The 53050-nt window shown below is 38.0% G+C and carries 51 protein-coding genes and 3 pseudogenes; 25 read left to right on the top strand and 29 right to left on the bottom strand.

Annotated features, from left to right (window positions below):
- Positions 1 to 93 precede the first annotated feature (93 nt).
- Positions 94 to 1197: pseudogene (locus LY11_RS23690) on the bottom strand (IS256 family transposase); the annotation flags it as partial.
- Between the two features lie 113 nt (positions 1198 to 1310).
- On the bottom strand, positions 1311 to 2090 hold the full coding sequence (locus tag LY11_RS23685; protein ID WP_111636086.1) for an Fpg/Nei family DNA glycosylase: 780 nt from the start codon (positions 2088 to 2090) through the stop codon (positions 1311 to 1313).
- 184 nt (positions 2091 to 2274) lie between these two features.
- On the opposite strand from LY11_RS23685, the gene LY11_RS23680 reads away from it, so the two are divergent.
- The 8 genes from LY11_RS23680 (at position 2275) to LY11_RS23645 (ending at position 8551) form a co-directional block, all read left to right on the top strand.
- Positions 2275 to 2952, top strand: coding sequence for a response regulator transcription factor (locus LY11_RS23680; RefSeq protein ID WP_111636085.1), 678 nt, complete (start codon positions 2275 to 2277; stop codon positions 2950 to 2952).
- Positions 2949 to 4238: a sensor histidine kinase gene (locus LY11_RS23675; protein WP_211321643.1), complete on the top strand. Its 1290-nt coding sequence runs from the start codon at positions 2949 to 2951 to the stop codon at positions 4236 to 4238. Before LY11_RS23680 ends, LY11_RS23675 begins: the two co-directional genes overlap by 4 nt.
- Before the next feature lie 73 nt (positions 4239 to 4311).
- Entirely contained in the window at positions 4312 to 4746 is a 435-nt protein-coding gene (locus tag LY11_RS23670) for a thioredoxin family protein (RefSeq protein WP_111636084.1), read from the top strand.
- An 8-nt stretch (positions 4747 to 4754) separates the two neighbouring features.
- On the top strand, positions 4755 to 5687 hold the full coding sequence (locus LY11_RS23665) for an FAD:protein FMN transferase (protein ID WP_245952875.1): 933 nt from the start codon (positions 4755 to 4757) through the stop codon (positions 5685 to 5687).
- Position 5688: 1 nt separating this feature from the next.
- Positions 5689 to 5919: a DUF4266 domain-containing protein gene (locus tag LY11_RS23660; protein ID WP_111636083.1), complete on the top strand. Its 231-nt coding sequence runs from the start codon at positions 5689 to 5691 to the stop codon at positions 5917 to 5919.
- Positions 5920 to 5928: 9 nt separating this feature from the next.
- Entirely contained in the window at positions 5929 to 7146 is a 1218-nt protein-coding gene (locus tag LY11_RS23655) for a DUF3570 domain-containing protein (protein ID WP_111636082.1), read from the top strand.
- Positions 7147 to 7197: 51 nt separating this feature from the next.
- The gene (locus LY11_RS23650) at positions 7198 to 7860 is read left to right on the top strand and encodes a cytochrome b/b6 domain-containing protein (RefSeq protein WP_111636081.1); all 663 of its coding nucleotides are present in this window, start codon (positions 7198 to 7200) and stop codon (positions 7858 to 7860) included.
- A 1-nt stretch (position 7861) separates the two neighbouring features.
- Complete coding sequence (locus LY11_RS23645) at positions 7862 to 8551, top strand: VIT1/CCC1 transporter family protein (protein WP_111636080.1); 690 nt, start codon at positions 7862 to 7864, stop codon at positions 8549 to 8551.
- Between the two features lie 640 nt (positions 8552 to 9191).
- Here LY11_RS23645 and LY11_RS23635 read toward each other — a convergent pair.
- The 4 genes and pseudogenes from LY11_RS23635 to LY11_RS23625 all read right to left on the bottom strand — a co-directional run bounded on the left by LY11_RS23635 (position 9192) and on the right by LY11_RS23625 (position 12367).
- Positions 9192 to 10016 carry an aminotransferase class I/II-fold pyridoxal phosphate-dependent enzyme gene (locus LY11_RS23635; RefSeq protein WP_245952874.1) on the bottom strand — a complete coding sequence of 275 codons (825 nt, stop codon included), beginning with the start codon at positions 10014 to 10016 and terminating at the stop codon, positions 9192 to 9194.
- Positions 10017 to 10028: 12 nt separating this feature from the next.
- Entirely contained in the window at positions 10029 to 10154 is a 126-nt protein-coding gene (locus LY11_RS27210; protein ID WP_262510945.1) for a hypothetical protein, read from the bottom strand.
- A gap of 167 nt (positions 10155 to 10321) precedes the next feature.
- Positions 10322 to 11041, bottom strand: a pseudogene (locus LY11_RS27135) (phosphoenolpyruvate carboxykinase (ATP)).
- Between the two features lie 87 nt (positions 11042 to 11128).
- Positions 11129 to 12367 (bottom strand): aminotransferase class I/II-fold pyridoxal phosphate-dependent enzyme, encoded by a 1239-nt coding sequence (locus LY11_RS23625; RefSeq protein WP_111636079.1) that lies wholly within the window; start codon positions 12365 to 12367, stop codon positions 11129 to 11131.
- A gap of 647 nt (positions 12368 to 13014) precedes the next feature.
- Between LY11_RS23625 and LY11_RS23620 the strand changes: the two genes are divergently transcribed.
- From LY11_RS23620 to LY11_RS23595, 4 genes are all read left to right on the top strand, one after another.
- Positions 13015 to 13761 (top strand): YoaK family protein, encoded by a 747-nt coding sequence (locus tag LY11_RS23620; RefSeq protein ID WP_111636078.1) that lies wholly within the window; start codon positions 13015 to 13017, stop codon positions 13759 to 13761.
- Between the two features lie 372 nt (positions 13762 to 14133).
- Positions 14134 to 14730 (top strand): methyltransferase domain-containing protein, encoded by a 597-nt coding sequence (locus LY11_RS23615; protein WP_111636077.1) that lies wholly within the window; start codon positions 14134 to 14136, stop codon positions 14728 to 14730.
- A 910-nt stretch (positions 14731 to 15640) separates the two neighbouring features.
- On the top strand, positions 15641 to 16348 hold the full coding sequence (locus LY11_RS23600) for a Crp/Fnr family transcriptional regulator (RefSeq protein WP_111636074.1): 708 nt from the start codon (positions 15641 to 15643) through the stop codon (positions 16346 to 16348).
- Between the two features lie 182 nt (positions 16349 to 16530).
- Positions 16531 to 17304, top strand: coding sequence for an HAD-IIB family hydrolase (locus LY11_RS23595; protein WP_111636073.1), 774 nt, complete (start codon positions 16531 to 16533; stop codon positions 17302 to 17304).
- Between the two features lie 166 nt (positions 17305 to 17470).
- Here the strand turns inward: LY11_RS23595 and LY11_RS23590 are convergent, their stop codons facing one another.
- From LY11_RS23590 to LY11_RS23565, 6 genes are all read right to left on the bottom strand, one after another.
- Positions 17471 to 18121 (bottom strand): HAD-IC family P-type ATPase, encoded by a 651-nt coding sequence (locus LY11_RS23590; RefSeq protein ID WP_394340920.1) that lies wholly within the window; start codon positions 18119 to 18121, stop codon positions 17471 to 17473.
- A gap of 59 nt (positions 18122 to 18180) precedes the next feature.
- A complete protein-coding gene (locus LY11_RS27205; RefSeq protein WP_262510944.1) occupies positions 18181 to 18426 on the bottom strand; it encodes an HAD family hydrolase in 246 nt (81 codons plus the stop codon).
- A gap of 5 nt (positions 18427 to 18431) precedes the next feature.
- Positions 18432 to 19634, bottom strand: a complete 1203-nt coding sequence (locus tag LY11_RS23585) for an acetate/propionate family kinase (RefSeq protein WP_111636072.1) — start codon at positions 19632 to 19634, stop codon at positions 18432 to 18434.
- Positions 19627 to 20265 (bottom strand): HAD family hydrolase, encoded by a 639-nt coding sequence (locus LY11_RS23580; protein ID WP_245952873.1) that lies wholly within the window; start codon positions 20263 to 20265, stop codon positions 19627 to 19629. Before LY11_RS23580 ends, LY11_RS23585 begins: the two co-directional genes overlap by 8 nt.
- A gap of 287 nt (positions 20266 to 20552) precedes the next feature.
- Positions 20553 to 21209, bottom strand: coding sequence for a BON domain-containing protein (locus tag LY11_RS23570; RefSeq protein ID WP_111636070.1), 657 nt, complete (start codon positions 21207 to 21209; stop codon positions 20553 to 20555).
- A 64-nt stretch (positions 21210 to 21273) separates the two neighbouring features.
- Positions 21274 to 21696 (bottom strand): Hsp20/alpha crystallin family protein, encoded by a 423-nt coding sequence (locus LY11_RS23565; protein ID WP_111636069.1) that lies wholly within the window; start codon positions 21694 to 21696, stop codon positions 21274 to 21276.
- Positions 21697 to 21880: 184 nt separating this feature from the next.
- On the opposite strand from LY11_RS23565, the gene LY11_RS23560 reads away from it, so the two are divergent.
- Positions 21881 to 22174 (top strand): hypothetical protein, encoded by a 294-nt coding sequence (locus LY11_RS23560; RefSeq protein ID WP_111636068.1) that lies wholly within the window; start codon positions 21881 to 21883, stop codon positions 22172 to 22174.
- A gap of 48 nt (positions 22175 to 22222) precedes the next feature.
- Here LY11_RS23560 and mgtA read toward each other — a convergent pair whose 3' ends face one another.
- The 4 genes from mgtA to LY11_RS23540 all read right to left on the bottom strand — a co-directional run bounded on the left by mgtA (position 22223) and on the right by LY11_RS23540 (position 28930).
- Positions 22223 to 24793, bottom strand: a complete 2571-nt coding sequence (gene mgtA / locus LY11_RS23555; RefSeq protein WP_111636067.1) for a magnesium-translocating P-type ATPase — start codon at positions 24791 to 24793, stop codon at positions 22223 to 22225.
- Between the two features lie 11 nt (positions 24794 to 24804).
- The gene (locus tag LY11_RS23550; RefSeq protein WP_245952872.1) at positions 24805 to 26469 is read right to left on the bottom strand and encodes an ABC transporter ATP-binding protein; all 1665 of its coding nucleotides are present in this window, start codon (positions 26467 to 26469) and stop codon (positions 24805 to 24807) included.
- A 131-nt stretch (positions 26470 to 26600) separates the two neighbouring features.
- The gene (locus tag LY11_RS23545; RefSeq protein ID WP_111636065.1) at positions 26601 to 28340 is read right to left on the bottom strand and encodes an ABC transporter ATP-binding protein; all 1740 of its coding nucleotides are present in this window, start codon (positions 28338 to 28340) and stop codon (positions 26601 to 26603) included.
- 71 nt (positions 28341 to 28411) lie between these two features.
- Positions 28412 to 28930, bottom strand: coding sequence for a helix-turn-helix domain-containing protein (locus LY11_RS23540; protein WP_245952871.1), 519 nt, complete (start codon positions 28928 to 28930; stop codon positions 28412 to 28414).
- 294 nt (positions 28931 to 29224) lie between these two features.
- On the opposite strand from LY11_RS23540, the gene LY11_RS23535 reads away from it, so the two are divergent.
- Together LY11_RS23535 and LY11_RS23530 are read left to right on the top strand one after the other, a co-directional pair.
- The gene (locus tag LY11_RS23535; RefSeq protein WP_111636063.1) at positions 29225 to 29896 is read left to right on the top strand and encodes a BON domain-containing protein; all 672 of its coding nucleotides are present in this window, start codon (positions 29225 to 29227) and stop codon (positions 29894 to 29896) included.
- A gap of 39 nt (positions 29897 to 29935) precedes the next feature.
- Complete coding sequence (locus LY11_RS23530) at positions 29936 to 30682, top strand: SDR family NAD(P)-dependent oxidoreductase (RefSeq protein ID WP_111636062.1); 747 nt, start codon at positions 29936 to 29938, stop codon at positions 30680 to 30682.
- Here LY11_RS23530 and LY11_RS23525 read toward each other — a convergent pair whose 3' ends face one another.
- Together LY11_RS23525 and LY11_RS23520 are read right to left on the bottom strand one after the other, a co-directional pair.
- Positions 30683 to 31735 (bottom strand): response regulator, encoded by a 1053-nt coding sequence (locus LY11_RS23525; RefSeq protein WP_111636061.1) that lies wholly within the window; start codon positions 31733 to 31735, stop codon positions 30683 to 30685.
- Positions 31732 to 32982 carry a PAS domain-containing sensor histidine kinase gene (locus LY11_RS23520; RefSeq protein WP_111636060.1) on the bottom strand — a complete coding sequence of 417 codons (1251 nt, stop codon included), beginning with the start codon at positions 32980 to 32982 and terminating at the stop codon, positions 31732 to 31734. Before LY11_RS23520 ends, LY11_RS23525 begins: the two co-directional genes overlap by 4 nt.
- 506 nt (positions 32983 to 33488) lie before the next feature.
- Here LY11_RS23520 and LY11_RS23515 point away from each other — a divergent pair.
- The 3 genes from LY11_RS23515 to LY11_RS23505 all read left to right on the top strand — a co-directional run bounded on the left by LY11_RS23515 (position 33489) and on the right by LY11_RS23505 (position 35418).
- Complete coding sequence (locus LY11_RS23515) at positions 33489 to 33725, top strand: hypothetical protein (RefSeq protein ID WP_146610907.1); 237 nt, start codon at positions 33489 to 33491, stop codon at positions 33723 to 33725.
- Positions 33726 to 33805: 80 nt separating this feature from the next.
- Positions 33806 to 34000, top strand: coding sequence for an SHOCT domain-containing protein (locus LY11_RS23510; RefSeq protein WP_245952870.1), 195 nt, complete (start codon positions 33806 to 33808; stop codon positions 33998 to 34000).
- A 35-nt stretch (positions 34001 to 34035) separates the two neighbouring features.
- On the top strand, positions 34036 to 35418 hold the full coding sequence (locus LY11_RS23505) for an NAD-dependent succinate-semialdehyde dehydrogenase (RefSeq protein WP_111636057.1): 1383 nt from the start codon (positions 34036 to 34038) through the stop codon (positions 35416 to 35418).
- A 110-nt stretch (positions 35419 to 35528) separates the two neighbouring features.
- On the opposite strand, the gene LY11_RS23500 is transcribed toward LY11_RS23505, so the two are convergent.
- On the bottom strand, positions 35529 to 36050 hold the full coding sequence (locus LY11_RS23500) for a YciE/YciF ferroxidase family protein (RefSeq protein WP_111636056.1): 522 nt from the start codon (positions 36048 to 36050) through the stop codon (positions 35529 to 35531).
- A gap of 418 nt (positions 36051 to 36468) precedes the next feature.
- Between LY11_RS23500 and LY11_RS23490 the strand changes: the two genes are divergently transcribed.
- Positions 36469 to 40020, top strand: a complete 3552-nt coding sequence (locus tag LY11_RS23490) for a chemotaxis protein CheB (protein ID WP_111636054.1) — start codon at positions 36469 to 36471, stop codon at positions 40018 to 40020.
- A gap of 80 nt (positions 40021 to 40100) precedes the next feature.
- Positions 40101 to 41504: a class II fumarate hydratase gene (fumC, locus tag LY11_RS23485; RefSeq protein WP_111636053.1), complete on the top strand. Its 1404-nt coding sequence runs from the start codon at positions 40101 to 40103 to the stop codon at positions 41502 to 41504.
- A gap of 50 nt (positions 41505 to 41554) precedes the next feature.
- Here fumC and LY11_RS23480 read toward each other — a convergent pair whose 3' ends face one another.
- From LY11_RS23480 to LY11_RS23460, 5 genes are read right to left on the bottom strand one after another with little or no spacing between them, the layout of a single operon-like run.
- Positions 41555 to 42592: a glycoside hydrolase family 130 protein gene (locus LY11_RS23480; RefSeq protein WP_111636052.1), complete on the bottom strand. Its 1038-nt coding sequence runs from the start codon at positions 42590 to 42592 to the stop codon at positions 41555 to 41557.
- Positions 42593 to 42614: 22 nt separating this feature from the next.
- A complete protein-coding gene (locus LY11_RS23475; protein WP_111636051.1) occupies positions 42615 to 43046 on the bottom strand; it encodes a universal stress protein in 432 nt (143 codons plus the stop codon).
- Between the two features lie 46 nt (positions 43047 to 43092).
- Entirely contained in the window at positions 43093 to 44103 is a 1011-nt protein-coding gene (locus tag LY11_RS23470; protein WP_170132763.1) for an MlaD family protein, read from the bottom strand.
- A gap of 6 nt (positions 44104 to 44109) precedes the next feature.
- Positions 44110 to 44853, bottom strand: a complete 744-nt coding sequence (locus LY11_RS23465) for an ABC transporter ATP-binding protein (protein ID WP_111636050.1) — start codon at positions 44851 to 44853, stop codon at positions 44110 to 44112.
- Between the two features lie 6 nt (positions 44854 to 44859).
- Positions 44860 to 45630 carry an MlaE family ABC transporter permease gene (locus tag LY11_RS23460; protein ID WP_111636049.1) on the bottom strand — a complete coding sequence of 257 codons (771 nt, stop codon included), beginning with the start codon at positions 45628 to 45630 and terminating at the stop codon, positions 44860 to 44862.
- Positions 45631 to 45805: 175 nt separating this feature from the next.
- On the opposite strand from LY11_RS23460, the gene LY11_RS26550 reads away from it, so the two are divergent.
- From LY11_RS26550 to LY11_RS23445, 3 genes are read left to right on the top strand one after another with little or no spacing between them, the layout of a single operon-like run.
- Entirely contained in the window at positions 45806 to 46684 is an 879-nt protein-coding gene (locus LY11_RS26550; RefSeq protein ID WP_146610906.1) for a L,D-transpeptidase scaffold domain-containing protein, read from the top strand.
- Positions 46681 to 47541, top strand: a complete 861-nt coding sequence (locus LY11_RS23450; protein WP_111636048.1) for a universal stress protein — start codon at positions 46681 to 46683, stop codon at positions 47539 to 47541. Before LY11_RS26550 ends, LY11_RS23450 begins: the two co-directional genes overlap by 4 nt.
- Before the next feature lie 45 nt (positions 47542 to 47586).
- Positions 47587 to 47844, top strand: coding sequence for an LOG family protein (locus tag LY11_RS23445; RefSeq protein WP_111636047.1), 258 nt, complete (start codon positions 47587 to 47589; stop codon positions 47842 to 47844).
- 77 nt (positions 47845 to 47921) lie between these two features.
- Here the strand turns inward: LY11_RS23445 and LY11_RS23440 are convergent, their stop codons facing one another.
- Positions 47922 to 48410 (bottom strand): universal stress protein, encoded by a 489-nt coding sequence (locus LY11_RS23440; protein WP_111636046.1) that lies wholly within the window; start codon positions 48408 to 48410, stop codon positions 47922 to 47924.
- A 33-nt stretch (positions 48411 to 48443) separates the two neighbouring features.
- Positions 48444 to 48824: a hypothetical protein gene (locus LY11_RS23435; protein ID WP_111636045.1), complete on the bottom strand. Its 381-nt coding sequence runs from the start codon at positions 48822 to 48824 to the stop codon at positions 48444 to 48446.
- 262 nt (positions 48825 to 49086) lie between these two features.
- Between LY11_RS23435 and LY11_RS23430 the strand changes: the two genes are divergently transcribed.
- Positions 49087 to 50160 carry a zinc-dependent alcohol dehydrogenase family protein gene (locus tag LY11_RS23430; protein WP_245952869.1) on the top strand — a complete coding sequence of 358 codons (1074 nt, stop codon included), beginning with the start codon at positions 49087 to 49089 and terminating at the stop codon, positions 50158 to 50160.
- 41 nt (positions 50161 to 50201) lie between these two features.
- Here LY11_RS23430 and LY11_RS23425 read toward each other — a convergent pair whose 3' ends face one another.
- From LY11_RS23425 to LY11_RS26965, 3 genes are all read right to left on the bottom strand, one after another.
- Complete coding sequence (locus LY11_RS23425) at positions 50202 to 51233, bottom strand: lysylphosphatidylglycerol synthase transmembrane domain-containing protein (protein ID WP_111636043.1); 1032 nt, start codon at positions 51231 to 51233, stop codon at positions 50202 to 50204.
- 139 nt (positions 51234 to 51372) lie between these two features.
- Positions 51373 to 52203: an IS3 family transposase gene (locus LY11_RS23420; RefSeq protein WP_211321642.1), complete on the bottom strand. Its 831-nt coding sequence runs from the start codon at positions 52201 to 52203 to the stop codon at positions 51373 to 51375.
- Between the two features lie 20 nt (positions 52204 to 52223).
- Positions 52224 to 52490 (bottom strand): transposase, encoded by a 267-nt coding sequence (locus LY11_RS26965; RefSeq protein WP_211321641.1) that lies wholly within the window; start codon positions 52488 to 52490, stop codon positions 52224 to 52226.
- A 97-nt stretch (positions 52491 to 52587) separates the two neighbouring features.
- Between LY11_RS26965 and LY11_RS26545 the strand changes: the two are divergent.
- A pseudogene (locus LY11_RS26545) lies at positions 52588 to 53050 on the top strand (transposase); the annotation flags it as partial.

Genomic DNA, 53050 nt, shown 5'->3' with positions numbered 1-53050 from the left:
GTATTTATTCTTGCCGATTTCTCTGCACCGTTCTTGCCGAAAACCATGCACTGCTAATTGCCAAAAGTTGTGTAGTCTTATTTACCGTTCACAACCTTTGGTTTTTGTAACTTTCCGGATCTGTCTGTGCATAGCTTCGATAGCATTTGTAGTGTAAATCGCTCTCCTAATATCTGCCGAGTACTCAAAATAGGTCGAAAGATTTCCCCAGTTGTCCAGCCATCCTTTCACCGATAGCGGATACCGCTTACCCCATTTATCCTCAAATTCTAAAAGCTTTTCGTATCCCTGGTCTTGACTATTAGCTTGATAAACAGGTTTCAAATCTGCCGCTACAGCTTTTTTGTCTTTTTCAGGTACATATTTCAAGCTTGAACGGATTTGATGTACAATACAGAGCTGAACCTGAGTCTGTGGATAGACAGCCTCAATTGCCTCGGGAAAGCCTTTTAATCCATCAATGCAGGCAACTAATATATCCTCAACACCACGTTGTTTTAATTCAGTTAGAACAGATAACCAAAACTTAGAACCTTCACTTTCCGAATGGTACATACCCAAGAGTTCTTTCTTACCCTCTAGGTTGATTCCCAGTATATTGTAAACGGCGCGAGTAGTTACTGAACCATTTTCTTTAACCTTATAGAACATACAATCCAGGAAAACAAATGGATAGATCGGGTCTAAAGGACGGTTGCGCCACTCCGTCATAGCCGGAATAACCTTATCGGTAATATGGGATATTTCTGTAGCCGAAATATCCATAGCATACATTTCTTTCACATAATTGGAAATATCGCGCGTACTCATACCTTTCGAATACATTGCTATAACGTTGTCTTCAAGCTCATCGGTGATAATAAGCTGTCTCTTGGATATAATCTTAGGTTCAAAAGTGCCGTTACGATCGCGGTTGCTTTCGAGTTCGAAATGACCTGATTGCAGACTACGGACAGTCTTTTTGGTCTTGCCATTTCGGCGGTTAGATTCGCCAGAAGCCTTGCTTTCTTCAAGATGATGTTCCAGTTCTCCATCAAGCATAGATTCAAGTAGGTGCTTTAACATCGGAGCAAATAACCCGTCGGTACCGCCCATTTTCTTGCCCGCATACAGGCCCTCCATGGCCTCTTTTTTGAAGTTCTCAAAGTCGAATTGTGTAGTATCTTTCACTGTGCTAATAAAATTAAATTGTTTCATTTATTCACTATATATTTTTTATAGTGACACAGTTTAATTTACACCCTCGCTACTATCCGTTTTAAATATGTTTTGAATACTCAATATATATTCAAACTTATTTCAGATTCTGGTTATATATAGAGGTATTGCTCATCAGTATAATAGACTTTTTTATCAGAAATAACTTTCATTTTAATCATTCCTCCAGTTGGACTATTCTTTTTGTTTATATTATGAATCAACAATAAATCATTATCTGTTTTATTATATCCTATAGGATTTATTTTTCTTAATTGTTTAATAGCATCAATAAAAACATATTTGATTGTTTTGTATAACAGCTTTACCTTAACAAGTGGAATCTTACTTACTATTGAAAAAGGAGAGATTCCAGCATACCAAAGAATTTCATCCGCATAGGCTTCTCCAATTCCTCTAATCAGATTTTGATCCAACAATACACACTTAATTTCTTCACTTTTATTAGAAAATAAACCTATTAAATAATTAAAAGTGAATTCTTTACTTAAGGCATCAGGAATATCTGTATTGATAGGATTCAATCGAAACGTACTTGATTTTCGGGTATCTTTAACAGAAATAATTGATCCTCCGCTAAAATGGAGATTCAGTAAAAAAGGATCAGCCTCCAAATTTTGTTCTATTACCTGAATGAAAGCAGAAGTTGAGAAACTTAGCTCCAAGACAGAATAACTCTTGAATTGTAACCTCAGTGACAAACCATCTCGCCATACTCTTTTTAATTCATGTTCGACAATGCTTTCACTTAGTATTTCTCTAGAAACATTTATAGATTTTTCACATTGAAGGTCAACTTTTTGCAGAACTCTATTCTTAAATCTTTTTTCTAATATTTCGGCACAATTCTCTAAATAGGGTATTTCAAACATAGTTTTCTTAGGAATTAGATGCTGTTAATAGTAATGATACGATGCTTTGGTTGTAATATTATGTCTCTTATCAATTCAGTATTGATCTAAATCAATTCTAACATGGATTTTAATAATAAAATTATTGCATTCTTAAATTAATTAAGCTTCAAAAAGTCTTCAGATTTTAACATTATATTTATTTATGAAATTTCTAATTGTTGAGGATGAAGAAAGCCTGAGAAACAGTATTAATCAATATCTGACAGTTGAGGGAAACATTTGTGATCATGCATCTACCTATGAACAAGGTTACCAGAAGCTATCCATTTATGATTATGATTGTATTTTACTGGACTTGACCCTGCCTGACGGAGAAGGTCTTCAACTATTAAAATATTTAAAAAAAATAAATAAAGCAGACGGTGTACTGATTATTTCTGCACGCAATTCTTTAGATCAGAAAATTGAAGGATTAAGTCTGGGTGCTGATGATTACCTGATCAAACCCTTCCATTTGTCCGAGCTTTACGCCAGGGTACAATCCATAGTAAGACGCCGGCATTTCAATGGAAATAGTATATTTCATTTCAATGAAATAGAAATTGATACTACTGCTAAGGAAACGAAAGTAAACGGGAAACCTGTATACCTGACCAGGAAAGAATTTGAACTCCTGTTGTACTTTGTAGTCAACAAAAATAAAGTAATCTCCAAAGCCGCAGCAGTAGTCCACATTTGGGGCGATGATGCTGATATGGCCGACAGTTTCGATTTCATTTATACCCACATCAAAAATGTGAGAAAAAAACTAACAGATTCAGGCTGCAAAGACTATTTCCATTCGGTTTATGGAGTGGGCTATAAATTTACCGATTCATGAAATTATTCAGCAGTTATAACAGGATCTTGGCTATCATCACACTCACAGGTCTTATTGTTATAGGATTTCTTTTTTATCAAACGCTCGGACAATATATCAATAAACAGATTGATGATCATCTTTACGAGGAGCTTCTCGAGGTACGTGATTTTACGCACGTTAAAAATATCCTCCCATCCCCGGATGGATTTGATGATGTTATTGTTGACTATAAAAAAATAAACAAGCTATCTGATAAACGTAAATATTTCGCCGATACAACTTTCTACAATCCTAAAAAGAAACACGACGAATCAGCAAGATATCTGAAAACAGCATTAATCTTAAACAGACAACCATACGAAGTGATGATCATGGCTTCTAAATTTGAGCGGCAGGAACAGATCAAAAGTATTATTCTGATTATTTTATTACCAGTAATTATTTTGTTATTGATTTTATGGCTGGTCAACAGAATTCTGATTAAAAGAATGTGGTTGCCGTTCCGCCAATTGTTAATCAATATCAAAGCATTTAACATTAACCAGGAGAAAGTATTTGAGCCGGTTCAAACCAATATTGAAGAATTCAGAGAGCTGAATAATGCCGTTCTTGAAGTATCGCTGAAAGTAAAATCAGATTACAAAGAAATTAAGCTATTTACTGAAAATGCATCTCATGAAATGATGACTCCCCTTGCAGTGATTAACTCCAAACTTGACACTATGCTGCAATCCAATGCACTCGGTAAAGAAGAGAGTGAAATTCTGGCGGATCTGTATAAGGCTACCTCAAAATTGACGAAGTTAAATCAATCACTCCTGCTGTTAGTCAAAATTGACAATGATCAGCTTCAGGACAAAGAAGAAATCGACCTTAAAGCATTAATTGAAGAGAAGATCAGCTATTTCCAGGAGCTCATTCAAAAAAGAGAGCTACAGGTAGAAACAAAGATCAGCGCATTCTCTGTCTTTGCAAACCGTTCTTTAATAGAGATATTAATCAATAATCTTTTCAGCAATGCTATAAGACACAATAACGATGGCGGCTCAATGATGGTTACCATAAAAAATGATAGCCTTATATTTTCAAACACCGGATCACGTAACGGGCTTCATCCTCAAAAGATTTTTGAAAGATTCTATAAAGACAATGCTTCAGATGGTACAGGTCTGGGCCTGGCCATTCTGAAACAGGTCTGTTTAAAACAAAACTATGAATTGAGTTACAACTATAATCAGGAATATCACCAATTCATTATCAATTTTAAAAGCTCCGAGAATAAAAGTCAGCTAACAATGCTTTAACATTTTTTAACAGACAACTTCATAATGTCTTCAGAATTCACCTTGATATTAGCTTAACATTAAGGACAGACAGATGAAACTATTACTAATCACATTTTTATCAATTCTTGCTGGTTCGTTAAGCTGGATGAGCAATTTTACCCGGGCACAACAGCAGGCTAAAAGCACTCATCAACAAATCCTGGTCAATTTCTCAGGGTCAGATTGGTGTGGCCCCTGCATCCGTTTAAGAAAAGAAATCTTAGAATCAGAGGTTTTTGAGACTTATGCTAAAGCTCATTTAGTATTAGTACGTGCAGATTTCCCACGCCAAAAGAAAAACCAGTTGTCTGCCGAACAGATTAAACTAAATGAAGCCCTTGCAGAAAAATATAACCCTGATGGTAAATTTCCTTACACCCTGCTGCTGGATGAAAATGGGAAAGTTTTGAAATCGTGGGACGGCTATTCTAATGAAACTCCTGAAAAATTTGTTCAGGAAATCACAAGCATTGAATCTGGTAAATAAATAATAAGATGGCGGACGCAACTTACAATAGGGTATTAAAACTCATGGGTAACCGTTTTGAGTTTACGGTAATTGCGGATCACGAAACTGCTGGTGAAAAAGCTATTGATGCAGCTATAGCAGAGGTTAGCAGGATTGAAGAATTACTAAGTACATTCAAAAAGACCAGTCAAACCAGCCTCATCAATCAATATGCAGGTATAAAGCCAGTTAAAGTTGATACTGAAGTGATTGAGCTCATTCAGCGTGCAGTAAAAATATCAGACATTACCCAGGGTGCCTTCGACATTAGCTATGGTTCTATAGATAAAAGCCTTTGGAACTTTGATGTCAATATGACCTCACTGCCAGATTTTGAAACAGCACGTCAATCAGTCGGTCTGATCAACTACCAACATGTAATTATAGATCCTGAAAATTCTACGGTCATGCTTAAACAACAAGGTATGCGGATCGGATTTGGTGGCATAGGAAAAGGATATGCAGCCGACAGGGCCAAACAGGTATTGCAGCGTATAGGAATCGAACATGGAATAGTAAACGCAGCAGGTGACCTGATTACCTGGGGCAGCCAATCAACTGGTAAGCCCTGGACGATAGGCATTGCCGATCCTGATCAAAGAAGCCGCCCTTTTTCTGCGCTAAACATTAGCAATATGGCTATTGCAACATCTGGAGATTATGAAAAGTATGCTACTATAAACGGTTGTAGATACTCCCATACGATTGACCCCAAAACGGGTTTACCGGTTAGTGGAATTAAAAGTGTAAGCATCATTTGTCCAAGCGCCGAACTAGCCGACGCACTTGCTACACCTGTGATTGTAATGGGTGTGCAAATAGGCCTTGATTTGATCAATCAGTTAAAACATGTGGCCTGTATCATTATAGATGATCAGGATCAACTGTATACTTCAAAGAACATTAATGTAAAACAATGATATGAAAAAGTCCATTCCAATAGCAGTATTACTCGGCTCGGGCATTTTTGCAATGAGCCTGTTGAGCGCATGTGCAACAGTAAAACCGTATCAGAAAAATAAGCTCAATGATTCTGAAATGGCTTTGTCCTCCCGAACTGCGCAAAAGTTTGAACAGAGTTTCCAGTTATACCGTGAAGGCGGTTCTGGTGCCAATGGTGGCAAAAGCGGTGGTGGTTGTGGTTGTAATTAAATAAAAATCATGAGAAAGATCTATCTGCATGTACTGCTGCTGTTCCTCGGTGTTTTAGGTGCCCATGGACAAATTAAAAGCAAACCTGCCCCTGCCGACAGCAGTAATTATCAAAGCAGGAAACTTAAACTAGACGAAATCAACCTGGTATCTGCCTACTATCATCAAAACGGCAACAATTCAGCCGTTACAGGTGGTATTGGAACTGAAAAACTAACAGATTTTGCTAATACAATCGATCTGCAAATGTCCAATTTCAATAAAGCAGGCAAGAAAAACACCTTTTTGTTTGAACTGGGTGTAGATCATTATACTTCTGCTTCTTCTGATAAGATTGATCCAAGTACGATTTCTTCAGCATCGATGGCTGATACTCGTATTTATCCATCTTTAAACTGGACGCAAAGCAATGAAAAAACCGGAAATGCTTTTGGTTTTACAGGTTCTTTCTCCAAAGAATATGATTATCAGTCACTAGGTGCCGGATTTAACCTGACCCGCTTATCGAAAGATAAAAACACTCAGTTTGATTTTAAACTACAGGCATTTTTAGATACATGGAAAGTCATTTTGCCTATTGAACTGAGGCCCGCAACAAGCGGCAACGGTCGCGAATCTAAAAGTGAAGGCTCTAGCCCAAGAAATTCATTCAGCACTTCTTTTTCTATTTCACAGGTTATCAATCCAAAACTTCAGGCACTGCTCATTATTGAACCTGCTTATCAAAAGGGTTTACTAGCCACCAAATACCAACGTGATTATTTTACAGATGGTTCTTTAAGAGCAGAAACGCTACCTGATAAAAGATATAAATTACCTATTGCCGCAAGGTTAAACTACTTTGCCACTGACCAGGTGATTATACGGACTTATTACCGTTACTTTATGGATAACTGGGGCATCAGAGCACATACTGCAGAAATAGAAGTTCCGGTGAAACTCACCTCATTTATCTCCTTAAGTCCATTTTACCGCTATAACAAGCAAACAGGAACCCGATATTTTGCACCCTATGGGCAACATGATCCTTCTGCTACCTATTTTACCAGTGATTATGACCTGTCAACCCTGAACAGTGATTTTTATGGGGCGGGAATCCGGCTTGCACCTCCGCACGGTGTATTTGGCTGGCAACATCTGAATATGCTAGAACTGAGATACGGACACTATAGCAGATCTACAGGACTGGTTTCCAATATCATTACTTTAAATTTAAAAGTAAAATAAAAACACAAGCATCTGGAACATAAAATCCAGATGCATTAAAACGCAATCAACATGGCTATCATTGAACCATTGAGGAACGACATTGGTCATCCTGCTAAATTGAAAAAGCACAGCAGATTTATCAGGCTGTGGCATTGGCTAAATCTGCTGGTCATTACCGGATCACTACTCACAGTGCTGTTAAACTCAACTTTATTAGATGTAAAAAGTAATACCAAATTTATACTACAGCAATCTGGTACCTCAATAACCGCTCAACAAGCCAAAGATATAGCACATGGTATGGAAGATCAGATTTGGAGTATTCATATTTACTTTGGTTATACACTTGCAGCATTATTCTTGTTCCGGCTACTCTCTGCATTTTCTCCGTCTACAAGGCAAGGCTTTTTCGGTAACTTAAAAAGTGCTTACCAGGCTTATCGTAAACATAGTAAGGAATCTCATGCAGCCTTACACGAGTTTACTGTTAAATGCTTGTACCTCATTTTCTATTCATTACTTGCCATCATGGTTATAACAGGCTTAGCTATGACATTCGATCAGGAATTAGGCATCAGTAAAACTGTAAGTCACAGCATTAAAGGATTTCATGGTTTTTGTATGTATTTAATCCTGATCTTTATCTTGGTACATATCGTTGGTGTACTGCTGGCAGAACGGAAAGAAAGCAAAGGGATAGTATCAGATATGATTAACGGAGGAAAAACATAATATGGAACTTGAAGAACATTACACCAATAGAAGTGGTTGGTTAAGAGCAGCCGTTTTAGGCGCAAATGACGGTATTCTTTCTACAACCAGTCTGGCCATTGGCATTGCCGCAGCGAGTACTACACGAGGACCAATTGTATTGGCTGCCTTGGCAGGGCTGGTTGCCGGAGCGTTGTCTATGGCTGCCGGAGAATACGTTTCTGTGAGTTCACAATCGGATATCGAAACTGCCGATTTGAAGAGGGAGAAAATGGAATTGGAAAAGATGCCAGAAATTGAACTGATGGAACTAGCCAAACTTTACCAGCAGAGAGGTCTGGAAGAAAATCTGGCCTTGCAGGTTGCTACACAGCTCACTGCGCATGATGCTTTAGGCGCACATGCGAGGGATGAACTCGGCATCAATGAGATTACCCAGGCAAAGCCAATGCAAGCTGCTTTAGCTTCAGCAGGTTCATTTATCACGGGTGGAATGCTCCCGATGCTGGTGTCCATTTTCGCACCACTTCACCTGATGGTCATTTATCAATATAGTTTTTCGATCGTATTTTTAGCTTTTTCTGCAATTGTTGCAGCGAAAGCAGGCGGATCTTCAGTGAGTAAAGCTGTTATCCGGATTTGTTTCTGGGGAACAGCAGCGATGTTAATGACTGCTGCTGTTGGCTATCTTTTCGGTGTTAAAACAGCCTAGTTTTTTTATGGATTATTTATCTATTTCTTTATTTAAAATGTGTAGTTTTTGTGCTTTTTTAATTTATCCTAATCGTAGAATTGGGCTGACTTTTTTCTTTTAACCTCAAAATTATAATTTAATGTCACTCGAGTATATTGTGTTGTTTGTTTCCAGTGAACCTGTGAGGTGTTTTTGAGGTATTTAATATCTGTCCGCGTAACTGAAGTATTAAAGATGTCATTCAATTGAAACAACTCTGGTTAGATTTTAGATTCGGGAACAACTAACTAGTAGTCTCCAGATTTTATTAAATTTTTTAAAAGCTCCTTTTTTCATAAGCAAAAGAGGGGCTTTTTATTAATTTAATAGGTTGATTTGTAATCAAGAGGTAGATTTAGACCATTCTTAACTGAGTCTGCTAAATTAAATAAATCCTTACGCTGTTCAATTCCGTGAAATGACGTTTGGGGCTTGTGAAAACCAGATGTTATACAAAATTTACCCGTCCCACTTCCAATATCAAGAAACTTTGTATTTGGTTCTGACAGGAATTCACACGATTTTTTTGCTATGTCTAGTGGTGTCCAATGTATTTCGGAAAGTTTTTGTATGCGTTTAGGATATAGGTAATCGAAGCTGGTATCGTTATCAAAATAGACTATATTAATGTAATCAAACCTTCTTCTTGCATTAACTTAACGGCATAAGTAGTATTATCCCATAATTTAACAATTCTTTCAGGTTCAGATTCTATAATATCAAGTGCGGCAAGTACACTTGCAACAGCTGATGGCGGCATACTGGCACTAAATATAAGGGATCTGGCATTATGTCTTAAATAATCTATTGTATTGTGATCACCAGCTACGAAGCCTCCTAAAGAAGCCAATGATTTACTGAAAGTACCACTGATCAAATCTACTTCACTAGTTAAGCCAAAATGTGACGCTGTGCCTGCGCCATTTTTGCCAATGACTCCTAAACTATGCGAGTCATCAACAATAATATTTGCACCATATTCATGGGCTAAGGAAACAATTTCCGGTAATTTGACCAGATCGCCTTCCATGCTGAATATCCCATCCACTGCAATCACTTTAATTGCCTCTTCAGGTAAAGTACTTAGCTTATGCCGGAGATCGTATATATCGTTATGGGCATACTTGATTACGCGTGATAGAGATAAACGACAACCATCAATCATTGAAGCATGATCATAAGCGTCAAGTAGCAGGTAATCATTTCGTCCGGTGATGCAAGATAATACACCTAAATTCCCCTGAAAACCAGTACTGAAAAGTATAGCATCTTCTTTACCTGCATAATGAGTCAGACGTTTCTCTAGTTCCAGATGTATATCCAGAGTTCCATTTAAAAACCTTGATCCGGCACAACCTGTTCCATATTTATCAATTACTTTTTTTGATGCCTCCTTAATTTTAGGATGATTGGTTAATCCCAAATAGGAGTTTGATCCAAACATTAGAACTTTCTCTCATTTAATGATTACTTCGGTATCCTGAGCAGACTCGATAGCCCTGAAGTAGGGGTAAAGACCTGTCTCTTTAAGCGCTGTTACATCTTTGAACCGAGAAGTTTTTTGCTGTAGTTTTTTATACATGTTTTAGGTTCGCTTTTATCTTTTTTATAAACCTTAATTTTTAATAAGGAGCCCCGGTTGGGGCTCCCCGGTATTGGTGGTGTGTTTAAAAGATATTCAGATTCTTTTCAGAATTCATTATATCGATTAACCTGCTATATAGCTTTCTATAGAAGGACAAGTACAGATTAAATTTCTGTCTCCTCCCCAATTAATCTTCTGGCAGGGTCCGCTGATAGTGTTGTCTTTCCTGTTCCGGATAATCCAAAGAAAATAGCTGTATCACCACGCTCCCCTATGTTTGCACTGCGATGAATGGGTAATACATTTTTCTCTTGTGGCAAGATGTAATTCAATATTGTGAATACAGCCTTTTTGATCTCACCTGTATACGCTGTTCCACCAATTAAGATAATTTTTTTTGAAAAGTTGATAATTGTGAAATTCTCAGACCTGATACCATCTTCTTTAGGATCGGCTACAAACCCCGATGCAGAAAGTATGAGCCATTCCTACTTAAAGTTTGTCAATTCCTGAACCTGTGGTCTTAGAAAAAGATTATGCGCAAAAAGTCCTTGCCATGCATATTCAGTAACCAGTCTGATGTTGAGCTTGTAATTAATAGCTGCACATGCAAATACATCTTTTACATAAAGATTTTGATTGGACAAATAAGCCGTTACTTTCAAGTAAAGACGTTCAAATGATGGGATTGAAAGCTTATGGTTGACTTCTCCCCACCATATTGTTTTTTCAGTCTGGCCATCAACTACGATATATTTGTCCTTCGGAGATCTCCCTGTAAATTGACCGGTACTACAGAAAAGCGCTCCGGATGTGGCCAGGCCACCTTGCTTTGCTAGAATCGAATCTTTAATTAATTCAGGGACTGGAAGATTCCAACGTATATCTTACTGCTTTTAATACCTAAATATTCTAATGAGTTATCTTTTGAGTGTATCATAAGCTAATCCTTTAATTTTTGATGGGATTGATTAAGACAGCTGGTATTTGTTGTCGTATTCTCCGGTGACTAAGTTGTGTTTGACTTTTTTAAATATTTCGACTGTCCGTTCAACCTCCTGAATGGTGTGACTGGCTGTTGGTATAAGTCTAAGGATGATCATTCCTTTCGGAACTACCGGATAAACGACCAATGAACAAAAAATGTCATAAGTTTCTCTTAAGTCTCTGACCAATGCGGTAGCCTGGTCGATTGATCCTTCTAAATAAACCGGTGTAACAGCAGACTCTGTATGACCAATTTCTAATCCAGCTTCTTTTAAGCCTTTTTGCAATAGGTTCGTAATTTCCCACAGTTTACTTCTAAGTTCTGGCTTACTCTTAATTAGGCTAAGGCGCTGGTGTAACCCATAAACCAGGGGCATGGGCAATGCTTTGGCATAAATTTGCGAACGCATGTTGTATTTCAGGTATTGTATAATTTCTTTTTTTCCTGAGACAAAAGCGCCTATTGCAGCAAAAGACTTTGCAAATGTGGCAAAGTAAAGATCAATATCATCCTGAACGCCTTGTGCCTCACCTGTTCCCGCTCCGGTAGCACCCATAACTCCGATGCCATGTGCGTCATCAACCAGGAAAGTAAAATCAAATTTCTTTTTAAAAGCACTTATTTCTTTTAACTTTCCGGTGTCCCCGCGCATACCAAATACGCCTTCAGTAATGACAAGAATTCCACCATTGCTAACATCTGTAAGTTTCTTAGCCCTTATTAATTGCTTTTCAAAATCTTGGATATCATTATGTTTGTAAACAAAACGTTTACCTATATGTAATCTTAAACCATCTATTATACAGGCATGGGATTCTGAATCATATACAACTACATCATGACGATCAAGGAGACTGTCAATAATTGAAAGCATACCCTGATAACCATAATTAAGTAAAAAAGTATCTTCCTTATTTACAAAAGACGAAAGTTTCTCTTCCAGCAGCTCATGTAGAATTGTATTACCTGTCATCATTCTTGCACCCATCGGATAAGCTAAACCATATTGTCTTGCTCCTTCTTCATCAGCTCTGCGCACTTCGTTACAATTTGCCAGACCCAGATAATTATTCAAACTCCAAACAAGTTTCTGTTTTCCATTAAAGAACATCTGATTCCCTAATTCGCCTTCTAATTTTGGATAAGAGAAATATCCGTGAGCATAATGTGCGTGCATGCCTAACGGCCCTAATTTTAGTAAGTTCTTTTCTAATAAATTCATTATATAAATTTTTTATTAATTGCCATTATAATATTTAATGACATGGCATAAGTATTTCTTTTTGACTAGTTTGTTAACAATCTGATTAGATTTGAGATCATTTATAGATCTTTTGCTTTTATTGTTATCCAATGTAAACTTCGATTATTGTCTAAATTTCATATTGGATTCCTTTTTAAGGATGATCGTCCATAAAGGGACAGCGTGGAAGTAGATAGAATTTAATCACATGTAAATCTATTGGGTAAATCAAGTTGTTTTACCGTAAGAAATCATTACTAAGTGTGATAATTATCAGTTTTTGCCTGGAAAATTAATAATTATTTCAAACTTGGAACAGTTAGGAACTGCTCATTAGGTAACTACCAAATAGAAGTGAAAATAAATCTCAAAGTTTGGATCTGATGATAATTCTGGATAAGTATTTAGATTTTGAGGAAACTTGGTGTTCGCAAAATATATATCACTCTTTGACATGATAGTTATCAGTTTTCTGATAATAGCAGTTAGTATATACCTTAAGATCCGCTGATTATACTTAAGTTGCCATGCAGGACAGTAGAAATCTTTGTCGTTATAGCTAACCTGATCATTTTCTGGTCGATATATATGATGCTTGCTGTCATCTGGAACAATAAATAATAGCCATGCTAAGACACTTAGGGGCAAAACGTACTCCTCAACATAATCTCAGATTAGCAACTTTGCTTGGATTAACTGCTGGGTTTGTAAATGCCGCAGGCTTTTTGGGATTCTCAATATTAACTACTAATGTTACTGGGCATGCTGCTTTATTTGCGGAAAGAATTGCCTTACAGGATTGGAAAACTGCCCAGGTAATTGCACTATGGATGTTCCTATTTTTAGCAGGTGCATTTATTTCAAGTCTAATATTAACGTTTACAGGACACAATCAAAGGTATTCTTATTCAATTCCTATTTTCATTGAAATAATTATTTTGTTTTTTTCGGGATTATATGGGCAAAGTTATGATGGAAGTCTGGTCTCGAAAGAGATCTTCGCGGGAAGTTTGCTTTTTGCAATGGGATTACAAAATTCTTTAGTATCTATGATTTCGGGTTCTGTAGTTCGAACGACTCATCTTACAGGAACCTTTACTGATTTAGGTATCGAGCTGGCACAGCTCTTTAATAGAGAAAAACGGGCGCAATTGGTTCTTCGGGCTAAAATTAAACTTAGACTTGTTATTATATTTTTTTTTATGACAGGTGCTATTGTTGGCGCTTATTTCTTTCATCATTTTGGATTTAAAGCCTTTTATGGTCCAATTGGTATTTTGGTTTATGCGTTACTCTACGATATTTTTAGAATAAAGGCTAAGCGATTCTATCAAAAAACTGCAATTGCGGTAAAAAGGGTCATTAGATCTTAGTTTCAAAGAGATAAGGTCTGTTGGTTGTAATCAGATTTTTATTGAGGCTATTAATTTCTTTTTCTTATTTAAAAAGTGACTTTTATCAACTTTTGTGCTGATATGTTTCAATAAAACGGAGACTAATTAGAGGTAATTTTGCTTGATAATTTATTAAAGCCCTTTGGTTAATTACAGTTTTATGAGTGAAAAAAAAGAATCTTCAGAAGAATTTTCATTTTGGAGCAGATATAAAGACTTTGCAACCACAGAAATCCTTCTATATGTTATAATGATCGTCGGAATTTTTCTTGGATTAATGATTTTTATGTAAGATTTCTGTTTACTATCCAGTCTGTTTTGATTTATCCTTAATGGAGTAAAATTAATTTAATGAAATCCATCTTGTTACCTTCAAATTATTACCTCAATGATACCGTTTTTGATAGCTTTTTCCCTGATAAGCTAAGAAAGATTTCAAAAATCCATTGGACTCCTTTAGCAATTTCAAAAAAAGCCGCTTTATTTTTAGCGCCAACGCCAGGTTCAAAAATTTTGGATATAGGTAGTGGGGTAGGGAAATTTTGTATTACAGCAGCACATTTTTTTCCCGATTCCGAATTTCATGGGGTGGAACAAAGAGAAGATCTGCACAATGTTGCTTTACAAGCACAGCAAAGAAGCGGGGTGAATAATGTGCAGTTTATCAATTGTAATTTCACTCAATTGAATCTTGATATATACGATAGTATATATTTCTACAACTCTTTTGCGGAGAACTTAATTAATGTAGCCCGTATTGATGAATCTGTTGATTACTCTCCAGGCCTTTATACTTATTACTCTAATTATTTATTCAGGGCCTTAGATAATAAGCCAGTCGGAACTCGCCTGGTTACTTATCATGGATATGATCATGAAATTCCTACAGGGTATAAAATTGTTGACCAGGATGAAAGAAAGCCTCTTAAAATGTGGATTAGAAAATAAGATATGTCTAATAAAATAGTAATGTTAAAATGATTTTGGAAAATTACATATCATCAATATTTGATCAGATAAGCGAAGCGCAGGATTATTCGCAGGTGGAGACAATCATAATTAGTTCAGTTAATTGCCTTAAGGATAAAAAATATGTTGTTCGCGACTACGTTGATGAATTAAAGAAGAAAATAGAGAATCTATCACCACTAAATCTAAACAGTACACAATTTAGTTGCTTTAGATATGCACTCATATACTTGCGCAATTACGTGGATTTTTCTGGAGAAATAATCAAAATGTAAATAAAGAAGTGGTTTAAGTAGTCTCAATGTTTTGGAGGTGGGAGTATTCCCCGGGTTTTTGGTTAGCATGTCGAAAACATGATAGTTTTCGGTATATGTGCGGTATAAGAAGGAGAGATGACGTAGAGTGAAAGAAGTCCTGGACCCACTTCCAATTTTTGAATAGCAAATGTCATGCTTTATTAAGCAATAAATTATTATGTGTAAATTAAAATTATACGCATTAAGACATGCGAAATGTCCAAGATGCAGAGTGGGAAATATGTTTTCAAATAATACGTACGGATTGCATATTCAACATATGAATGATTATTGTTCACATTGTAATTACAGGTTTGAACGTGAACCCGGTTATTTCTATGCGGCAATGTTCATTAGTTATGGGATGAATGTAATGGAGATGCTTTTAATATGCCTATTGACTTTTTTAGTGACAGGTGATAGTTCATCCTTCTGGTTATACATTGGAGTTCTTATGGGTTCGATAATTATTCTTGGTCCCTTCAATTTCAGATACTCCAGGGTTGTACTATTATATTGGTTAACTCCTGGGGTAAAATTTGATCCTAAAGCATAATCTCCTATTCAGCTTTAATTAATCGTATCTTTACTAAATGAGCTTATCAGGAATTTTTCCGATTGATAAATGGAATTTTACTACTCAATCTATTTTGAGTATCCTTTCGGATGAAGAGTATAATATTTTGATTGGAAGACAGGGGGAACAGAAATATCAAAAGGGGGAAATAATTTTTCGGGAGGGAGTTGTCCCGTCTGGTATATTCTATATACACCATGGGATGGTCAAAAAATATAAAGTTGATCAAACTGGTAAAGAGCAAATTATTTATGTCGCAAATAAGGGGGAGTTGATTGGCTATCATGCCATTTTATCCGAAGAACGTTACCCAGACTTTGCTGCTGCACTTGAATCAAGTGTGATTAGCTTTATTCCTAAGGATGATTTTTTAATGGTATTAGGTAATTCCCCTTTATTAGCTAATCGGTTATTGAAAACCTTGAGTCATGAATATTCCGTACTTGCAAATAATATATCAGTTTTTGCTCAGAGAAGTGCTGTGGAAAGGTTAGCAATTGCCTTGATTGTTATACGTGAAAAATTTAAAATTGAGACTGTAGAAGGACAAGAAATTATAATTGATATTTCTAGAAGTGATTTAGCAAACATCGCAGGAATCGCAAAGGAAAATGTGATTAGATTATTAAAAGAACTTAAATCTGAAGATATAATTGAGACAGAAGGTCGTAAAATATGGGTGAAGAATATAGAGAAACTAGTTATGCGCTCTAATTATAAATAATTCAGTCTCATATCTGGTTAATATTCGATCCACCATACACCTTTATTGGTATAGTGTTCTTCAACTTCCATATTATAGTTTATTTCCGTTGATCATGACTGATACAGTACCTTTGCCATCTCTTCATTATGCCTGTTAACCAATAGCAATACCTGCTAAAGATGTGCACTAAATAAATCTCAATGAAAAAAATAATTGTATTTGATTTGGACGGAACACTAGCTGAAAGTAAAGCAGCTATCGATAATGAAATGGCAAAGTTAGTTCATGACTTGTTGAAAACAACCCTGGTTGCGATCATATCTGGTGGTGCCTGGACGCAATTTGAAAAACAGGTGATTGCTCACCTGCCAGCAGGAAGCGATCTTTGTAAATTGTCAATTTTACCGACCTGTGGTACTAAGTTTTACAGTTATGAAAAAAGTAAGTGGAAGATGCTTTATGCCGAAAATTTTACTGATGCACAAAAGCAGAAAATAGAAACTTCATTGAAAAATGTAGTTGAACGTTCTGGTTTTAAATCAGGAAAAACATGGGGCGATCAAATTGAAGACCGGGACAGCCAGATCACTTTTTCTGCCTTAGGACAACAGGCACCTCTTATTGCTAAAAAGGCATGGGATCCTGATTTTGAAAAAAGAAGAAAAATAAAGGCCCTGCTTGAAAAATTAATACCGGAGTTTGCGATCAACCTGGGGGGTGCAACCTCTATAGATGTTACCCAGTCGGGCATAGATAAAGCTTATGGAATACATAAATTAGAAGTAGTGCTTAAGATCGATATTGCGGATATGCTTTTTATCGGCGATGCTCTATTTGAAGGAGGAAACGATCATCCGGTCAAAACTACTGGTGCGGACTGTATTCAGGTAGGTGGCCCTGAGGAAACTAAAATTATTATTCGAAGGATCATCAGCTGTCAAATTAACAATTCTGATTGCCGAAGAAACATTTGATGCAATTATAAAACACGTTATCGCAATAACCTCAATTCTAACGAGTGTAAAACATAATTTTAAATTTTATATATGAATTAGCTAAACTTTAAAAACAATGACAGAAAGGATTTAAGTTCGTGATTCGACTTTAAGTAAACTGGCATTGATAGCCACTACCACAATACTAATAGTCATTAAAATGGCACCAATGGGTGGGCTCAGTACTACCCCCTTGGTTATAAAGTACTCCCGCGGCAAGCGGTAGGGCGATGACGTTATATCCGGTTGCCCAAACTAAGTTTTGTATCATCTTACGATAAATTGCTTTGCCGAACAGAATTAGGTTTGCAATATCATTCGGGTTACTGTTTACCAATATAATGCCAGCTGTTTCGGCAGCAATATCACTACCAGAACCGACCGCAATACCCACGTCCGCTTGCGCCAATGCTGGTGCGTCGTTGATACCATCGCCGGTCATGGCGACAAATTCGCCTGCAGCTTGTAGTTCCTTTATCTTGTCCAGTTTTTGGTGAGGCAGAACACTAGCAATAAAACTATCCATTCCTAAAGTTTTGCTTACGCTCTCAGCTACTTTACTATTGTCACCGGTAAGTAGTATGGATTTAATGTTGTTGTCTTTAAGTTTTTTTATCGCACTAACTGATTCTGGGCGTATTTTATCTGATAGAGCGATGTATCCGGCAAGTTCATGATCAATTATGACAAAAACTACAGTTTCCGTGTTGTTAGATTTAAATCCTTCAGGCACATTCATGCTTTTTTCCTTTAAATAAGCTGGGCCAACCACTAATACGCTCTTATTCTCAACTATAGCTTCTGCACCCTGGCCGGTAATGGCTTTAAAATCTTTGACTGAAGGCGCACTTATCTTTAGATCGCTTGCTTTTTTAGAATACTGGTCGCAATAGGATGTTCTGATTTTTCTTCTAATGCCAAGGATAGCCGGATAATATCGGCTTCTTTCAGCTCCTTATTTAAGGAAATTACCTTTGATACTTCAAATTTTCCGATAGTAAGCGTTCCGGTTTTATCAAAAACGACCGTGGTGATTTTCCTGGAATTTTCAAATGAAGTTCTGTTCTTAATCAGCAAGCCGTTCTTTGCCGATGTTTCCATAAATATTAATTTTTAATGTTATAACTCAAAAGTTTATATACTGATCTCGCAATCATTAATTCTTCGTTAGTCTTGATCACCCAAACAGATGCCTTATCGGTACCCATTGAAATGAATGTTTCATTATTGATATTTTTAGTTTCATCTAGTTCAATCCCTAAAAATTGAAGCCCTTTGCAGATCCTTTCGCGAATCTCAGGGGAATGCTCTCCTATACCACCAGAGAATATTAGTGTATCCAAACCACCAAGTACAGCGGCAAAAGCGCCAATCCATTTGATCGTTTGGTAGCAAAAAAGCTCAACAGCTTCTGCGGCCCGATGATCGTGCTGTTGCATGTTTAGCAGTTCCTGCATATCGGCTGTAGTTTCTGAAATACCTAATAGACCCGACTCATGATTAACCAGTTGGTTAAATTTTTCAGGAGTAAGCTTTTCCGATTTCATTAAATACCAGGCAACGCCAGGATCAAGATCGCCTGTGCGGGTACTCATCGTTAAGCCGGATGCTGGCGTAAACCCCATACTGGTATCCATGCTTTTCCCATCTTTTACTGCAGCAAGGCTTGCTCCGCTGCCCAAATGTGCCATGATAATTTTACCCTTTGATGCTTCAGTACCTGCAATCTGTTCAAATTCTTCCATGAGATAAGAATAGGAAAGGCCATGAAAACCATATCGCTTGATTCCTTTAGCCTGATATTTACGTGCGATGGGCAATAGTTTTGCAATACTGGGCATTGCTGAATGGAAAGATGTGTCGAAACAAGCCACCTGATCTAGCTGCGGGAAGTGCTTTTTAAATGCTTCCACTAATTTGATCTCTGCTGGAAGGTGCTCTGGATCATAGGCGCTGATCTCTTTTAATTCCTTTATTAATTTCGCGGTAATGAATTCAGGTGATGCATGATTCATCCCCTGGACTATCCGATGTCCTATTACTATTATCTGGACAAATTCAGTCTCCTTTGCAAGCCAGTTAACAAGCCAGTCCGCAGCTTCACCGTGGTTCGCTACTTTGATGTCGATTAGGCACTGTTGTTCTCCACCACAATTGATAAAGTTAAGGTTTGCACTACTGCTTCCGATATTTTCCATTTCACCGACCAGCAATTGATTAAGCGAACCTTCCATTTCATACAAAGCATATTTAATACTGGATGAACCTCCGTTTATCGTCAGTATGCATTTTTTTGATGTATTATTCATGAGACGCAGGGATTAAATTTAATCCAAACTCATTTAATTGATCTCTGGTTGATTGGAGGCTGGTATGGGAAATGCCCTTTATACCAAATCGTTCAGCTATACTGACAAATAAGGGCTGGTTATCAATATAAATGCTTTCTCCCGGTGTTACCTGAGCAATGTCTAATGCCAGCCTGAAAATGGTGGCATCCGGTTTTCTTAAATTCACAAAGGAAGAAGAGATGAAAAAGTCAATAAATTCATTAAGCTTAAATTTCTTTATCCTGTATTCATTAAGTTCGCGGCCTTCATTGCTGATGACGGCAATTTTTAAACCATAATCCTTTTTTAAAGAAGTAATGAGTGCTATCATCTGCGGCAGAGGTTGCGATTGTCTGAACATAAATGTTTTAAATTCATCCGGGTTAAAATTTCGTTTCTTATAGAACACAACCCTGTCTAAGTATTCATCCAGGCTCATTTTTCCCAATTCATATGTTTCAAAATTAAGATGGTGCCGTTCTTCCATGTCATTATGATCTAGGTGGAATTTTTTAGCGCCTGCTCTGCGTGAATTACGGTCCCATCCATCGCTGAGTAAAACACCCCCAATATCAAGAAATAGTATATTTATGTGAGTTTCTTTCTTCACAGGATAATTTTGATTAATCATAACCACTTTTGATGATAGATTGAATCATTTGGAAACGGCCGTTAGGTTTGATGAAACTAGAAAGATGAGCCGGAATGATAATGCCTTGCCCAGATTTAATGGATAGCAAAAAATGGAGGCTTGTAAGTCTTTTGCAAAAAAAATTGACGTAAAACGTTACTTTCATGCAAGTATTTCGTTCTTCAAGGTCCATGTTATCCTTTACTTCAGATGATCTGTTAAAGGACTGCTATATAACGGAACAATCCTTTAAATAGATCAATTCATTATTCGAATTCAACAAGTATATCATTCTTTACCTTAGAAACACCAGGAGCATTCCAGGCGATTCGCCCTGCTTCATCTCGTTTATAGATGGAATTTACAGATCCGGTCAAGGTTACGTTATTACCCTTCACGTTTACACCAATGTCTTCTGCATCAATAGACCAGCTCCTGTTAAGTGCACGTTCAATGGCACCTTTTTCTACTTGGTCGGTTGTTTGAGAATGGATAGCGATATTATTAATCACGCCTAAAACACCCAAAAGTGTTGATACAGATTTTTGTGCTGCTTCTTTTTGGTAATTCCAGCGGACTTCACCTTCAAGCGTAACTAATCCATCCTCCACTTTTACTTTTATTTTGTCATCGGGAACCTCCCAATTCCACTTCCATGCATTCAATATTTCTCGCGCAATTTCCGTATCATTTTGTTTGCTTGTACCTCCAAAATGAATTTTGATGGTTTCTGCAACAATTTTTACACCCGCTACATTTTTAGCGGCATTTTCCGCTTCCTTTTTCTTGGCGTAACTGTTTACAGTTCCACTCAAAGTTATGACACCATCTATTGCGGTTACGCCAATTTCTGCTGCGTTCAATAATGGTTCCCATTTGATAGCATTTTGAACATCTCTTTGCAAATCTTCGTTTGTTTTCATGTTTATTTAATTGTTAGATAGCTTGTTGTTTTGTTTAAAGTCGGTTATTTAAATTACCACTTTTTTATTTGCGTACTTTCACTTCTCTCTTCTCAGGTTCAATTGAACCATTCTTTTTAAGATCTATACAAAGCAATCCCTTGCGATAAGTGGCAGAAATATGATCTTGTGCTACATTTTGAGGAAGGTGGAACGAACCAGTGAAGGAAGAACGTGAGAATTCTTTTCGGGAATAATTATCTTCATTTTTATCTACTTCCTTACTAGACTCTGCAGTAATTGTCAATATTCCATTATCGGTCGTAATTTTAAAATCTCCCTTTTTGAATCCGGGGGCGGCAACTTCCAGTTTGAACTTACCTTCTGTATCCCTGATGTTTACTGCATGCTCAGGTTCATCTGGGTTATCAAAAACATCTGTGTTCCAGAAGTTCTCGATCATTGAGGACACTTTGTCGGTTTTTTTTGCTTTTACTAACTCTTCCATATCGTTTACATTTTAATTCTGATATAAAGATCAGTAAGAAATAATAAGTCAACTTGATGTGAATCAGTAGAATGGATGATGTTGGTCATCCCCAGCTAATTTTCATATCCTACATTTGACAGATTCCAAGGTCACGGGCAATCGTTCAATTATGTTGAATCAACATTTCATTTAATAAAATATTATGACAATCATTAAAAATATACATCCTTTAAGCGCTGAAGTACTTTTCGACCTTCTGAAAAAAGAATTTCCAGATTATATTAATGCTAAACTGGACTCTATGTTGAACATAGATTTTACTCATGTGTATCATGAGATCAATGTGCTGTTTCCTGAAGTTATTACAGGTACCGCGCTCACAATTACAGTATCGGATCAGGAGATCACTATATCTGACAATGCAGCGAGTTATGAATTTAATGCCACTTTGCTAGAAGAGCAATTAATAGCTTTTATCAAGATAAAAGCCGGGTAATAGTAAATCCGAGTTCACTCAGTACCTTCTTCTATGTAAAAGTTAAAGTTATTTAGAACTGGTGAGTCGTTTTTTTATTTTCTTGTAGAACCATCTTTTGGCCGCTTCGGCAGTTAGCAGGTAAGCGGTAATGATAACAATCATCCAGCCATAAAAGAATAGGGGTAGTCTGATAAAACCAAACCATGTGGCTACAGGTGTAATCGGTATAACCAGAACGATAAGTAAAACAACCATAGTTGCGATAGACAGGTAATTACCAGGCAGACTTTTCAGGAAGGAAAGCCGGGTGCGTACGACTAATACGATCAGGATTGCTGAGATCACAGATTCTGTGAACCAGCCAGTTTGAAATACCTTTTCGTTTGCGTGCATGACCAGTATTAAAAGACCAAAAGTTAAGTAATCAAATACTGAACTTAACAGCCCGAAGGTAATCATGAAATATTGAACGAACCTGAGGTCCCAATGCTGGGGTTCCTGAATATTTACATCATCCACCCTGTCTGTTGCTATGGCCATCTCCGGGAAATCTGTGAGGAGATTGGTCAGTAGAATTTGTTTGGGTAGTAAAGGCAAAAAAGGAAGAAATAAAGATGCACCGGCCATGCTGAACATATTTCCAAAATTGGCACTGGTTGCCATAAATATATATTTCATTGTATTGGTGAAAGTTTTTCGTCCTTCAACAATTCCCTCACTCAGCACATTAAGGTCCTGGCTGAGCAGTACAATATCTGCAGCTTCTTTAGCTACATCAACGGCTGAATCTACAGATATGCCTACATCGGCAGTATGTAATGCTGGAGCATCATTGATCCCATCACCCATAAAGCCTACAACGTGCCCAGCCTTTTTTAGTATGGTAATGATGCGTTCTTTTTGATTGGGTTCCACTTCTGCAAAAATATCAGTATGAGGAGCCTGATGTTTTAAGGCCGCATTGCTCATCTCTCTTAAAGTAGAACCAGTTAATATTTTGGGTGCGGCGATCCCGATTTGCTGTGCAAGGCTTTTTGCTACCAGGGCATTGTCACCAGTGATGATTTTTAACTGTACACCAAGATTTTTCAGTTTAGTAAGCGTAGCAGACATCCCAGCCCGTGGTGGATCAAATAAAGTAATGAAACCCAAAAAGATCATTTGCTGTTCCTGATCCCTGGTAAAGTTTTTTTCAGCACTACCTGCTTTATAAGCCACGCCAAGCGTTCGAAAACCTGCATCACTCAACTGCTGATATTGATCCAGGATTTTTGCACGATTTTGATCTAAAGGAACCAGGCTGCCGTCTGCGGTTTCTGTTTGATTACAAATGTTTAAAATGACCATTAGTGCACCTTTAGTGATCACCAGGTTGTCCTTTTTATTTTTAACCTGTACGGTTAACCGCTTACGGATAAAGTCATAAGGGATTTCAGCTTGAACATGATACGGATCAGTTGATGACTCCGGCTTTGGATAAGCTAAACAAATAGCCTTATCAATAGGATTGTTAAAACCTTGCTGCATTGATGCGTTGAGCCAGGCATATTGCAAGACCTTTTCGCTGTGTTTACCATCAATACTTAGGGAATCTTTTAAGGTTACTTTACCTTCGGTAATGGTGCCGGTTTTATCAGAGCATAGGATATCCATACTGCCAAAATTCTCGATAGAGGAGAGACGTTTCACAATAACCTGGTGTTTGGCCATGCGTCTGGCTCCCGTTGATAGATTCACACTTATAATGGCCGGTAATAATTGAGGTGTTAATCCTACGGCAAGTGCAAGAGAAAACAAGAATGAATCCAGCACCGGTTTATGCAAGAAAACGTTAACTGCAAAAATAATGATGACCAATATAAGGGTGATTTCCATTAGCATATAACCAAATTTCCTGATACCTCTTTCAAAATTCGTTTCGGGTGCCTTTTGCTGTAGACTAGTTGATATCTTACCAAATTCCGTTTGGGAGCCTGTTTTCATGATTAAGCCAATCGCTTTTCCGCTAATCACATTAGAACCCATAAAAAGAGAGTTGGATCGTTTGGCCAATGGTATGTCTGGCTGTAATACACCCGGAAACTTTTCTACCGGATAAGTTTCACCTGTAAACGCAGCTTCATCAATAAACAATTCCTGCGCTTCTAAAAGCAAACTGTCACCGGGAATGATATCGCCGGCCGATAGATAAATGATATCGCCTGGAACGATCTCTTCTATTGAAATTTCCTTTTTCTCACCTTCTCTTAGTACTGTGCAATGTAGCTGAACCAATTTTAGAAGTTCAGAAACCGCATTAGCTGCTCCTCTTTCCTGCCAAAAACCAAGTGAACTGCTAATCATGACGATCAGCAGTATAATTACCGTATCGGCTATATCCCCGAGACTGGCAGATAGGAGTGCAGCGATGATAAGCATGATGGTAATTGGGCTTTTAAATTGTGAAAGCAGCAGTAACAACATTGGAGCCTTATTCCCTGATTTTAAGGTATTGTGCCCATATTGTTTGATCCGGCTTACTGCCTGTTTAGAAGTCAAACCTTTTTGGTCAGCAGCTAAACTTGCAAATGCTTCAGTACTGCTCAAACTCCAGAAACATTCTGTTTGATGACTATCTTGAGGATTTTGTTTGTCCATGTTAGCTATTTTTAATCGAATTGACTGGTATAGAGTTCAAAATACCTTCCTTTTTGTTTTAATAATTCGGCATGACTACCCTGTTCAATGATTTCGCCCTGCTCAAGAACAATGATTTTGTCGGCATTTATAATGGTGGATAAACGATGGGCAACTACAAAACTTGTTCTCCCCTCCATTAAGCGGTCGATTCCAATTTGAATATGGATCTCGGTTCTGGTATCTATAGAACTGGTTGCTTCATCCAGGATGAGGATTCGCGGATCTGCAACGGCGGCTCTGGCAATGTTTAAGAGTTGCCGCTGACCCTGACTTAGGTTATTACCATCATCTTCAAGGATGGTTAAATAACCTTTAGGTAATCTTTTAATGAAGGAATCTGCGCTAACGAGTTTTGCTGCTGCAATGACTTGTTGGTCTGTTGCTTTTAGTGACCCATAGCGGATATTTTCCATCACCGTTCCATGGAATAAATGTGTGTCTTGAAGAACCATAGCAAGTGATTGTCTCAGATTTTTCCTTTTGATCATCCTAATATCGGTACCATCAATGGAAATATCGCCAGACTGGATATCATAGAAGCGGGGAAGTAGATTGATGATTGTGCTTTTTCCTGCACCTGTTGAACCTACGAAGGCAATTTTTTGCCCAGGTAATGCTTTTAAAGATATATTCTTAAGAATTGTTTTTCCTGGATTATAACTAAATGTCACCTGATTAAAATGGATTTCTCCTTTAATGTTAGCGAGTTCCACGGCTTGCTTCTCATCTGCTTTTTCTGGCAGCTGGTCCATGACCTCAAAAATTCGTTCTGCACTTGCCATTGCAGTTTGAAAACTGCTGAACTCGCCGGATATTTGATTTAAAGGGCGGGAAAATTGTTTGGAATATTGCAGAAAAGCAGCAAGTCCGCCAATATCCAGTCCAGTCACAATAGACATGATTCCTCCGGCAGCAGCTGTTAATGCAAAATTTATAGTGTTTAAATTTTGCATGATAGGCATCATAATCCCTGAATAAAACTGTGCTTTGGTGGCTTTTTTAAGCAGACCTTTGTTTAGTTTTTCAAAATCATCTGTAGCTTCCTCTTCATGACAGTATACTTTAACGGTTTTTTCGCCTGTAATTATTTCTTCTATATAGCCATTTAAAATACCAAGAGCTGCCTGCTGCCCGGTAAAATAAGTATTGCTTTTCTGAATAATCAGTTTTGCGAGCCAAAACATTGCGAATACGACAACTGTAGTGACCAGAGACAACATCGGGCTAATGTATAGCATAAGGACAAATGTGCCAGCTACAGTAATGAGACTTGAAATAATCTGTGTTACACTATCGTTCAAGGCGTCACTCACATTGTCCAGATCATTTGTAAAACGGCTCATAAGCTCTCCATGGTTATGGGTATCATAAAACCGGATTGGAAGGGTCTGCATTTTACAAAACATATCAGCGCGGATTATATTTACTGTCTTTTGCGCAACATATATCATCAAACGGCTTTGGAAGAAAGCTGCTATTACACCAAGGAGATAAATAGCCATTAGCAAGACAACCATTTGTAATAACCCTTGAACGCGGCCTGGAATAATATAGTTGTTAATGATGGGTCTCAAAAGGTAAGATCCATATAAGGATGCAGCTGTGTTCAGGAGTAGAAAAAGAATTACCAGCAAAAACAGGATCTTTTGTTTGCCAAAGTACTGCCATATTCTGGTGATGACCATACCTGGTTTTTTGGCTTTCTCCAATGATACGGATCTGTGGTGTCCAGGCAGTCCGGAAGGTAGAAGATTGACACTTTTACTCATTTTACAGTTCCTTCCTTTTGCTGTTGAGAATGGTATATTTCCTGATAGGTTTCGTTTGTTTTCATGAGTTCATTATGAGCGCCCATTCCAACAATTTTTCCGCTATCCAAAACAATGATTTTATCGGCCAACTGAACCGAACTGATTCTTTGGGCAATAATAAATATAGTAACCTCCTTAAGATGCAGTTTAAACTCATCCTGGATTTTAGCTTCTGTGGTAGAATCTACAGCGCTTGTACTGTCGTCAAGGATTAGTATTAGGGGATGTTTAACCAGGGCCATTGCGATGCAGATTCGTTGTTTTTGTCCACCGGAAAGATTGACACCTCCTTGTCCTAGTTCAGTTTCGTATTGTTTTGGGAAGGACATGATGAAATCGTGTGCCTGGGCTTCCTGACAGGCCAGAATGATTTCTTCCTGAGTTGCCCCTGGATTTCCCCATCTCAAATTATCTTTGATTGTCCCTGAGAATAGTTGGTTTTTCTGTAAAACCATGCCGATGCTATTTCGTAAATTTTTTAGAGAATAGTCCTTCAGCTCGAGATCATCAATCAATATTTTTCCTTTACCCACCTCATACAACCGGGGTATAAGTTGCACAAGGGTACTTTTAGCTGATCCGGTCGCGCCAATAATAGCAACTTGTTCACCGGGATGAGCAATAAAATTAATGCTATTCAATACATATCTTTTTGCTTCTTTATGGTATTTGAAAGCTACATTCCTAAATTCTACCTTTCCTGCTTTTATCTTAATGTTTCTTTCCAGAGCCGAAGGTGTATCCACTATATCAACATCTGCATTCAATACTTCCAGAACACGCTTAGAAGATGCTCCAGCTCTTGAAAAGGCCATGATGGTCATAGAAAGCATGGTCAATGACATCAGGATCTGGGTAATATAAGTAATGAAAGACATCAGCTGTCCGATATGCATTGTCCCGGATATGATTTTTTTTCCTCCAAACCACACTACTGCAACAATGGATATATTCATCACCAGCATCATCACTGGGGTTACCATTACTACTATTGATGAAGCCTTAATGGCGGCATCTCTTAAACTATTGTTAGATATCGAGAATTTTTTTTCTTCGAAAGATTCACGTACAAAAGATTTGACCACACGAATATTCGTCAAGTCCTCTTGTATAGCCCCATTTACATGATCCAGTTTTTGCTGCATCCTAAGAAAATAAGGAAAGCTTTTCCGCAGGATAAAGAAGATACTTATGCCCAATACAGGAATGGCGACTGCAATAATAAAGGCAAGACTGGAATTGATTCTTGCTGCCATAAAAACTCCAAATACAAGCATGAGCGGAGCACGGATGAGTAATCTTAGCGACATCATGACTACGTTCTGGATAATATTTATATCATTAGTCATTCTGGTAACCAGAGATGCAGAACTGAATTTGTCAATATTTAAAAAAGAAAAGGTTTGGATTTTTCGAAATAACCCTTGTCTTAATTCAGCGGCAAACCCAACAGATGCTTTTGAGGAATAATAAATATTACCCACATTTCCAATGATTGCAACAATAGAAAGGACTAACATTGTTATTCCTGTAATTATGATATAGTGCAGATTTTTCTCCTGTACACCCTGATCAACGATGCGAGACATGAGCACAGGTTGAACGATTTCTCCCATAACATCTATAAATACCAGTAGTGGAGCCATTAGGAAAGCCGTCAGGTACTTTTTAAGGAATGGGAAATAAGCATTCATCTAAAGGAGATTTTTAAGTCTTACCGTGTAAAATCTGTCTAAACCTTGTTTTGAAATAAAATTCATTTTATTTAGATATTCTCAAGTGCAGTGCGATGGCCGGTTTGGGCATTTTTAAAATAGGAGACTGTAAGCCCTGTTACTTTTTTAAACTGTCTGCAGAGGTGGGCAACACTACTGTAATTCAATAGGTGGGAGATTTCGGTAAGATTAAGCTCCTTATAAAGGATAAGTTCTTTTACCCTCTCAATTTTATGCTTGATGATGTAATGCTCAATAGTTAGTCCTGTTTGCCGTGAAAATACGTTGGCCAGGTAAGTATAATCGTAATGAATTTGCTCGCTGATGTAATTAGAGTTTTTGATTTTTGGCATTTCATCATTATAATGAACCATGTCAATAATTGTGTTTTTAATTTTTTCTATTAACATTTCTTTCTTATCGGATATCAATTCGAAACCTGATTCGAGCAAGGCACACCTTAACAATTCGAACTGCCGCTGAGTCGGATTCTCTTTGGTCTGGACTTCACCCAGGTCTATGGATCTATAGCTTAAACCAACCTTATCCAATTCTATTTTTACGGCCATTCTGCATCGGTTACTGACCATGTGTTTAATATGTAAAACCATTGTGATTATGTTATGGGAGTTAGTTTGAGTCTCAATAGGCAACCAAAGCTGTTTTAACAAAACTCGGGATTTAACCGCGTGTTCAAAATGATAACCGTCACGATTATCATGATGGTCATCATGATTACTGATGATGCATAAAGTTCCCTTTTATGTGAATTGTGCAACTGTTATCCATAAATGTATAAGGATGTTGGAATGAAATAAGGCAACCTTTGAGGTGTGAAATATTTCACATGAAAATCATGGATCATGAAAAATAACGAAACATTGCAAAAAAATGTTCAGGACGCAATCAAATGGGAACCATTATTACATGCAGCTGAAATTGGTGTAACAGCTAATGATGGTGTGGTCACCTTAACAGGAATAGTGGATAGTTATGCTAAGAAATCCGAAGCAGAGGATGCAGCAAAAAAAGTAGCTGGAGTAAAAGCCGTTGTCGAGAGAATAGAGGTGAAATATCTTGGTTCTATCCACAAAGAAGATGAGGAAATTGCCAAAGAGGTTTTGAATGCTTTCAAATGGAACTGGAAGATCCCCGGAGAAAAAATTACAGTTAAAGTTGAAGATGGTTGGGTAACTCTTACAGGAACTATTAATTGGAATTATCAAAAGGATGCTGCTAAAAATGCGATCAAGAACCTGTTAGGGGTGAAGGGGGTGACCAATAGCATTACAATCGAGTCAGATATTCATGATGCAGTGGAGAAAAAGGAAATTGAAGATGCAATTGACAGGAACTGGTCGGTCAATAACCAGGATATACAAGTTAAAGTTTCTGGTAGTCGTGTGACATTGACAGGAACTGTGAATTCAATTTATCAAAAAGATGAGGCCCAACGAATGGCTTGGAATGCGCCAGGTGTCTGGTATGTGGATAATGAGATTGAAATTGAATACGATTATTTATTAGTTGATTAAATATAGAACGGGAGCTAATGCTCCCGTTTATTGGAAATTATGAGAAAATTAGAAAAAAAGGTGGTATTCATTACCGGTGGAAATTCAGGTATAGGAAAAGCTGCTGCACTTGAAGCTGCTAGGGAAGGTGCGATTGTTGTCGTGGCCGACCTTGAAAGTAAGGACCACATGGAAACGCTTACTGAAATAAAGGCACTTGGAGCCAGAAGTATGTTTGTCCCAATTGATGTGTCAGATGTGGAGAGCGTTAAATTGGCAATTCTTACGGCTGTAGCAGAATTCGGTAGATTAGATGTAGCTTTTAACAATGCAGGTATAGGCGGTACTTATTCGGGGATACATGATATGCCAGAGGCCACTTGGGAGAGGGTGATCGCTGTAAATTTAACTGGCCAGTTTTATTGTGTCAAGTATGAACTGCAACAGTTTTTGAAACAGGGCGGGGGGGTAATTGTAAATATGTCTTCTCTTGGTGGATTGAAAGCAGAACATGGTCTGGTACCTTATACAGCAGCCAAACATGGTGTATTAGGCATTACCAAAAATATAGCGGTTCAATATGCTGCACAGCACATCAGGGCAAATGCACTATGTCCCTATTATGTGGAAACTCCTTTATTGGCTGAAGTTCCTGATGCCACCCATCAGGCATGGATTGATGGAACCCCATCTAAACGTCTTTGTACACCTGAAGAAGTGGCTAAAGCTTTTATTTACCTGGCTTGTGATGACTCCAGTTATTGTAACGGCACACAAATTATTCTGGATGGGGGAGTGATGGCTTAATTAGTTCTTCATTTTCGTAAGCCTTTCCACATCCAGTACCATAATGGTTATTCCTTCACGTTCAATTAATTTTTCGTTTCGGAAATCTGACAAGGTCCTGCTTACCGTTTCAGTAGCCATACAGGCCATTGCAGCTAAGTCTTCCCGGGTAATGCTTAAGAAATCACTTTTTATAATCTGCTGATGGTACAGGCGAAGAATGGCTCCGGCCATTTTTTTTCTTACTGAATCGTAAGCTAGTTGGAGGAGCTGTTCTTCTTTTTCCCGGTTATCATTGGATAAAAGATGAATGAATTTTCTCGCTACTTCAGGATAAAGATTGATGACTTTTTCAAGTTCTTCAACAGGGATCAGACAGAGTGTACTATCCTCTATTGCGGTAGCAGTATCAGTATAATTGCTTTTTCCTAAAATGGTATTGATGCCAAGGTATCCCCCAGTTGTATACATGCCTGTCATCAATTCACGGCCATCCAGCGAAAGTTTAATGGTTTTGATCTTACCCTGGATGATCAGATACAGACCTTTGCCATGATCTCCTTCATAATAAACAACCTGGTTTTTTCTGAATTCGCGGCCTTTATGGCCTGCTATGATCTTTGAAAATTCTGCCAGACCATCAGTTTTGGCAACCAGTACTTTGAATTCATCAGCTGTATTTTTATTTTGGAGTTGCAGATGGGCTTTTTTTCTTAGCCTGACCTCAATGGCATTAAGCAGTTCAATATCATCAAAAGGCTTAGTTAGATAATCGTCAGCACCCATCTCCATTCCCTTACGAAGATCATGGTGATCAGCTTTGGCAGTCAGGAAAATGAAAGGAATTGCCGAAGTCTCTGAGTATTTATTGAGCATATACAAAACCCCATATCCATCAAGTTCAGGCATCATGATATCGCAAAGGATTATATCGGGAATATGTTTTAAAGCCATTTCTAAACCCATCTTGCCATTGTCAGCTTCAAAAACATTGTATTTGGCCATTTCAAGGATCTCAACTATGTTCCCCCTTATGGCGTCGTGATCTTCAATGATCAATATTTTTTCGTTCATGATTGTGGAAATGTGAGGGTGAAAAGTGTACCCCGGTTAATTCTGCTTTTGAAATCTACTTTACCATTCATCAGATCGGTATACCTGGAAAGTATACTTAATCCAAGTCCATTACCGGAGATCTTTCCTGTGTTATGGGCCCGAAAAAATGGTTCACAAAGATGTTTCTGGTCATCAATAGGTATCCCTATGCCATTGTCGCAGATTCTGATGGTGCAGTTGTTTTCATTGATTTTGGTGTAGAATTGAATGGAGCTTTCTTCACCGGAATATTTTATAGCGTTGTCAATAAGTATAACGATACAGTTTTTTAACAAGGTCTGATCTAGTGTGATCATTGATTCCGTGCCTCTGTGCACAAAGACTATTTTTTGTCTTCCCTTTAAAGCGATCTGCATTTCTTCAGTAATTTCTGCGGCGAATTCGGCTAGATTAAAATGGTTGAATTTAGTCTGTACCTTTCCGGAATCTAATTTTTCAAGGGAAAGAAAATCGTTTAAGATGGCAGTAACATTCAGTACAGCATCTTTTATTTTATCTACATGTTTACTAATATTGGGGTTGTCAAAAGGAAGCGCATGACGTTCAATAAGTGAGGCAGAAAGCTGTACCATACTCAATGGTGTACGGAATTCATGTGATGCAATAGAAACGAACCGACTTTTAAGCTTACCTAATTCTTGTTCTTTTGCCAGGGATAAGTTCAGTTCCCGTTGTGTCTGTTCTAAAGTAAAAACGGTATTGTGTAAATTTTCAAGCGACTGGTTCAATTCTGCCTTGGTTTGTTCTTGGGCATCAACAGTTTCCCGAAGAGAAAGCGTTCGCTCCTGTACCTGATCTTCCAGTAAAGCTGCATAATCATGGAGTTTTGATTCGGCTTCTTTTTCCCGGCTCAGGTCATGAATAAAACCTGCATAAATGATCCTTCCTGAGTATTTAACCTCACTGACACCCAAACGAAATGGAAACTGAATCCCGTTTTTTCTTAAGCCTGTCAATTCTCTCCCGACACCAATAATACTGGCCTGACCAGTTTTTTTATAGCGGAAGAGGTAACCATCATGGTTCATCCGATCTGGTTGTGGCATCAATATAGAGATGTTTTTTCCAAGAATTTCCTGTTCAGTATAGCTAAAAAGTCTGCAGGCTGAGGGATTAATGGACTCAATGATCCCCTGGTCATCAATAGTAATCAGACCGTCTATCGCATTATCGATAATCGCTTTAAGCAGAACGGAATTTTCCATAAAATTGGGGTTACAGATTAAATTAATCTGTTCTATACCTACAATCTGATGATCATTTTGTTTTAATTATCTGATGGCCGATGATGGGCGTCACCATTTGACTGGTGGCTGATCATGTCTGAGAAACATCTCAATACCGAGATTTGAATTCAAACAACTGTAGATCAACTCAGGTTCGAAATTGGTAGATAAAAAAATGGATCAGTCAAATTGCTGTTAAGTGATCCGGCAGGTGAACTTTCATTATACAAAGACATCAGTTATCTTAACTTGGATGACATTCCTGAAATCAAGAATTGGAAATGGAAAATGAAATAAAGTATCCATTAGAACTAGTTCAGCTTTAAGTACGTAAAGCTTTTTCTGGTAAGGTTGGGTTGATCTGATGACGAGTATCTTATATGGAGATGATTAACATCATTTCCAATGTTGGTGATTAAATAGACCTTTATTATCTAATTGAGATAACTCAAATACAATAATTGCTATTTAAAATGACAATGAATATGATATACTTCACTGAAAATCAAAAATCTTTATTCGAGAATATTGGAATAATTCATTATGAAGAACAGATGTTGCGGTCTGAGGAGAAGTTTAGTATATGGGAAAGTAAAAGTTTCTCTGAACGACAGTCTGTTTTCAAAAAGGTGAGTATGCTTCGTCGGTATTCTGAAGATCTACTATCCGATTGGGTTGCCGAGCAGATGGACATCTTATTAGCTAAAAGTGTTGCGGGCTGAATTAAATTAAAAGCTTGTTCAGGGATATTTTAAAATAATAATTAAATAAAATCATGGTTTATACAAATCTTTTTTTTGGAATGGACATCATTTGGTGGTTCATCTGGCTGATCATGTTGGTATGGATATTTCTTGTACCCTATGATATTCCTGGCCAACGGAATAAAAAGGAGCGGCCACTGGATATTTTACAGAAAAGATTTGCCAGAGGCGCAATTGATCTTAAGGAGTATCAGCGAAATAAAGCTGTTCTGGAAAAAGACGCTACTCAATAGTAATGGTTACACAATTCAAATAAATAATCTACATTATGGCTATACAGACCATTAATCCTTTTAGTAACGAGCTTATTAAAAGTTTTCAGGAAATGTCCCCAGAGTTGGTGGCAGACGAAATTTCTATCGCTGACGAAACTTTCCAAAGCTGGCGCAAAACCAGTTACGTACAAAGGGCGGAACTCTTACACGGTGTCGCAAAATTGATGCGTGAGCAGAAAGACCAATTATCTAAATTGATCACATTGGAGATGGGTAAATTAATTGCTCAAAGTTATGGTGAGATCGCACTTAGCGCCGATATTATAGACTATTATGCTACAAATGGGGAAGCATTTTTGAGTGACCAAAAGTTGGAAACTGAATTTGGTGAAGCTTATATTAAGAGCACTCCAATTGGTGTACTTCTTGGGGTTGAACCTTGGAATTTTCCCTTTTATCAGGTAGCCCGCTTTGCTGCACCTAACATTATGGCAGGTAACGTCGTTTTAGTTAAACATGCTTCCAACGTTCCTCAATGTGCATTGGCAATTCAAGAATTGTTTGTGCAGGCTGGAGCACCAAAAGGTGTGTATACCAATTTATTTGTCAGTGGGACTCGCATAGAAGATGTGGTAGCAAACCCAAGGATTAAAGGCGTTTCCCTTACAGGAAGTGAGGTTGCTGGTGCAAGTATCGCCACTGCTGCCGGAAAGTTTCTGAAGAAGTCGGTGCTTGAACTTGGTGGCAGCGATGCCTTTATTGTTTTAGAAGATGCGGATTTGGATAAGGCTGTTGATTGGGCTGTTGTTGGACGGATGAACAATACAGGGCAGTGCTGTGTAGCCTCAAAACGAATTATCGTGTTGGAAGCTGTTGCTGATGAATTTTTGGATAAGTTCAAGGCTAAACTGAGTGGGTTGAAAGTTGGAGACCCAATGGATGAGGCGACCGAGCTAGGACCTTTAAGCTCAGAGGGAGCCGTCATTCAGTTGGTTGAACAAGTACAGCGGAGTGTAAGAGCTGGTGCGAAGATATTGTTAGGTGGTAAATTAATTGATCGTAAAGGTGCATTTATTGAGGCTACCATTTTAGGAGATATTAAACCTGGAATGGCTGCGTATCATGAAGAATTATTCGGGCCGGTTGCTTCCTTTTACAGGGTGAAAAATGAGCAGGCGGCGATTGAGCTGGCCAATGATTCACCTTTTGGATTGGGAGGAAGCATCTTTACCAATGATATCGAAAGGGGGAAACGTTTAGCTGAACAGATAGATACAGGTATGGTATTTATCAATCATCCAACCTGGACTCAGCCTGATTTGCCTTTTGGTGGAACTAAGGGATCTGGATACGGAAGAGAGTTGTCTAGTCTTGGTATACAGGAATTTGTCAATAAAAAATTGATTCGGATCAGCAAATTAACAGATCCTTTTTAATCGCCAGCAGGGATGCTCAGACATTTTGGGGCCAAAAGGACCCGTTAGTGAAAGGAAAAATAAAAAATGCCTTTGGAAAACCTCCAAAGGCATTTTTATGTAGAAAACACTTATTGCGCCAGATTCAAGGGCGTCATTGCATGGATATTGATTTCATAACTGGCCAATTGTGTCAGCTCATCATCAATGTGTTTTTCGTTTACCTCAGATTCGTAAAAGACGTTTGCGAATTCCAAAAGGCCTAACAGTTTGGCAAATGCTGCCGCTGTTCCATAACTGCTAATCTTAAAGTGGCAGATTGACTGGATTCCAGCAAGTACACAAGCGTCCTTAATTTCAGGATTATTGCAGGCTACTAGTTTTTCATCGATAGACTTAATGAATGCAAGCATGATCATGTTTGTCCTGTTAACCGAAAGAATCTTTTCCTGTTCAAGAAAAGTGTCCATTCTCTGTAAGTGTTGACTGGTAAAACTGATGTATTTTTTTAAGATCATCTTTAGTTGCATGGAGCTGGCTATATTCGCCCATTCGAGGAGTTTTCTTTTCAATTCAATTTCTGCACTTGAAAATTGTGATGTGTTCAGGTCGAGTAGATCCTGAAGATTATTGATGCTTAGTTTTGCTTCCATTTCTTGTTTTTTTAAGATAAATAAAGCTAGCTTGATTTGTTCTTTTCATTGATGATCATTGTCATCAGAAATGATGTTCCTGCGCAAGGAAATAGTAATTTCTATTGGTCACCTTTATAACTTCAACGAAGAGGAAATGAACAATCTATTGGTACTGACTGATTTTTCTAATCCCGCAAAGCATGCGGCAGTTTACGCTTGCAGCCTGGCTAAGCAAATACAGGCTAAAATAATTACTCGTGTTCAAGAAAGCTCCTGTCCCATAACCAATTTAAAAATTAACCCTAATTTTAAGTGGTTGTATCTTTATGAAACATTTTCTTCTTTTGTCTGTCCATTGTTTCTCTTAAGTTTTTGAATAAGCTTTATTAACACCTTGAACCATGAAAAAATTATTGTCTTTTAACCTGATGTGGTTATGAATGAACCTGAATATATTATTGCAATTGGTGCGTCCGCCGGTGGCCTGGATGAAATCAATTCTTTCTTTGATCATACGCCTTTAGATGGAGTATCCTATATTATTGTTCAACACCTTTCAGCTTCTTTTAAAAGTAGAATGGTTGAAGTGCTTGCTAAACATAGCAAGCTGGTTGTAGAAGAGGCTACTGACGGTAAGCTCGTCGAGTGTAATCAGGTTTACCTTATTCCGCACGATAAATATATGACCATTGAAAATAACAGGTTGTATTTAAGAGATAAGGAGGAAGCAAAGGGGGCACATCTGACCATCAATATATTTTTTAATTCTTTAGCTGCAGATTGTGGGAGAAAAGCAATCGGTATTATTCTTTCTGGCTTAGGAAGCGATGGATCTGAAGGGCTTGTTGCTATTAAAAATGCTGGTGGAATGATAATGGCCCGAAATCCGGAAACTTCTGCTTTTCCCAGTATGCCATCCAAGGCCATTGCTACGGGAATGGTAGATTTTGTATTGGAGCCCGCAGCAATGCCTGGTGCAATAGAAGATTACGTAAAACACGAGGGAATTTTGCAAGCCGAGAGTTACAATGATGAGGTAAGCCTTAAGGCTATAGTTGAATTGATCAGACAGCAGTCTCCTCTTGATTTTTCAGATTATAAATCCTCTACCATATTAAGGCGCACCAAAAGGAGGGCAGCTTATCACGATTTTACCAGCCTGACAAAATACCTGGCATTTTTAAAGTCCTCGCCGGAAGAAATCGAGGCACTATCAAAAGACTTTTTGATTAGTGTAACGTCTTTTTTTAGAGACAAGGAAGCTTTTGATTATATAAGACATAATATCCTACCTGGTATATTAAAAAAACTTAAACCAAAGGAAGAACTCAAAATTTGGGTAGCAGGTTGCGCGACAGGAGAAGAGGTGTATTCACTAGCTATTCTTATTGCCGAACAATTGACAGGTGAACTGGAACATATTATAGTGAAAATATTTGCTACCGATATTGATAGTACGGCATTAGTTCATGCAGGTAAGGGTGTGTATCCAAATGATATTGTTAAAGACGTGTCAGCTGAGCGATTAAAGAAATATTTCTTAAAGGAAGGTAATCACTATAGAATTAAGCCAAAACTTCGTAAAATGGCAATTTTTGCACAGCACGATTTGGTTAAAAATCCGCCATATTGTAATATGCATTTTATCAGTTGTCGTAATCTGCTCATTTATATGGCGCCGGTATTGCAAAAAAAGATATTTAGCATGTTACTCTTTGGACTTAAAATGGATGGTTATTTATTTCTGGGATCAAGTGAGAATCCGATGTCAATTATCCAGAACCTTGAAGTCGTAAATAAACAATATAAATTATTTAGGAATATCAAGTCAAAAAGAATCGTGAGTTTCGATGCTTTTTCAATGCCAGATTCCGTAGAGGTGAGAAATAAGTCTACTTATACCAGTAACGAGCAGGTGACTAATGATCCGCTACAGTCGCTTGCCGAGACGATGCATACCAACCTTGCTGATGAACAGGATTACCTGGTGGTATGTGTAGATGAAAACAAAGAAGTCATCAAGTCTTATGGAGACACGAGCAAATATTTGCTTCCAAAACACTTTACATCTAATTTGGAGAAACTATTACCAAAGAAATTGGCAATGGTATTCAATATGCTAAGTAATAGTGTGTTAAAGACAAATCAAATAGCCCGTTTGAATGGTATAAAAATTAAAATGGCAGATTCGTTTGTCCATGTGAATCTAGTGGTTAGTCCTCTGGTTAGCAAAAGAAAGGAACAAAAGCTTTTAATGGTCACTTTTACAGCAGGCAAACTGGCCAAAAGCTCGAAAAGAGAGATTCAGGGTTTTGATGAGGATGTTTTTCAGGATCAATATACACTTGACCTGGAACAGGAGTTAAAAGAAATAAAAGAGAAACTAAGCTCTGCTTACGAGCAACTGGATGCTTCCAATGAAAATATGCAGTCCTTTAATGAAGAAATGATTTCTGCCAATGAAGAAATGCAGAGTACCAATGAAGAGATGCAGTCCGTAAATGAGGAATTGGATACTATTAATTCCGAGTACCAGTTGAAGAATAAGGAACTACTGGAAGTTAACGATGATCTGAATAATTACTTCAGGAGTAATGTTAATGGGCAGTTATTTATCAATAATGACCTGCTTTTAATGAAATTTTCTCCTGGTACAGTCAAACAGATCAATTTACTTGAAACTGATATTGGGAGGCCACTGAATCATATAACCACTAATATAAAGTTTGAAACCCTCATTGAAGACGTTAAAAATGTGTTGAGTAAAGGTAATGTCATCACCAAGGAGATTGAAACCAATAATGGAAAATGGTACCAGGTGATGACCATGCCTTATGTGCGTCAATCTGATCAGAAGAATAGTGGTGCGATCATTACTTTTAATGATATTACTGAATTGAAGAAGACCCAGTTGGAATTGGATATCAATAATAAAATGCTTGGAATGAGTATAGATTCTGCTGAATTGGGTACTTTTTCAATTCATGTTGGAACACGGGCATTTCAACCATCCGTGCATTTTAAAGAAATTTTTGGCTTTTATTCAGAGCAGGTACTTAGCTACGAGGCTGTCGTTGAAAGAATTGAGGAGGAACACAGGGATAAATTCATTAATGCTATTGAAGCTAGTCTTAACGGTGGTGATAAATGTGATCTGGAATTTCCTTTTCGAAATTTTCATGATAACCAGTTACACTGGGTTAGAATATTAGGTAATCTTTCCTATAACAATGAGAAAAAACCGGAGTACTTTACAGGTGTATTAAATGACATTACCGCACACAAACAGGATGAACTTAGAAAAAATGATTTTATTGCAATGGTAAGCCATGATCTGAGGACACCGCTTACTTCGATCCAGGCATACATGCAATTAATCACTTTAAAAGTTAAAAAAGTTGAAGATACATTTATTAACACTTCACTGGGAAGGGTAAATGCAGCTGTCAAAAAAATGAATACCATGATAAACGGTTTTCTAACCGTTTCTGGTTCAGAGGAGGGGCAAATTCATTTAGAACTGGAGACTTTTGAAATGAACATTTTAATTAATGAAATTGTCGAGGAATCACGTTTTATAAATTCAGGAATTCAGATCGCCTTTGTTGAGGGGGCAGAATTGTCCTTGAAAGCGGATCGAGATAAAATTGGTCAGGTGCTCAATAATTTTCTTAATAATGCGATTAAATACTCAAATGATGAAAAGCTGATTGAGGTCTCTTCAATAGAGTTTAATGGAATGGCTCAAGTTTGCGTGAAAGATAAAGGTATAGGCATAAAGTTACAGGATCAGGAGAAATTATTTGATCGTTATTATCGGATAAAACGCCTGGATACTAAATCAATACCTGGATTTGGCTTAGGACTCTATTTATCGGCTGAAATCATCAAAAGACATAATGGTAAGGTATGGGTGGAGAGTGAAATTAATAATGGATCATCTTTTTACTTTAGCCTGCCTCTAGCATATATTTCGTCCGTTGATTAAAATCACCAATCGTCTTGATTGGTGTCATGGTACACCAAGCAAAACCTCGGCATCTTTACGGTATACTTAAATAAAAGAATATGTCTGTAATAGAAAGAATTGAACACGATAGCATGGGCGATGTTCAGGTTCCTTTAAACCGTTATTGGGGTGCTCAGACAGAGCGTTCAAGAAATAACTTTAAGATTGGCCCAAAGGCGTCTATGCCGGAAGAGATCATTGAAGCCTTTGGTTTCCTCAAGAAAGCAGCAGCCTATGCTAATAAAGACTTAAATGTGCTGTCAGCAGATAAAAGAGATCTGATTGCAAAGGTCTGTGATGAAATTATAGATGGTAGGCTCTTCGGGGAATTTCCATTGGTCATCTGGCAGACCGGTTCAGGAACCCAGTCGAACATGAATGCAAATGAAGTTATCTCCAATCGGATCCATGTACTACAGGGGAATGACCTGGGAAAAGGTAAATTATATGTTCATCCGAATGATGATGTTAATAAATCGCAGTCCTCTAACGATACCTTTCCAACGGCCATGCACATCGCCGCCTATAAGATATTGGTGGATGTAACCATCCCCGGTATTGAAAAACTAAGAGATACATTAAGGCTAAAATCAGAAAACTTTAAGAATGTAGTTAAAATAGGGCGTACCCATCTGATGGATGCAACCCCTTTAACGCTCGGTCAGGAAATTTCGGGTTATGTTTCTCAATTGGACCACGGACTGAAAGCTTTACATCATACCCTAGATCATCTTTCAGAACTCGCACTTGGTGGCACTGCTGTCGGTACCGGAATGAATACCCCTGTTGGGTATGATATTGTTGTCGCAAAGTATATTGCAGAATTTACTGGTCTCCCGTTCCGAACAGCGGATAATAAATTTGAGGCACTTTCTGCCCACGATGCCATAGTGGAAAGTCATGGTGCATTAAAACAGATCGCGGTTTCACTCATGCATATTGCCAACAATATCCGCATGCTGGCTTCAGGACCCAGATGCAGTATAGGTGAAATACATTTGCCGGAGAATGAGCCGGGCTCCTCGATCATGCCAGGCAAAGTCAATCCAACTCAGAATGAAGCAGTAACCATGGTTGCGGCTCAGGTAATGGGTAACGATGTTGCCATTACCGTTGCGGGGTCAAACGGGCAGTTTCAGCTCAATGTATTCAAACCGGTAATGGCCGCCAATTTTCTACAGTCTGCCCGGCTTATAGGGGATGCCTGCTATTCATTTAATGAACACTGCGCACTTGGCATTGAGCCAAATTATGATGGTATCAAAAAACACCTGGAAACCTCACTGATGCTCGTGACAGCGCTAAATCCACACATCGGATATGATAATTCCGCAAAAATTGCAAAGGCTGCACTAGCGGATAATAAATCATTGAGGGAGGCTGCTGTTGGCCTTGGCTTGGTAACCAATGAACAGTTTGATCAGTGGGTTCGTCCCGAAAATATGATCGGAACAATCAAATAGCAAGGTTTTATATCCGAAAGATGAATTATCAATTTAACAAAGCACTCATACTAAAGGATAGTAATCCTAAAAGTTGAGAGCTCTGCAAGGAGTGCACTTAAATTAACAGAGGCACAGGCTATTTGTTCATCTGCTGCCCCATAATAGATATAAAGTGTATCTCCAAAGATTGCAGTGCCAGAAGGAAAACATACACTATCGACCTCACCAGATAATTCCCATGCTGTTTCAGGTTTAAATAATGGATAGGGTAGACGTGCTATCTCTTTTTCTGGGTTTTCAAGATCCAGCAGGGCTGCACATGCAGAATATACGTATCCTTTTGTCGTATCATGTACTCCATGGTAAATCACCAACCAGCCTTCTGTTGTTTCTATCGGTGGACACCCTCCACCGATATAACTTATTTCATGATCATATTTTGGAGTCAAAAGGATATTGTGATTAAAGTTTAACAGGTAGTTCGTCCAAAACAACTTATTCAGATCCGATAATTCATTTACACTGGCAATTTGTATATCTGGTTTGATGCGGTGAAGAAAGTAAAGTTGATTATTTATTCTTCTGGGGAAAAAAACGAGATCCTTATCCCAAACAAGAAGTCTTGTATTCATGGTGATAATGGTCTTGTCGTGAGCAAACCTGGAATATTTTTCATTGAGTTTACATTTATGCTGTGCAAGGGATTTGAATTCAGGAAACGAAATTACAGGTACAATTATGCCATGTCGTTTAAAGGTTTTTAAATCCAAAGATGTTGCCAGTGAGCCCATGGCATTGAATCCGTCAAAAGCGGTATAAGTTAGATAGTAGCATCCATCGATTTTTACGATCCTCGGGTCTTCGATTCCCCTGGATTCTGTGTCACCCATCGGGGTGAGAATTGGAAGATTGAGTCTTTTTGTAATTTCTAACGGCCCGTTCAGCTGACAAAAGCCAATGGTTGAATAATTCTTTTTACTTACCGCCCTGTAAAACATACAGACAAGATTTCCCTGTTTAATTACTGCGGGATTGAGCACAGCTTGACTTTCAAAGTCCAGCGGAGTTTTCCTTAAAATAACCCCTTCTTTTTTTACTAGTATCAAAATTTTTGGCTTTAGTAGTCCGTTAATTACTCACTGGAATTACAATTAAGGTTTTCTTTGAGTGCCTGATTACATCCTCAGCAACACTACCAAGAAGTAAATGAGGTAATCCTTTTCTGCTATGTGTGCCCATAATTATGATATCAGCCCCCCATTTTTCGGCTGTTTCAACAATCACTTTGTAAGGTGTACCTTTTTCCACAAAGCTTTTAATTGGAAAGTCTTTGAATATCTTTTCAATTACATTGATCTGACTGCGATTTAAATTGTGCTCCATCATATCATCTAGTTCCCTGGTCGTTGCAGGATCCTGATCTGTTATACCATCAGAATCTATAATACTGACCAAGGCTATTTCTGAGTTGAGCTGTTTAGCCAACTGGAAACCACTCAGGGCAACTATTTCCGAACTTGGATGACTGTCAATTGCGATTAGGATTTTATGAAATTCCATTTGATCTGATTTTCTTAATATAATCGATATGGGGAAATCTAGGGTGTTATTTCTTTTGAGAACTTTTCAGTAATTCCGATTGTTCTTCTTTCTTTTTGCTGTCAAGTTTTCTAAAATATCCCCTGAATAGAAAGTTATGTTTTAAAGCTTCCATGTTCTGATTGAAACCGTCTGTACCCTTTTGAAGATTTTCTATTGTAAGGCTTATGTTTTTGGCCGTTAAGGAATCCTTTAGCAGTCTGTTAAGAGGCCCTTTTCCATTGGTTAGCTCATGATTTAAATCTTTTACCATGGTATTCATTTGGTTGGTCATTTGATTGGCATTGACACCGGCAGCTTTGATCTGTACAATCGCATCCTTCAACGTACTGGCCATTGAGGTATCAGTCAACAAAAGACCAGCAGTTCCTTTGCCTTTTTTGATGTCATTAACCAGATGGTTTAGCCCTATGGTCATTTCATTGGCATTGCTGGTTGTTTTGTAAATATTTTTCAGGGAGGCCTTCAAATTAATACCAATAGATTGGTCGTTAATTAATTTTAAAATTGCACTGCTGTCTATCCGCAAAACTGTTCCTTTTAGAACTTCTGAAATAATGGCTACATTGTCATTCGTCTTAGATAATTTTGCAATGATTTCATCCATGTTGGCCGTGTTCTTTACCTTGAGCAAATCACCTTCTTCGACCTTTTTACTAATTCCTTTCACCGGGCTAATATTAACCACTTTATTGCCCATGAGACCTTCAGTTCCAACAGCTGCTAATGCATTTTTATGAATGAATGATTTTACTTTGCTATTGATTTGCATTGTAACCTCGATAGTACTATCGTTGATTAGTTCAACTTCTTTAACCGTTCCTGCTTGCAGGCCAGAGAAGAGCACATTATTCCCTTTTGTTAAACCATTTAAATTAGAGAACTGGACCTTCAGTCTAAAGTCATTGCCAAATATGTTGTTGTTTTTACCAATGATAAAAAAAGCGAATATCATGAGCACTAATGCTGACAATACAAATGCCCCAAGTTTGATATTATTTGCTTTTGGATTTCTCATGCTATTTTATTCGAAAAATTGTTTAATATTTTCATCTGTCGATTGCTTCAATTCTTCATACGTTCCTTTGGTATAACATTTACCTTCCAGTAAGAGTACAACTAAATCAGCCGTATTTTTTACACAGTTCATATCGTGCGAGATGATGATGGAAGAGCTATGGTTCTTCTTCTGGAGTTTAAGGATCAGATTTTCTATTTCCCTTGAGGTAACCGGATCCAGACCTGTGGTAGGCTCATCATAAAGTATGACTTCTGGACGTAGAATCATGGTTCTGGCCAGGGCAACACGCTTAAGCATTCCTCCTGATAACTCCGATGGCATCATATCCATGGTGTGCAGCAGATCTACATTTTCGAGTGCCTCATTAACCAGTCTTTCAACTTCTTCTTTAGTGATGTCAACCCAGTGCCGGAGTAGAGGGAATTCCAGATTTTCGCGGATTGTCATTGAATCATAAAGTGCATTGCTCTGAAACAAAAAGCCGATTTTGGACCTGGCCTGATCTAGTTCATCTTCATTCATTTGAGATATGTTTCCCTTAAAGACGAGAATACTTCCGCTATCAGATTGTAATAAGCCAATAATGCATTTGATGAGGACAGATTTACCTGAGCCTGATTTCCCCAGGATGACGACATTGCTGCCTTTTTCTACCGTCAAATTAAATCCATCTAATACCTTTTTGTCTCCAAAAGCCTTAACAAGATCTTTTATAACAATTACAGGTTCTTTTATCTCCGTTTCCATGATCTGTTAATTAAGCCCCATTAATTCAGTGATTTGCACCGCTAGTAGGTCAATGATGAATATCATCACAGAGGATAAAACGACCGCTGAATTAGCCGAGATTCCAACTCCTTGTGTACCCTTAGTTGAATTAAAACCTTTGTAACAACCTACAATGCCTACTGCAAAACCAAAGAATAAGGTTTTAATAATAGCTGGCAAGACATCACTAAAATCCAGGCTTTTAAAAACCTGCAGGAAGAACAGATCAAAACTAGTTACTGATCTGATATTCACGCCCAGATAAGCTCCAAATAAGGAAATGGCATCTCCAAGAATAGTGAGTAGTGGCAGCATTAATGTGGTGGCTAAAACACGTGTTGCAACAAGATATTTAAAAGGTTTTATACCACTAACTGTCATCGCGTCTATTTGCTCGGTTACTTTCATCGAACCTAGTTCAGCACCGATGCTACTGCCAATCTTTCCGGCAAAAATTAAAGCTGTAATCACCGGACCAATTTCCCTGACAATTGCCAGACCAACCATAACTGGCAGCTGCGATTCAACCCCATAGTCTACCAGGGAAGGCCTTAATTGCATTGTGAGTACGAGTCCCATAATAAAAGCAGTAAGTCCAACTAAGGGTAATGAACGATAGCCAATGATGTAACATTGGTTAAAGAGCTCCTTATTCTCATATCTGGGTTTTATCCCTACCGAAAAGAACCGTGCTGTGAAACGTGCTATATTTCCGGTTTCATCCAGAAAGTTTTTAAAGCGAATAACTAATGACATATTGATAAAGGTAAAGGATGTGGAAAGGGCTCGCCATGACAGCAACCCATAACCAAATGATCCTAATCATCATATTTGTTGACCAAGGTCATAAAAGTTAAAAAGTTGGATGTAAATCAACGGCTTCGGTGATGCTGATCATTCTTGAACTGACAGATAATCAGAATATTTGATTATGAAAATTGTAGCTGCCGTCTTATCCTTGATGACCATTTTAATTAGTATGCCTTTCGCTTATGGCCAGGGTAATTCCATCTCAACGGAATTTTCTGTGAACTTGAAGAACCAGATTAAACAATCCAAACTTTATTATCCTAAGTCTGTGAAACGTTATTACGATCAAAATGGCTTTCAGCCTATGTGGACTAAAAATAAAGAGCAGCTCAAACAGACTTGGGAAGCAATGATGCTATTGGATTGTGTACTCCAGTATGGATTGTCTTATGCTGATTACCATCCAAGAGAGTTGATATATGACAACTTACGTACCATAATCAATAATCCCGATACAGGAAATATTGCAGAGCAGGTACGTTTTGATGTGCTGTTGACTGATGCAATCATTACCTTAATGAATCATCTTCATTACGGTAAGTTTAATCCTGACTTTTCAGCAAAAAGGTTAGATGGAATAACCAAAACCACTGAGTTTAACACCGTAGTTAAACTTACAAAAGCGCGTGGGGATATCAATTTCATAGAAGCAATATTAACTGCGCAACCCAAATCAAAAACTTATGTGCATTTACAAAGTTATATGCGGCTAATTAAAGGTCAATATGTGGGTGATTGTTACGAAACACCTGAATCAGAAACTAGAAAAGTGGCAATCAATATGGAACGTTTGCGTTGGGCAGAGGCCTATACAGAGCGAGGCGGACATCAAAGAGTACCCTATCTAACCTGTGAAATAAAAGATGGGCTTCCGGTTTTTTATGAAGATATCCGTCATCTCGATGAGTCTCTGGAGGCTGCAATGTATCCAATGAACAAGCGTCAGCCATTAAAAAGAAGCGTACCAGCGCTTTCAGATATACACCTTAAAAAAGAATGATGAAAACAATATTAGTGACCACCGATTTTTCTGCACCATCACAAACTGCAGCTCGTTATGCCCTATATCTGGCAAATGCAATGAAGGCACATCTCGTTTTGTGTCATGCGATTCAAGTATCGTCTACAGTAACTGTTGCCTCAAAAGCCTCACATTCCCCTGATAATTTTTCTAGTACCTACGATGCAGCAGTTGAACAAATTCAATTTCAAGTCCTGAGTTTAACAGAAAAGGAAGAAAACGATAGTACAACTACTCTTGTTGACTATATTGTGGCCCCTGGTTCCGTAACTAATGTCGTAAATGATGTGATCAAAAAAAGGGAAATAAGCTTAGTAGTAATGGGAATGTTTGGTGCAGGGGCTATCAATAGATTTCTTCTGGGTAGTAATAGTCAGAATTTGATAGACAATAGGGTAGGGTTTCCGGTTTTGCTGGTCCCTTTTAAAGAGTTTCCAGAAACAGTTAACAAGATTGCTTTCGCAAGTGATTTAAGTGATGGTGATATCGGACTTATTCAGTCACTGGCCAGCTTTGCATGTCCTTTTGATGCGGAAATTCTGATCGTTCATATAAGCGGAGTAAAAGTTGACCAAATTCAAATAGATAATTTTTTAAAGGAAGTGACAGCTAAGATTAACTATCATAAAATCTATTACCGCCATGTTGAGGATAAAGACATCAATCGGGGTCTAAACTGGATTGCCAGAAATGGAGTTATTGATGTATTTGCGATGGTTCATCGTAAAAATAACTTTCCAGGTAACATATTTAGCAGCAGTTACACGCAAAACCTCTCCAGGAGCATTCATATTCCCCTACTTGTTTTTTCTGAAAATGAGTTCCCGGTATTTTAATGGAACAAACAGTGTCTCATCAGTTTTTATGTTATGTTTAAATAAATGAATCTAAAAAAAAACCATACCATAAAGAATTTTCCGATTGTCATTTTTGGAAAGCAATATCACCAGGAGCTAATTGATCATATTGAGTTTATGAAAAGCAATGCTACTATTAGTGTGGATGATCCACATTTAATTCCGGTTACAGACAGTATTGAGAAGGCAGTTGCTTTGATTGTTGAAAAAAGCATTAAACAATATGGTCTCCGTCCGGAAAATAAAGTAAAACCCTTCAAATGGCTATTCGAGCGTAAATGATTCGTGTTATTTCGATCAGTACATTTGACCTTTTTAAGTCCCTAACTACCCAATTGGTAAAAGTTTGGTTTTTGTATTTACAACCTGAGACATTCAATTTCTGGTACAATAACCGCTGGGCATCTGGCTTTACTTACTACCTCGGTGATTTCTGTTCCGAACAGAACATCATCATTGCTGTGTGATTTAAATCCACTCATGACGAGCATGAGAATGTCTTTTTTCTTATCTATAATGCTGCACACATTTTCCACAACACCGCCACCTTCACTCAAATAATCAATTCTGGGTTTGAAATTTTTGGTATCTGCATTTATAACAGTATTTAATCGGTTCATCTCTTTTTCCAGATTTAATTTACTGATTTGGGCCAATAATTCATAATCTACGATTTGAGAGGATTCAAATTCTGATCCCGAGATATAGTAAGAGTGAAATAACAGCATGTTTGTTTTTAACTGGACCGCTAAAAATAAAGCATAATCTGTTGCGTTTAAAGCACTTTTTGTAAAATCTGTGAGTACAAGTATTGTTTTTGTATGATCAGAATCTTGACTGGTTTTCATAGGACTAATATTAGTTTAAGTTGAAATCAGATCTCATTTTTGCAGGGTGTGACCTATTAATTCATTTTTAGCTGCATGAAAAGTCATCAGTATTTCTTCCATCTCGTGTTTTAAAACCTGATGCTCTTCAATTAAACTCAATTTAATTTCCTTTATTGGACCATAAGTTAATGGCTCTAGTCTTTTTTGCAAATGAATAACCTTGAATTTTAACCGGGAGAGTTGTTGTTCTATTGAATTGAATTTGATAATGTGTTTCTTGTTGACTTCATATTCTATATGTTTCTGATATAATTTTTTGAGAATATCAGATTCATTATGAATAAATTGTAGATCCGATGACCATTGTTTTGTAATCAGGTAAAGTTCCTGTAATTCTGTGTTTAAGGCACGGTCTTCTATTGTCGTAGTCATGATAATAAGATTATATATACAAAGGTTCTGCTAATAAGTTGTTATAAACTTGATGGCTATCAGTCTTTTGGATGATATGTGTCATAAATCAAACCTACCCATTCGGCCGCCTATCCTTGTTGATGCCTGTCAGCCGGTTTGGTGATGGTTATCATTTCTATTGGGGTTAAATAGTTGAAATTTATAGGAAAGGACAGTAAGTAATCCGTTGCCTCCTGACCAAGTCTGTGGTTATTTAATCATCGACAAAATCCTAATGAAGATGGAAGACAAAAATGTTGAAGATACAGCCGGAACCCAAAGTAACTCCTTGCAGCATAACACTTCGTTAGCTCAACTGCCGAAAACGATGCAGGCTATGGTGATGGAAATAGCAGGGCAGCCATTGGTGTGCAAAACAATGCTATTGCCGGTAGCTAATGAAGAACAGGTGCTAATTAAGATCATCGCCTGCGGGGTTTGCCGCACCGACCTGCATATTATGGATAGTGAACTTGCTAATCCTAAACTTCCACTAATACTGGGACACGAAATTATTGGAACTGTTAAAAAAGTAGGCAGTAAGGTAACCACATTCAAACCCGGTGATCTGGTTGGGGTTCCATGGTTGGGCTATACTTGCGGGCATTGTAAATATTGCCTTAAGAATCAGGAGAATCTATGTGAAAATGCACTTTTTACGGGTTATACCATAGACGGCGGCTTTGCCGAATATACAGTGGCATTCCAGAAATATTGCTTTCATCTTGGGCCTCAATATGGTCATCCTTCATCTGCACCATTGCTTTGTGCCGGTTTAATCGGTTATCGCTCTTATCAAATGATTGGACCAGAGGCTAAACATATAGGGTTTTACGGTTTTGGTGTAGCTGCACATATATTGGTGCAGATTGCAAAGCAACAGGGTAAAGAAATTTATGCCTTTACACGGGATGGTGATCTGGAAGCACAATCATTTGCAACCAGGACGGGGGCAGTATGGGCAGGTAATTCGACCGATCCACCGCCTGTATTATTAGAAGGAGCTATTATTTTTGCTCCGGTTGGTCAGCTTGTTCCTAAAGCATTAAAGGATATTGATAAAGGCTGCGCTGTTATCTGTGGTGGGATACACATGAGTGATATTCCATCTTTTGCCTATCAACTGCTTTGGGAAGAAAGGACAATCCGCTCTGTTGCTAATCTAACCCGGAAGGATGGGGATGATTTCTTTGAGCTTGCATACAAAATTAAAATAAAAATAGAAACCCGCCAGTTTCCATTGCAACAGGCCAATGAGGCATTGGCTGCTGTGCGCAATGGCGATATTAACGGAGCTGCGGTTCTAGTGATGTAAATTTTGCTTGAAATAAATATGAGGCTCAAGTAGATATTTTATTATCCCTTAACCAATAATTCCTTGTTTCGGTCGTATTTTAAGGCCCTTTCCAGGTTTCTATACAGGAACATCCCAATGGGTATAGGTGCCCAAAAGGTGAAAAAGCGACAAAGCAGGGTAATGATGAGTGCTGCATGTATGGGCGCGCCAAAGGTGGTGAAAAAATAGGTCATGGCACTTTCGTAAACGATAAGCGAACCTGGGGATATGGGCAGTGCCCCAATTACTAATGATAACAAAAGGGCTAAAGTGATCAGGGCGAAAGACATATCGATATGAAATCCCTTAACCAGTGCAAATACAGTGATGACATCACAAAATATGATCATCAGCTGCAAAAGTACAGCATTCAGTATGGCTCTTTTGTTTTTTCGAAGCATTTGAGAGATTCTTTCATTGTCATTCCGCAGGGAAAGCAACCCTGCTTTTTTGATATATCTTTTGATCCAGCCATACTTGCCTAGTTTTCTCAGCACAAAGGAAATTGTCCGTCTTTTACTCAAAACAAGTACGAGGATAGTAAGCGTTGTATAGAATATAAATCCAAGGAGAACAACATAGTTGATTACGGAAGTGAAATGGGTTTCAAATAACAGATACCAACCATAGAAAAACAATAAAAGCAGCATGATAGCCGCGTAATAACTTATCGTTTCTAGTACCAATGCGGTAAAGGCGATTTGCCTGGGTACATTTTGTTTAACCAATTGATTAAAAAGATAGCCATTGCCACTCAATCCTCCTGTGGGCAGCGCCTGATTCACAAACATGATAACGATTGACATTTTAAAGAGTACATAGAACCCTGTAGATCCAGGCTGTTTCTTGATCAGGTTTCCCATGATTAAAGCGTTGAGCAAATAAGTTCCGATCTGTGCACCTATAGTTAATAGCAACCAGAAAGGACTCATTTGCATCATGAGGTCTTTAATATCTTTCAGTTTACCGATGTAGCGAACTGCGAGATAAAAAAAACAAACAGCGATTACATAAAAAATGATCTTTGAAGGAGAGAATAGTTTAATTTTCATCAGGAAATATCAATATCATTAATACTTTCATAACTGAGCTTATAATGTTATTAAATTTCAGGTATCAGTTTGTAACCCTCCCTTTTTTCGAACCGGTTTAGGAGGCGAGAATTCAAATTTATATATTATTTTTCATCCCTCAATATGGAGTCAGCTCCGTAGGGGCTGACTCCATATTGAGGCTCCATTGTGCTCTATATTGCAAAGGCGTTTTACCATCCAAGGCTTCATGGGGCCTCTTAGAATTATAATCTGTCACCCATTCTTCTGCTAGTATTTGTACCTGCATGATATCCTCAAATAAATATGCATCGAGGATACTTTCTCTAAAGCTTCTGTTAAAACGTTCTATGTATCCATTCTGCATTGGCCTACCTGGTTGAGTATATCGGATTTCAATTTCATTCCCTTTACACCACATAGTAAATTCCTTACTTATAAATTCGGGACCGTTGTCAGTCCGGATGCTTTTTGGCTTTCCTTGCTCTCGAATTATCCGGTCTAATAGTCCTGTTACCCGCATTGCAGGCAATGAATGGGCAACTTCAATAGCAATGGCTTGCCGGTTATAATCATCTATCACATTTAACGTCCTGAATTTTCTACCGTTAGTCAGTACATCACTCATAAAGTCGATGGACCACATCTCCAATGGAGCTGATGGTCGCTGCAATGGATTTTTCACACGCTCCGGTAAACGTTTACGTCCTTTCTTTCTACGATTCAGCCCCAGAAGTAAATAGACGCGTCTTACACGCTTGTAATTCCATTGATATCCCTGCGTTCGAATTCTTCCATAATATAAATCCTGACCTTCGGTTGGATAGATCCCCGCTAATTCCTGAAGTTTTGTAATCGTTTCCGAATCATCCTTCCTGGATTTATAATCATACATGGATTTAGGTAGCGAAGCTACACGACAAGCCCTGCTAATGCTAATCTGGTGATGTTCCACCACATAGGCAACCATGTTCTTACGCTGGCAGGGCTTTAGAACTTTTTTGAAAGAACGTCTTTCAGAATCTTATTATCCAGGGCCAATTCAGCATACATATGCTTAAGCCTGCGATTTTCTTCCTCTAGTTCCTTCAAACGGCGGAGTTCCTGATTATCCATTCCAGAATACTTTTTCTTCCAGTTATAGAATGTGGCTTGGTGTATGCCCAAATCACGGCAGATATCTGCCACCTTCTTACCGGACTCTTGTTCCTTGATTGCTGCCACGATCTGGCTTTCACTGATTACTGACTTTTTCATTTTCCTGTTTTAAAGTTGACCTCCCCCCGAAAAACCGGACTGCTGAAAAGTCGAAAAAATCAGGGCAATTACGTAATTTAAACATACAGTAATTGTTATGAAAAAAAGCAAGTTTACAGAAGCGCAGATTGCCTTTGCGCTGCAGCAGGCAGAGACAGGAGTCTCAGTAGAGGAAGTATGCCGGAAGATGGGAATTCATCAGGCTACTTTTTACAATTGGAAGAAGAAATTTGGCGGTCTGGGGGTAACTGAACTTAGACGTTTACGTCAGTTAGAGGATGAGAATACCAAACTCAAACAACTGGTCGCTGATTTAAGTCTGGACAAACATATGTTGCAGGATGTACTTAAAAAAAAGCTTTAAGGCCAGCCCAATTGAAGGGGCTGGCCGAAGCTTTAGTGGTCAATTACAAAGTTTCTGTGCATCGGGCTTGTGAGGTCACTAAATTCTGTCGTTCCATGTGGTACTATAAAAAGCTAGGTCGAGATGATCAGGTGATTAGAATGCGGATGAAAGAAATTGCTGAAACTCGGGTTAGATATGGCAGTGAGAGGATATT

The organism is Pedobacter cryoconitis, assembly GCF_003259615.1.
In the GTDB taxonomy this organism is placed as follows: domain Bacteria; phylum Bacteroidota; class Bacteroidia; order Sphingobacteriales; family Sphingobacteriaceae; genus Pedobacter; species Pedobacter cryoconitis.
This window is presented reverse-complemented; position numbering and strand designations above follow the sequence as displayed.

Coding starts and splice junctions, on each gene's coding strand:
- LY11_RS23595 (WP_111636073.1), top strand. CDS start 16,531: ATGAAAAAAATAATTGTATTTGATTTGGACGGAACACTAGCTGAAAGT.
- LY11_RS23655 (WP_111636082.1), top strand. CDS start 5,929: ATGAGAAAGATCTATCTGCATGTACTGCTGCTGTTCCTCGGTGTTTTA.
- LY11_RS23545 (WP_111636065.1), bottom strand. CDS start 28,340: ATGAATGCTTATTTCCCATTCCTTAAAAAGTACCTGACGGCTTTCCTA.
- LY11_RS23540 (WP_245952871.1), bottom strand. CDS start 28,930: ATGGCCGTAAAAATAGAATTGGATAAGGTTGGTTTAAGCTATAGATCC.
- LY11_RS23475 (WP_111636051.1), bottom strand. CDS start 43,046: ATGGAATTTCATAAAATCCTAATCGCAATTGACAGTCATCCAAGTTCG.
- fumC (WP_111636053.1), top strand. CDS start 40,101: ATGTCTGTAATAGAAAGAATTGAACACGATAGCATGGGCGATGTTCAG.
- LY11_RS23625 (WP_111636079.1), bottom strand. CDS start 12,367: ATGAATTTATTAGAAAAGAACTTACTAAAATTAGGGCCGTTAGGCATG.
- LY11_RS23520 (WP_111636060.1), bottom strand. CDS start 32,982: ATGGAAAATTCCGTTCTGCTTAAAGCGATTATCGATAATGCGATAGAC.
- LY11_RS23510 (WP_245952870.1), top strand. CDS start 33,806: ATGGACATCATTTGGTGGTTCATCTGGCTGATCATGTTGGTATGGATA.
- LY11_RS23620 (WP_111636078.1), top strand. CDS start 13,015: ATGCTAAGACACTTAGGGGCAAAACGTACTCCTCAACATAATCTCAGA.
- LY11_RS23535 (WP_111636063.1), top strand. CDS start 29,225: ATGAAAAATAACGAAACATTGCAAAAAAATGTTCAGGACGCAATCAAA.
- LY11_RS23470 (WP_170132763.1), bottom strand. CDS start 44,103: ATGAGAAATCCAAAAGCAAATAATATCAAACTTGGGGCATTTGTATTG.
- LY11_RS23635 (WP_245952874.1), bottom strand. CDS start 10,016: ATGTTTGGATCAAACTCCTATTTGGGATTAACCAATCATCCTAAAATT.
- LY11_RS23650 (WP_111636081.1), top strand. CDS start 7,198: ATGGCTATCATTGAACCATTGAGGAACGACATTGGTCATCCTGCTAAA.
- LY11_RS23615 (WP_111636077.1), top strand. CDS start 14,134: ATGAAATCCATCTTGTTACCTTCAAATTATTACCTCAATGATACCGTT.
- LY11_RS23490 (WP_111636054.1), top strand. CDS start 36,469: ATGAATGAACCTGAATATATTATTGCAATTGGTGCGTCCGCCGGTGGC.
- LY11_RS23585 (WP_111636072.1), bottom strand. CDS start 19,634: ATGAATAATACATCAAAAAAATGCATACTGACGATAAACGGAGGTTCA.
- LY11_RS23430 (WP_245952869.1), top strand. CDS start 49,087: ATGGAAGACAAAAATGTTGAAGATACAGCCGGAACCCAAAGTAACTCC.
- LY11_RS23525 (WP_111636061.1), bottom strand. CDS start 31,735: ATGAACGAAAAAATATTGATCATTGAAGATCACGACGCCATAAGGGGG.
- LY11_RS23565 (WP_111636069.1), bottom strand. CDS start 21,696: ATGGAAGAGTTAGTAAAAGCAAAAAAAACCGACAAAGTGTCCTCAATG.
- LY11_RS23515 (WP_146610907.1), top strand. CDS start 33,489: ATGATATACTTCACTGAAAATCAAAAATCTTTATTCGAGAATATTGGA.
- LY11_RS23450 (WP_111636048.1), top strand. CDS start 46,681: ATGATGAAAACAATATTAGTGACCACCGATTTTTCTGCACCATCACAA.
- LY11_RS23675 (WP_211321643.1), top strand. CDS start 2,949: ATGAAATTATTCAGCAGTTATAACAGGATCTTGGCTATCATCACACTC.
- LY11_RS23420 (WP_211321642.1), bottom strand. CDS start 52,203: ATGGTTGCCTATGTGGTGGAACATCACCAGATTAGCATTAGCAGGGCT.
- LY11_RS23500 (WP_111636056.1), bottom strand. CDS start 36,050: ATGGAAGCAAAACTAAGCATCAATAATCTTCAGGATCTACTCGACCTG.
- LY11_RS23460 (WP_111636049.1), bottom strand. CDS start 45,630: ATGTCATTAGTTATTCGCTTTAAAAACTTTCTGGATGAAACCGGAAAT.
- mgtA (WP_111636067.1), bottom strand. CDS start 24,793: ATGGACAAACAAAATCCTCAAGATAGTCATCAAACAGAATGTTTCTGG.
- LY11_RS23570 (WP_111636070.1), bottom strand. CDS start 21,209: ATGAAAACAAACGAAGATTTGCAAAGAGATGTTCAAAATGCTATCAAA.
- LY11_RS23670 (WP_111636084.1), top strand. CDS start 4,312: ATGAAACTATTACTAATCACATTTTTATCAATTCTTGCTGGTTCGTTA.
- LY11_RS23600 (WP_111636074.1), top strand. CDS start 15,641: ATGAGCTTATCAGGAATTTTTCCGATTGATAAATGGAATTTTACTACT.
- LY11_RS23465 (WP_111636050.1), bottom strand. CDS start 44,853: ATGGAAACGGAGATAAAAGAACCTGTAATTGTTATAAAAGATCTTGTT.
- LY11_RS23660 (WP_111636083.1), top strand. CDS start 5,689: ATGAAAAAGTCCATTCCAATAGCAGTATTACTCGGCTCGGGCATTTTT.
- LY11_RS27205 (WP_262510944.1), bottom strand. CDS start 18,426: ATGGAAACATCGGCAAAGAACGGCTTGCTGATTAAGAACAGAACTTCA.
- LY11_RS23440 (WP_111636046.1), bottom strand. CDS start 48,410: ATGAAAACCAGTCAAGATTCTGATCATACAAAAACAATACTTGTACTC.
- LY11_RS23530 (WP_111636062.1), top strand. CDS start 29,936: ATGAGAAAATTAGAAAAAAAGGTGGTATTCATTACCGGTGGAAATTCA.
- LY11_RS23560 (WP_111636068.1), top strand. CDS start 21,881: ATGACAATCATTAAAAATATACATCCTTTAAGCGCTGAAGTACTTTTC.
- LY11_RS26965 (WP_211321641.1), bottom strand. CDS start 52,490: ATGAAAAAGTCAGTAATCAGTGAAAGCCAGATCGTGGCAGCAATCAAG.
- LY11_RS23425 (WP_111636043.1), bottom strand. CDS start 51,233: ATGAAAATTAAACTATTCTCTCCTTCAAAGATCATTTTTTATGTAATC.
- LY11_RS23505 (WP_111636057.1), top strand. CDS start 34,036: ATGGCTATACAGACCATTAATCCTTTTAGTAACGAGCTTATTAAAAGT.
- LY11_RS23685 (WP_111636086.1), bottom strand. CDS start 2,090: ATGTTTGAAATACCCTATTTAGAGAATTGTGCCGAAATATTAGAAAAA.
- LY11_RS23645 (WP_111636080.1), top strand. CDS start 7,862: ATGGAACTTGAAGAACATTACACCAATAGAAGTGGTTGGTTAAGAGCA.
- LY11_RS27210 (WP_262510945.1), bottom strand. CDS start 10,154: ATGTATAAAAAACTACAGCAAAAAACTTCTCGGTTCAAAGATGTAACA.
- LY11_RS23445 (WP_111636047.1), top strand. CDS start 47,587: ATGAATCTAAAAAAAAACCATACCATAAAGAATTTTCCGATTGTCATT.
- LY11_RS23680 (WP_111636085.1), top strand. CDS start 2,275: ATGAAATTTCTAATTGTTGAGGATGAAGAAAGCCTGAGAAACAGTATT.
- LY11_RS23665 (WP_245952875.1), top strand. CDS start 4,755: ATGGCGGACGCAACTTACAATAGGGTATTAAAACTCATGGGTAACCGT.
- LY11_RS26550 (WP_146610906.1), top strand. CDS start 45,806: ATGAAAATTGTAGCTGCCGTCTTATCCTTGATGACCATTTTAATTAGT.
- LY11_RS23435 (WP_111636045.1), bottom strand. CDS start 48,824: ATGACTACGACAATAGAAGACCGTGCCTTAAACACAGAATTACAGGAA.